We start from the raw sequence: 54921 nt of genomic DNA, 5'->3' as shown, positions 1-54921 counted from the left end.
AGTGGCGTTTGTCGGCTGCGGGCCGATGAGGGTCCCCCCTGCGCATGGGGGTCCCCCCTGTTCGAGCGAAGCCGAGAACTTGGGAGAGGAGTTGAGAGCTTGGGGGAGGCTGGTCGTGCCCACGCGGCGGAGCCGCACGATGTCACAGCCCCGCGCCCCTGGGGGGTAGCCCTTGCCTAGCCCAGGGCGCGGAGTCCCGGTACGAGGGCCACGAGGAGCGGTACGGCCGGAACGAGCGCGGCGTATGCGGTGAGCCGCAGCCGGCGGCCCGCCGTCAGTCTCGGCGCCGCCGCGAGGAGCCGGTGCACACGCTGCGGAAGCTGGCCGTCCGGGGCGGGGCAGGGCCCGAACACCCCGCGGTCCTCGTTGAGTTCGACCAGGGCCAGCGCGATCGTGAGGCGGCCGAAGCGGCGGGAGGCCACGTCGTCGGCGGCCAGTTCCACCAGGCGGTGCATCTCGTCGCGGAACCCCGCGAACACCGGCACCTGCGGGAACCCCCGGGCGAGCGCGCCCGAACAGTGCAGCAGCCAGTCGTGCCGGGCCCGCGCGTGCCCGACCTCATGGGCGAGCACCGCATCGAGCTGACGGCCCTTCAGGCGCTGAAGTGCCGCTGTGGTGATGACCAGTTGGGGAGTCTGGCCCGGCAGCCACCAGGCGTCCGGCCGCTGCGCCTCCAGCACCACCAGGCGTTCGCCGGACGGCTCCTCGCCGGGCAGCAGGGGCGAGCGCAACCGCAGCTCCGCCCGCCGCCGGCGCCGCCGCGCCCAGCTGTCCCTGACCTCCCGCGTGAGCATCGCCCCGGTCCATGCGCCACCGAGGAAGAGCACCACCGCCAGCGCCGCCGACCAGGGGCCGTACGGTCCCAGCGCGTACGCCTCGACGACGGCCCGGGGCGCGGACGCGAACACCTGCCCGCGCACGGTCTGCCAGGCGGAGGCGGCACTGAACACCATCGCGAGGCCGAAGCAGAGCAGTACCCCCGCCACCACGCACTGCCAGACCCACAGCGCCACCACCGGCTCGCGCTCGGCCCAGTCGGCGCGGGCGAGGAGTCGCGGGGCGGCGACGGCGGACACCAGGCCGAGCACCAGCAACGCGAGGGAGACCGTCATGGGCTCAGCCTATGAGCGAGCCCGCCGCCATAGGTATGGCCAGGGGCGGCAAGTGACGTACGCCACGGCCCCGCTCATCCGGGGGTCAGCGGGGCGGTCCTGCTCGGCCGCTCAGACCGTCACCAGCATCGCCAGCATGGCGATGCCCATCGACAGGCGGCAGGCCATCGCCAGTTCAGGCCGGGCCCCCCAGGCCACGGCCCCGCCCTGAGCGCCTGCGGCCGCCACCGGCAGCAGCCGCACCCCCGCCGACAGCACATAGCCCGCGTTGTACAGCAGCAGCACTCCGGTCAGCAGCGGCACCCCGCCCGCCGTGTGCCCGGCGTGCCCGGCGCCCCCGGCGCCCGGCTCCATCGCGAGTGCCATGTACACCATCGCCAGCGAGCCCACCGCATGGTGCAGATGGTGCGCCCCGCCCCGCGCCAGCCACAGCGCCCGCAGCGCGGCGCCGCCGAACACCACCGCGTACGCCGTCAGGATCCAGGGCGGCGGCGAGACGAACGCGGCCGGAACGGCCATCGCGGCCATCCCGAACCCCATCACCGCCTCACCGCCCGCCGCGCTGCGCGCCGAGGGGGAGCCGCTGCGCATCCGCAGCAGACAGTACGAGCCCGTCGCCGCGCACAGCGCGACGAGCAGCCAGCCGGGCACCACCGGACCGTGCACGGAGTACCTCCCCGCTCGACGTCTCGCCCTGCCGACAAGTCGATGCCCGCGCGCGGCGCGGCATACGCGGGCGCAGGGACACATAAGGGGAGCGCGTGGGAGATCTTCGCCGGTCAGAACCTGTCAGAACCGGTCGCGAGCATGGCTTGGGGTGCCAGGAGTGCCAGGAGTGTCAGGGGCGGAAGCGCAGCGGGTGGTCGGCCGGGACCTCCACGAGCGCGATGCGGACCCCGTCCGGGTCCGCGATCCACATCTCGATGAGCCCCCACGGCTCGCGCACCGGCGGCCGCACGATCGGCACCCCCCGCCCCACGAGCTCCTCGTGCGCCCGGTCCGCGTCGGCGACCTGGAGCCACAGTTCGAGACCCGGCGCCGGCGGCTGCTCGGAGCGCCCCGACACCTCAAGGAAGCCGCCGCCCAGGAAGTACACCGTGCCGCGCTCGGGCCCCGTACCGAACTCCCGGTAGACGGGAAGAGCGAGCTGCCCGCCGTAGAAGGCGCGCGAACGCTCGGGGTCGGTGGGACGCAGCAGGGTCCGGCTGCTCAGTACGTGCACCATGGCAAGGCACCCTAACGGCCGGGTTAGGCTCGCAATGCCGCCGACGCAACCGATCCGTGAGGAGACCGCACACGATGGACACCACCAGCCGGGCCACCGGAGAGCTGAGCTACCGGGACGCCACCGAAGCAGACGTCGAGGCGCTGGTGCCGCTCATCGAGTCGGCCTACCGCGGGGACTCCAGCCGCACCGGCTGGACCACCGAGGCCGACATCCTCCAGGGGCAGCGCACCGACCCCGAAGGCGTCCGCGCCGTCATCGCGACGCCCGGCAGCCGGCTGCTCACCGTGGCGCGCGACGGCGTGCTCGTGGCCTGCTGCCAGCTGGAACACCGGGGCGACGCGGCCTACTTCGGGATGTTCGCGGTCTCTCCCGAACTGCAGGGCGCGGGACTCGGCAAGCAGATCATCGCCGAGGCCGAGCGCACCGTCCGGGCCGAGTGGGGCGTCACCGAGATGCACATGACCGTGATCTCGGTACGCGAGGAGCTCATCGCCTTCTACGAGCGGCGCGGCTACCGCCGTACGGGAAAGATGACGCCCTTCCCGTACGGCGACGAGCGCTTCGGTCTGCCGCAGCGCGCCGACCTCGAATTCGAGCTGCTGGTCAAGCAGTTGGGCTGAGAGCCTGTGTCTAAACGACGCCGCGGACCCGGGCGGGGTTTAGACACAGGCTCTGAACGCCCGCTACGCGGTGAAGCGGCCGGTGCGGCGGATCTCCGGGTAGTCGGTCGTCGCGCCGTCCAGCTCAAGGGCGCGGACGAGCCGCAGCTGCTCCTGGGTGTTCACCGTCCAGCCGATCACCTTGAGACCCGCGGCGCGGGCCTGCTCGACGGTCTCCAGGGTGAGCCGGTGGATGCTCAGCACCAGGCTCCTGGCTCCGACGGCCCTGGCCCGGTCGACGAGATCGGGGCCCCAGTCGTCGTCCACGAGACCCGTGCGCACTCCGGGTACCAGCGAGGCGATCTCGGCGAGCGCGGCGTCATGGAACGACAGGACCTCGACCCGGCTCACCAGATCGCGCCGCAGGATCACCTCGGCGAGTGCGCGGGCCGCGGCGACGTCCTTGATCTCTGCCTGGATCGGGGTCCGTACCGCGTCGAGCACTTCCTCGAACACGGGGACGCGCTCGCCCTGGCCCGCGTCCAGCTCGCGCAGCTCGGCCAGGGTCAGCTCGCCGATCGGGCCGTTCCCGTCCGTGGTGCGGTCGACCTCGGCGTCGTGCATGACGACGAGGGCGCCGTCCTTGCTGAGGTGCAGATCCAGTTCGATGACGTCCATGCCCGCGCGTTCTGCGCGGACGAAGGAACGCAGGGTGTTCTCCGGCTCGACACCCATGACCCCGCGATGACCGATGGTGAGGAACGTCAAGACAGGCCTCGCTTCCGTCGACGGCGGTAATTGCGCGCTGTGCAGTCCCGTGCGCACGCGGCAGTCCCGCAGCCTAACGGCCCGCCACCGCAACGGACCCCGGCTCGCGCGGCGCATCGGAGTCATCCGCCCCGGGTTGACGCGATCCCGAGGATGAAGCCGGTGATCAAGGCTGCGACGAGGACTGCGCGGGTGCTCACGGGCGCGGCTCCGGGGGTGCGGGTAAGGGGCGGAGGCCTCCGTCCTACCTGTGGGCACCCGTCGCGGGCCAACCCGTGTCACCCGCCCGTGGGCGAGTCCTTCCGCCCTTGACGATCCCGCCGTCCGGGCGTCATCCGGGGCCGGGCCAGCCGTCGTCATTGTCCGGTTCCGCACCCCGCGGGGGCGCGAGGCGGTCCAGGTCGGCGAGCATCGCCCGCGCGAGCTCCAGCTCGGCCAGTTCCCGCAGCTCGCTCCAGCGCAGCGCGATCCGCGGATGCGCCCACTCCGCACTGCTTTCGGCGTGCGCCAGTGCGGCCCGGACGTTCCTCAACTCGGCCTCGGTGCGGGCGACATGCCCCTCGACCAGCTCGCGCAGCCGTTCCGGCGCGGCCAGGTGCCCGAGCCAGACCCGCAGTACCAGCGGATGCTTCAGCACGGGCGGGCCGGCGGCGGTGGGGGAGTCCGCCCACTCGGCGAGCGCGCGCCGCCCCGCCTCGCTGATCGCGTAACGCCGTTTGGTGCGCGGCTCCTCGGGCCCCGAGCGACGGGACGTGACGTAGCCGAGCGCCTCCAGGCGGCGCAGCTCGGCGTAGATCTGGCTGATCGCCGGGGACCAGTAGAAGAACCGCAGCGAGGTGTCGGCCCACTTCTTGAGCTCGTAGCCGGTGCGCTCGCCGGGGAACGAGAGCAGCCCGAGCACCGCCCACGCCGTGGGCGGCAACTGCCGTGCCGCGTCATGGCCGTTGGAGATCTGACGACTAGTCATATGGCGAATTGAAGTAAGCGCGGCGCCCGCGCACAACCCCCACAGGGGACGTGGGAATCTCCGTGATCCTTCAGGCGCGGTTGGCGGATCCCACCGCCGCCGGACGCCGGGCGGCGGCAGGGATCAGTCGGAGACGAGCGACGTGAGGTCGGTGAGGGTGTCGATCCGCCAGTCCGCCGCCGCGACGACTTCGGGGTCGTCCGCCCACCAATGGCCCCACGGGCCTCGCCGCAGGTGGGCCACGCGCAACCCGGCCTGCTTGGCGGGGAAGATGTCGTGGTGCGGATGGTCGCCGACGTACACCGTGTGGTGCGGCTCGGCCTGGGCGGCGTCGAGGACGCGGGCGAAGAACTCCGGCGACGGCTTGGTGACACCCCACTCGGCGGACGTGGCCACCACGTCGGCCGGGAGGTCCAGGCCGCGCAGGAGTTCGCCGCCGCGGGCGGTCTGGTTCCCCGCGATGACGACCCGGACGCCGAGATCGCGCAGTCCGCCGAGCGCGGGCCGCACGTCGTCGTACAGGTCCCGCTCGTCGAGGTGCTCCCCGCGGCCCGCCGCCTCCCGGGCGTCCTGGGCCGCGCGCACGTCCATGCCGGGCTTGAGCATGCGCAGCGCGTCGGCGTTGTCACGGCCTTGGACGGCGACAGCACCGACGAGCGCGGAGACCGTGTGCCGGGGGAACCCGAGCCAGTCGGCCCACGATGCCCAGTAGCGGTCGTCGCGTACGAGTGTTTCGCCTACGTCGAGAACGATGGTCTCAATCATCGGTGCTCACCCTACGGGCGACGACTCCGAACGCCCGGCCGAGCCGCGCCCTGAATCCGCGCAGGATTCACGGAGAGCGGGGCCGCCCGCTCCTCGATCGAACCGAAGTCATCGCCGCGGTAGCGCGTCAGCACAGGAAGAAGAGCGGTGTTACGCGGGACTGGCAGGATAATTTATCGAGATTCCTCTTGAGCGGAAGAACCGAACGTGGATACGGTGTCTTAACGCGAGGTTCTCCTGTGGAGGAAGTGACATGACGGAAATTCTTGTGCAGGACCCGGCCGTGGGGGGCGCGGCAGCCGACCGGCGAGTGGTCGAGCAGCCTGCCTGGCCCGCGCTCAAGAATGCCGTCGAGGAGATCCGGCCCTGGCAGTCCAAGGACGGCTCGATCGACTTCGACGCCGAGGGCGCCCCGTCCCGCGCCGTGGTCGAAGCCACCCTCGACCAGGTGCTCGCCGCCGTCGAGGAGCTCTCGCCGCTGCTGCCGCACGACGACGCGTACCACCGCGCACTCGTCGGCGACCTGCGCAAATGGGCCGACAGCGGCTTCGACGTGCCGGACTTCCTGGACTCGCTGCTCGCCTTCCACCCGGCCGCCGACCGCGCCGACGGGCTCCAGCGCCTGGTCGTCTTCCCCATGTACACGCAGAACGGCAACCCCGACCGCAACCTCGAAGCGGTCGTCCTGCGCATGGTCTGGCCCGACTGGCTCGCCGAGCTGGAGGCCACCCGCTACGACAACCCGCTGTTCTGCGGCATCACCTTCGAGGACTTCACCGCCGGGTACGACACCAACTCGGCGGTGCTCTTCCCGGAGACCATCGCCGTGCGCGAGGCCCCCGAGCGCTTCACCTGGGGCGGCATCTTCTGCGACCGCGAGGCGGCCCGTTTTCGCGCCGTGACCGAGGAGTCGGTGCGCATCCTCGGGCTCGAACTCCCCGAGGACATCCGGGAGATGGTGGCCGACCAGGAGCGCTGCGAGCAGGCCTTCGTGCTCTGGGACATGGTCCACGACCGCACCCACAGCCACGGCGACCTGCCGTTCGACCCCTTCATGATCAAGCAGCGCCAGCCGTTCTGGATGTACGGCCTCGAAGAGCTGCGCTGCGACCTCACTGCCTTCAAGGAGGCCGTGCGGCTGGAGGCGGACGGCTTCCCGCAGGGCCGGGACGTCCAGTACGCCGTGCTCTTCGACCGGATGTTCCGCTTCCCCGTCACCGGCGAGCGCGTCCGCAACTACGACGGGCTCGGCGGCCAGCTCCTGTTCGCCTACCTGCACCAGCACGACGTGGTGCGCTGGACCGACAACAAGCTGCACATCGACTGGGACCGCGCCCCGCAGGTCACCAACCAGCTGTGCGCCGAGATCGAGAAGCTCTACCGCGACGGCATCGACCGTCCGAAGCTGGTGCACTGGTTCGCGGCGTACGACCTGGTCTCCGGCTACCTCGCCCCGCACCCCGGATCGCGCTGGGCCAAGGGCCCCGACGCCCTGGACCTGACGCTGCCGCCCCGCAAGCTCGTGGACGACGTGCTTCCGGACGAGTTTCCGCTCAGCATGTTCTATGAGGCGCTCTCCAAGAAGCTGAAGGACGTGATCGCCTCCACCAAGGGGATCACCGCCGCTTCCGCCTCGGCAGGGGCTGCCGCGTGAGCTCTCGGACGAAAGGGGCGAGGAAAATGAACAACGGACCTCTCAACGGCGCTGTCGTCGCCGTGGCAGGCGCGGCGGGACCCGCAGGCCGGGCCGCGCTGCTGCGGCTCGCCGAGGCGGGCGCGGTCGTCGTCGGCGCCGACGCGGACGCCGCGCGCCTCGCCGAGGCGGTGGACGCCGCGCGGTACGCCCACGGCGGGGCCACCGTGACCGGCGACACCGTCGACCTCCTCGACCTCCAGGCCACCCGCGACTGGGCCGACCGCATCCAGAAGGACTTCGGGCGCATCGACGGCATGGTCCACCTCGTCGGCGGCTGGCGCGGCTCCGCGTCCTTCGCCGAGACCGACCTCGCCGACTGGGAACTTCTGGAGAAGCTCCTGATCCGCACCGTCCAGCACACCTCGCTCGCCTTCCACGAGCCGCTGCTGCGCTCCGACCGGGGCCGCTACCTGCTGGTCAGCGCCGCCGGCGCCAGCAAGCCGACGGCCGGGAACGCCGCGTACGCCGCGTCGAAGGCGGCCGCCGAGGCGTGGACGCTCGCGCTGGGCGACGCGTTCCGCAAGGCGGGGGGTGAGGAGGGGCCGAAGGCCGCTGCTGCGATCCTGGTGATCAAGGCACTGGTGCACGACGCGATGCGCGCCGAGCGACCCAATGCGAAGTTCGCGGGCTTCACCGATGTCACGGAGCTGGCCGACGCCATCGCCGGAGTGTGGGACCGGCCCGCCCAGGAAGTGAACGGACAACGCCTGTGGCTGACCCCCAAGCCGTGAGGACGGACGCGCGACAGCACCACGACCCGACGGTGCGCGGCTTCGCCAGCGACAACTACGCGGGCGCGCACCCCGAGGTCCTCGCCGCGCTCGCGCTCGCCAACGGCGGTCACCAGATCGCCTATGGCGAGGACGACTACACCGACCACCTCCAGCGCGTCATGCACAGCCACTTCGGTGCGGGCGCCGAGGCCTTCCCGGTCTTCAACGGGACCGGCGCGAACGTCACCGCGCTCCAGGCGCTGACCGACCGCTGGGGCGCGGTGGTCTGCGCCGAGACCGCCCACATCAACGTGGACGAGGGCGGTGCGCCCGAGCGCATGGCCGGGCTCAAGCTGCTCACGGTGGCGACGCCGGACGGCAAGCTGACGCCCGAGCTCATCGACCGGCAGGCCTGGGGCTGGGACGACGAGCACCGGGCGATGCCGCAGGTCGTCTCGATCACTCAGAACACCGAGCTCGGCACGGTCTACACACCCGACGAGATCAGGGCGATCTGCGACCACGCCCACGAGCGCGGCATGAAGGTCCACCTCGACGGGGCGCGGATATCCAACGCGGCCGCCTCCCTGAACGTGCCGATGCGGACCTTCACCAACGCGGTCGGCGTGGACGTCCTGTCGTTCGGCGGCACCAAGAACGGCATGCTGTTCGGCGAGGCGATCGTCGTCCTCAACCCGGACGCCGTCCGCCAGATGAAGCACATCCGCAAGATGTCCATGCAGCTCGCCTCCAAGATGCGCTTCGTCTCCGTGCAGTTGGAGGCGCTGCTCGCCAAGGACCTGTGGCTGCGCAACGCCCGCCACGCCAACGCGATGGCCCAGCGCCTCGCGGAAGGCGTGCGCCAGGTCGACGGAGTGGAGATCCTCCACGCGGTGCAGGCCAACGCCGTCTTCGCGCGACTGCCGCACGACGTCAGCGAGCGGCTCCAGAAGCGCTACCGCTTCTACTTCTGGGACGAGGCGGCCGGTGACGTCCGCTGGATGTGCTCCTTCGACACCACCGAGGACGACGTGGACGGCTTCCTGGCGGCGCTGAAGGAAGAGCTGGCCCGCTAGCCCCGAACCGTAAAATGGAATAGCTATGCGACCGGCCGTAAAGTCATTGACGCGCGGCCGGTCGCATTTGTAGGCTCGCCCGCCATGGAGCTGATACAGCGGAACCCTCAACTCGCCGCCTACCTCGCAGCGGACGAGGTCATCGACCACGAGCACCCGATCGTGCGCGAGACGGCCGCCCGGCTCAAGTCCGACAGCGTCAACGCATACTCATACGCCAAGGCCGCCTTCGAGTTCGTACGGGACGAGATCGCGCACTCCAGCGACTCGGGCGACCTCCGCGTGACCTGGCGCGCCTCCGACGTCATCGCGCAGCGCACCGGGATCTGCTGCGCCAAGGCGCACGCCCTGGCCGCACTGCTGCGGGCCGAGGGCATTCCCGCCGCGTTCTGCTACCAGCGGCTCACCGAGGACGGCGCCGACCCTGTCGTGCACGGTCTCATCGCCCTCAAGCTGCCCGGTTCCGAGGCCTGGGCGCGGCAGGACCCGCGCGGCAACGTGCCGCCCGGTGTGGACGCCCAGTTCTCCCTGGCGGAGGAGCGGCTGGCCTGGCCCGTCCGTCCAGAGTTCAAGGAACTGGACTATCCGGTACTCTTTGATGCACCGCATCCTGGGGTGGTCGCCGCGCTCAGGGCCGCGCCCGACCGGCCGTCGCTGTGGCCGATCTATCCGACCGAACTGTGAGGCACCACCGATCATGACGCTCACCCTCACCGTGTCCGACGAAGTCGGCGCCCTCGCGCCCGGCTTCACCCACGTCGCCGTCGAGGCGGCCGGACTCGTCAACGCGCCCAGCGACACGGCGAGTTCGGCACTTCTCGACGACGCGGCGAGCCGGCTCGCCGAGCGGCTCGGCGGCCGCGCCCCGCACGAGGACCCGCACATCATCGCCTGGCGCGAGGCCTACACCGCCTTCGGCTCCAAGCCGAACCGCACCCGCAACTCGGCGGAGGCGCTCGCCAAGCGGGCGCTGGCCGACGGCGGGCTGCCGCGCATCAACCGCCTGGTCGACGTGTACAACGCGATCAGCGTCGCCCACCTCGTCCCGGTGGGCGGCGAGGACACGGACCACATCAAGGGCGCGATGCGGCTGGTGCGGGCCACCGGGCAGGAGCCGTTCCACACGGTCGCGGGCGGCGATCCGGCCGTCGAGCACCCGGACGCGGGCGAAGTGGTGTGGTGCGACGACGAGGGTGTCACGTGCCGCCGCTGGAACTGGCGCCAGGGAGTGCGGACCCGGCTCACCGAGGAGTCGGTCAACGCGCTCTTCCTGCTCGAAGGCATGGCCCCGCACTGCGATCTGGTGACGGCCGGTGCCGAACTGGCCGAGCTCCTGGAGAAGTTCAGCCCGGGGGCGCGGATCACCGTCCACGCCCCGGTCGGCGGCCTCGCACAGGAGTGACGATTCAGCCCGCTGCTTCCGTGGCCTTCACCGCTTCCGCGGCCTTCACCTGGGCGGGCGTGGGCGCCGTACCTCCGAGGTGGGCCGGCACCCACCAGGTGTCGCTCGCGTCCTTCGGGCGGACCGGATAGGCGCGCTGGGCGGCCTCGAGCAGTTCCTGGCAGCGCTCGCGCAGCCGCCGGGTGATGGCACCGGCGAACTGGTCGGCGGGGGCCTCCACCGGCTCGCCGACGCGGATGGTGACAGGGATGTGGCTGCGCTTGAAGTTGCGCGGCCGGCCCTTCGTCCAGACCCGCTGGGTGCCCCACAGCGCCATCGGGATCAGCGGCACCCCCGCCTCCTGCGCGAGCCTGGCGGCACCCGACTTGAAGCTCTTCAGCGTGAACGACTGCGAGATCGTCGCTTCCGGGAACACACCGATCACCTCACCGGAGCGCAGCGAGGCCAGCGCGTGCTGGTAGGCGTCCTCGCCCTGCTTGCGGTCCACCGGGATGTGCTTCATGCCACGCATCAGCGGGCCGGAGATCCTGTGCCGGAACACCGACTCCTTGGCCATGAACCGCACGAGCCGCTTCTGCGGCAGGGCCGCGAGCCCGGTGAAGATGAAGTCCAGATAGCTGATGTGGTTGCTGACGAGCACCGCCCCGCCCGTGCGCGGGATGTTCTCCGAACCCTGGGTGTCGATCTTCAGGTCGAGCGCCTTGAACATCGTGACAGCGGCGCCGATGACCGGCCGATAGACGAGTTCTGCCATCTGAGGGGGGACCCTTCGTGTGCCCGGGGAGGGTGCTCCCGGAGATAAGTTACGCAGCCGTAGGTTTTAGGCTTTCGGCAGATGGTGCCCGATACGCGCCGAGCTGGCCAGTCCTGGCGCCGTGCGCAGGGGAGATCCTCGTCACGTCTTCGCAGGTCGCAGCCCGGGGAATCAATCCTCGCCAATCCGCGCTGCAACGGTACGGCAGAGCAGGTAGCGGCCGCGTGAGGGTGCGGGGCGGCGGCAGCGGTGACGGGAGCGGGCGTGGTGAGCGAGGACGGGCGCAGGCTCGACGAGGCCGAGTTGGGGAGCGGGCTCGGGGTACGGGCCACGCTGGTGCAGTTCTCCAGCGCCTTCTGCCAGCCCTGCCGGGCGACCCGGCGCACCCTGGCCGAGGTGGCCGCCATGGTGGACGGCGTCGCGCATGTGGAGATCGACGCCGAGGAGCGGCTCGCCCTCGTGCGCGAACTGGGCATCGTGAAGACGCCGACGGTGCTCGTGCTCGACGCGACGGGCCGCATCGTGCGCCGGGCGTCCGGACAGCCCCGGCGTGCGGACGTCATCGCCGCGCTCGGGCGAGCGGTGTGAGGGCACGTAGTGAGGGGGCGCAGTGAGGGATCTCCCAGATTCCGGCGGGCACTTGACTGCGTGCGCCCCCGATTGTCAGTCTGACGATGTGCCGACCGACCTCCTTCTCCATGGACGCGCCCATGTGGACCTCGCCCGCAACGCGAGCGCGCGCTGTCCGGGCTGCTGACCGTCCGCAGCCCCTGTCGCACCCACCGCAGAAGGACAATTCGATGACGGCCTCGCCCGAGCTCGGTACCGACAGGACGGCCTCTCCCGACCTGCTCAAGTCGGTCTTCCGCCAGCACGCCGCGGGTGTCGCGGTGATCACCGCCCAGCGTGGCGGCCGGCCCGTCGGCTTCACCGCCACCTCCCTCAACTCCGTGGCCGCCGAGCCTCCGTTGATCTCCTTCGGAATCGGCACCGGCTCATCGAGCTGGCCCGTGATCGCCGAGGCCGGCCACATCGGCGTGCACATCCTCGGCGAGCACCAGCAGGACCTGGCCGCCACGTTCGCCCGCAGCGGCGCCGACCGGTTCGGCGCCCCCACCCGCTGGCGCGCCGGCCCCGAGGGGGTGCCCGTGCTCGACGGCGTACTGGCCTGGCTGGTCTGCAAGGTGGTAGCTCGCGTCCCGGCCGGCGACCACCGCATCGTGCTCGCCCAGGCGGTCGTCGGCGACCCGGCGGGCGGCGGCCGTCCGCTCCTCTACCACCAGGGCCGCTTCAACGCGCTGCGCGACTGAGAGTTCCCCCGCAGGACCGATTACTCAGCGTTGGCAAGGTCACAGTTCAAAGCGCTTGCTTACTGGGAACAAGCTGGGTGTACTGGCGAGTAATATTTCGTTCGGAGCGCCGGTCGCCCCGACCGGAAACCGCCCCATCAGGCGCCTATGCTGCGTGCAACAAGGCAGCCCAGAAATGACGATGCAGTAGGAGAGCCGGCGTGAGCTTGAGGATCGTTGTCTGTGTGAAGTACGTGCCCGACGCCACCGGCGACCGGCACTTCGCCGATGACCTGACCGTCGACCGCGACGACGTCGACGGCCTCCTTTCGGAGCTCGACGAGTACGCGGTCGAGCAGGCACTGCAGATCGCCGACGAGGCGGACGACGCGGAGATCACCGTCCTGACCGTCGGTCCCGAGGACGCCAAGGACGCGCTGCGCAAGGCGCTGTCGATGGGTGCCGACAAGGCCGTCCACGTCGAGGACGACGACCTGCACGGCACCGACGTGATCGGCACCTCGCTGGTCCTTGCCAAGGCCATTGAGAAGACCGGCTACGACCTGGTCATCTGCGGTATGGCGTCCACCGACGGCACCATGGGCGTGCTGCCCGCCCTGCTCGCGGAGCGTCTGAACGTCCCGCAGGTCACGCTGCTTTCCGAGGTCTCGGTCGAGGACGGCACCGTCAAGGGCCGCCGCGACGGCGACACCGCCTCCGAGCAGCTTGAGGCCTCTCTGCCGGCCGTCGTGTCGGTGACGGACCAGTCGGGCGAGGCCCGCTACCCGTCCTTCAAGGGCATCATGGCCGCCAAGAAGAAGCCGGTCGAGGCGCTGGACCTGGGTGACCTGGACCTCGACGCCGACGAGGTCGGCCTCGCTGGCGCCTGGACCGCGGTCGACTCCGCGGCCGAGCGTCCGGCCCGCACCGCGGGCACGATCGTCAAGGACGAGGGCGAGGGCGGCAAGCAGCTGGCTGAGTTCCTCGCGAGCCAGAAGTTCATCTAAGTGCCCGGCCGGTCCGGGAACCTTCCGGGCCGACTCCGCATTTAGGGCTCGCCGAGCCCCTCAACTGCCCGCCGTTTCTTCGCACTTGCAGGAGATTGAAGTCCCATGGCTGAAGTTCTGGTCTACGTCGACCACGTGGACGGTGCCGTCCGCAAGCCCACCCTTGAACTGCTGACCCTAGCCCGCCGCATCGGCGAGCCGGTCGCCGTCGCGCTCGGTTCCGGTGCCGAGAACACCGCGGCCGCGCTCGCCGAGCACGGCGCGGTCAAGGTCCTCACCGCCGACGCCCCCGAGTTCACCGACTACCTCGTCGTACCGAAGGTGGACGCGCTCCAGGCCGCGTACGAGGCCGTGTCCCCGGCCGCCGTGCTGGTGCCGTCCTCCGCCGAGGGCAAGGAGATCGCGGCCCGCCTCGCGGTCCGCATCGGCTCGGGCATCATCACCGACGCCATCGACCTGGAGGCCGGCGAGGAGGGCCCGGTGGCCACGCAGTCCGCGTTCGCCGCCTCCTTCACCACCAAGTCCCGCGTCTCCAAGGGCACCCCGGTCATCACGGTCAAGCCGAACTCGGCCGCCGTGGAGGCCGCCCCGGCCGCGGGCGCCGTCGAGGCCCTGTCGGTCACCTTCTCCGCGCTGGCCACCGGCACCAAGGTCACCTCGCGCACCCCGCGCGAGTCGACCGGCCGCCCCGAGCTGACCGAGGCCGCGATCGTGGTCTCCGGCGGCCGCGGCGTCAACGGCGCCGAGAACTTCGCGATCATCGAGGCCCTCGCCGACTCCCTCGGCGCGGCCGTCGGTGCCTCGCGTGCCGCGGTGGATGCGGGCTGGTACCCGCACTCCAACCAGGTCGGCCAGACCGGCAAGTCGGTCTCGCCGCAGCTGTACATCGCCAACGGCATCTCCGGCGCCATCCAGCACCGGGCCGGCATGCAGACCTCGAAGACCATCGTGGCCGTCAACAAGGACGCCGAGGCCCCGATCTTCGACCTGGTCGATTACGGCGTCGTCGGCGACCTGTTCCAGGTCGTTCCGCAGCTGACCGAAGAGGTCAACTCCCGCAAGGGCTGACCTGCGTCTTTCGTTCGGTCCCGGGGCCGCGTGGTGATCTTCACCGCGCGGCCTCCGGTCGTTTCGGCGGCCCGCTGATAAGCATTGACGCGAACGCGGTGGCCTTATAACTTCACTATGCGGATTAACGATTCCGTGAAGCGGAAAAGTTCGAGTGTGCGGAGGGTGCAGGATGGGTCAGCAGGAGCAGGTGGCAACGAGCCTCGCCGGCGTCGTCAGCGAGGAGATCAGTGCCTCCCTCGTCGCGGTGGACCAGGAGCTCGCCCGCCGTTACCCGGGCGACCCCGGCACCCGCCAGCCCGTGCACACCGTCTACGTACCCGGCGACGCCTTCGACGCGGGCACCATCCGCTCCTGGGGCGACCAGGCACTGGCCGCCCTCGACGAGCACGCCCCGGACGCCGCCGCCTTCGCCAAGGTCCTCGGCATCGCCGACGAACTCGCGCGGCCCGTGTACGACCGGGTCCGCGCCAAGCTGCGGCGCGAGCCCGTCGAAGACCTCCGCGTCGACTTCGAGGACGGCTACGGCCCGCGCCCCGACGCCGAGGAGGACGCCGACGCCGCCCGCGCGGCCCGCCTCATCGCCGAAGCCTTCCAGAACGGCACGGCCGCCCCGTACATGGGCATCCGGATGAAGTGCATGGAAGCCGCCGTCCGCGACCGCGGCATCCGCACCACGGACGTCTTCCTCACCACCCTGATGCGGCACGGCGGCCTCCCCGAGGGCCTCGTGCTCACCCTGCCGAAGGTCACCTACCCCGAGCAGGTCACCGCCTTCGTACGGCTGCTCAGCGCCTTCGAGAAGGTCCACGGCCTGCCCGAGGGGCGGCTCGGCTTCGAGATCCAGATCGAGACCAGCCAGTCCATCCTGGCCGCCGACGGCACCGCCGCCGTGGCCAGGATGATCGACGCCGCCCAGGGCCGCGCCACCGGACTGCACTACGGCACCTTCGACTACAGCGCCTGCGTCGGCGTCTCCGCCGCCTACCAGGCCAGCGACCACCCCGCCGCCGACCACGCCAAGGCCGTCATGCAGGTCGCCGCCGCCGGCACCGGCGTACGCGTCTCGGACGGTTCCACCAACGTGCTCCCCATCGGCTCCACCGAGCACGTCCACGAGGCCTGGCGCCTGCACTACGGGCTCACCCGCCGCGCCCTGGCCCGCGCCTACTACCAGGGCTGGGACATGCACCCCGGCCACCTGCTGACCCGATACGCCGCCGTGTACGCCTTCTACCGCGAGGGCCTGGAGCAGGCCGCCGGACGCCTCGCCGCGTACGTCGCCAAGACCGAGGGCGACGTCATGGACGAGCCCGCCACCGCCAAGGCGCTCAGCGGCTACCTGCTGCGCGGCCTGGACTGCGGCGCCCTCGACACCGCCGAAGTGGCCCGCCTGACCGGCCTGACCCGCGCCGACCTCGACGCCTTCGCCTCGCCCCGCCGCGGCACCCTGACCGTCACCGCCCCGTAGCGGACCCGGGACGCCACGGCCCGAAGCGCCGTCACGGCCGCCCCGTACTCGGCACGCCCAGGGCCAGGAACCGGGCCCCCGCCTGGTGCTCATCGGCGCCGGGGTCGCCCACGAGGCCTGGAGGTCTGCTGATCGGCGCGCTACGCACCGGCCGGCGGCGGGATCTCGCCGGAGCCGCGCTCGATCAGCACGGTGGGCAGTTCGACGCGCGCGGGCGCCTCGTCCGCGCCGTCGAGACGGTGGAAGAGACGCTCGGCCGCCGTGCGGCCCAGCGTGGCGGCGTCCTGCGAGATGACCGTGATGCCGAGCAGGTCAGCGAGTTCGATGTCGTCGAAGCCGACCAGCGCGACCGGGCGTTCGCGGCCCGCGAGAACACGCACGGCCGTGACCGTCACCCGGTTGTTCCCCGCGAACAGCGCGGTGACCGGCTCGGGGCCCGCCAGCATCGACTCGGCGGCCTCGCGCACGCGCTCCGGGTCGGTGGAGCCCAGCGACACCCAGGAGTCGTCGACCGGCAGACCGGCCTCCTCCATCGCCGCGCGGTAGCCCCGCAGCCGCTCGACGGCCGTGTGGATGCGCGGCTGGTCGCCGATGAAGCCGATCCTGCGGTGGCCGTGCGCGATCAGATGCGCCACTCCCGCGCGGGCGCCGCCGAAGCTGTCCGAGAGGACCACGTCCGCGTCGATCTGCCCGGCCGGACGGTCCACGAACACCGTCGCCACACCCGCCTTTATCTCCGGTTCGAGATAGCGGTGGTCGGATCCGGCGGGGATCACGATCAGCCCGTCCACCCGGCGGGCGCAGAACGCGAGCACCAACTCCTGCTCGCGATCGGGGTCTTCGGCACTGGACCCGTTGATGAGCAGCGCCCCGTGCTCCCGCGCCACCTCCTCCACGGCCCGGCTGAGCGGCCCGTAGAACGGGTCGGCGAGGTCTTCGAGTACCAGGCCGATCGACGCGGTACGCCCCTTGCGCAGCACCCGCGCACTGTCATTGCGGCGGAAGCCGAGCGCCTCGATGGCCTCCTGCACCCGCCGCTCGGTGTCCGGGGTCACCCCGGGCTCGCCGTTGACCACCCGGGACACCGTTTTGAGGCCGACACCGGCCCGCGTGGCGACATCCTTCATCGTCGGACGGTTGCCGTAGCGGGGCTCGTGGTGGCGGGCATTCTCGGCCACAGTGCGCTGTCCTGTCGTCGTCGGGAGCCGTCCGGCGCGGTCGGGTGCCATAACGGTCTGTGTGGCGTCGAGCATAGGCCCTGGACAACGTTGTCACATGCATGGAGACTCTCATCTTGACCTGCCGTTACCCGTCCTCACCAGGAGATCCGACCTCGATGCACACCGACCTCGTCGCCGCGCTCGACATCGGCGGCACCAAGATCGCCGGAGCCCTGGTGGACGCCGAAGGCCGGCTTCTCGTCCGGGCGCAGCGGCCGACTCCCGCCCATGAGGACGGCGACACGGTGATGCGCACGGCCGAGGCGGTCATCGCCGAGCTGACCGCTTCCCCGCTGTGGGAGCGGACGAGCGCGGTCGGCATCGGCAGCGCCGGACCCGTGGACGCCTCGACGGGCACGGTCAGCCCCGTCAACATCCCCGGCTGGCGCGGCTTTCCGCTGGTCGAGCGGGTACGCGCGGCCACCGGCGGACTCGACGTCGAACTCGTCGGCGACGGCGTCGCGATGACCGCCGCCGAACACTGGCTCGGCGCGGCCCGCGGCTACGACAACGCCCTGTGCATGGTCGTCTCGACCGGCGTCGGGGGCGGTCTCGTTCTCGGCGGCACACTGCACCCCGGCCCCACCGGCAACGCGGGCCACATCGGCCACATCAGCGTCGACCTCGACGGCGACCCCTGCCCGTGCGGTGCGCGCGGCTGTGTGGAACGGATCGCCAGCGGCCCGAACATCGCCCGCCGCGCCCTGGACAACGGCTGGCGGCCGGGCGGCGACGGCGACACCTCGGCCGCCGCCGTCGCCGCGGCCGCCCGGGCCGGCGACCCGGTCGCCGTCGCGTCCTACGAGCGCGCGGCCCAGGCGCTGGCCGCCGCCATCGCCGCGACCGCGACGCTCGTCGAGATCGAGATCGCGGTCATCGGCGGGGGAGTGGCAGGAGCGGGCGACGTACTGTTCGCCCCCCTGCGCCGCGCCCTGCGCGAGTACGCCACGCTCTCCTTCGTCCAGCGGCTCACCGTCGCGCCCGCCCTGACGGGGACGGACGCGGGACTGGTGGGCGCGGCGGCGGCCGCTTCGGTACGGCTGGTGGGGGAAGCCGCGTTGATCAAGTGACGGTCAGCGTCTGATAGCCGTCAGCCGTCAGCAAACCACCCGCGCATTCCCCCAGTCCGCGTGGTCCGAGTCCACCCCGTCCCCGCCGTCCGTGACGACGAGGTGCACGGTCTTCGCGCCGGTGATGTTCGCGGACAGCGGCTGCGGCGGCATCGGATTGGTCAGGACGCCGGTGGACGCGAGCCGGTGGCCGTCGGCCCAGATCTCGAACGTCACCGTTCCTTTGCCCCCCGTCTCGTCGTCCACGCCGACCATCGCGGAGACCGTGGAGCAGCCGCCTCCCGTGTAGTAGGCGATGTCGCTCGCCGCGTGGGCGCCGAGCCCCTTGGCGTACACCGTGCCGCCGACGGTGATCGGACGGCCGTCACCGGCCGCGCTCTCGCCGTTGCTGGTGTCCCGCTCCACCGGGCCCCAGCCGTTGGCCGCCGAGATCCAGGGCAGATCGCTCAGGTAGGAGGTCCCGGCGGGCGGTGGCGTCACGACATGGGCCTGGACGGGCAGGGACTGCGTGACGCGGCCGCCGGCGGGTGCGCGGTAGGAGGAGGTCAGCGTCAGGTCGTACGCGCCGTTCGGCGTGCCCGCCGGGGCCGTCAGCTCCCAGGTCGTCGTGAGGGACCTGCCCGTCGGGAGGGCGGGTGACGACGTGGGCGACAGCGCCCTGATGCCCCAGCCCGCAGGACCGGTGAGCGCGGTGTCGGTGGACAGGGCCGGAGTGCGGCCGAGGTCGGTGACCGTGGCCGTCACGCGGGCCGGCTTGGCCGACTCCACCAACGGCCCGCCGTCCAGGCCGGTTTCGACGGCCGGCGGATACTGCGCCCACGCGTGGCCGGGCGCGATCCGCAGCAGTACCGTGCCGTGCGCCGGGACGGTCGCGGCGACCGTGCCCGCCGTGTTGTACGTCCGGTGCTGCCACAGATCGCGCTGGGTGTACGCGGCGGCGCGCGGCAGTCCGAGGGACTTGGCCGTCGTCGCGATCCGCTGCGGGCTGTCCGTCTCGTTGAACAGGGCGACGGTCCGGCTGCCGTCCTTCATCTCCTTGGCGACCACCCACCGCCCGCCGGCGGAGGTCAGTACCGTGCCCTGCTTGCCGAGCGGGTCCTGGTCGACGGCGGTGACCTCCTTGTTGGCGAGGATCTCGTACGTCGCCGGGGTCGCCTTGCGCAGATCGGAGCCGATCAGCAGCGGCGCCGCCATGATCGACCACATCGAGAAGTGGCTGCGGTACTCGGTGTCCGTCATTCCGCCGTTGCCCACTTCGAGCATGTCGGGGTCGTTCCAGTGGCCGGGCCCGGCGGCCGGCGCCAGCGGCAGGTTCTCCTTCAGGATCGACAGCATGCTGCCCCAGCTGTCGCTGATGTCGCCCGTGGTGCGCCACAGGTTGCCGACGCCGGAGGCCCACTCCCAGGGCTTGTTCTCGCCCCATTCGCAGAGGCTGTAGACGATGGGGCGGCCGGTCGCCTTCAGCGCGTCGCGCATCGTGGTGTAGCGGAGCTTGGCGTCGACACCCAGGTTGTTGCAGTTGTCGTACTTGAGGTAGTCGACTCCCCAGTCCGCGAACTGCCGGGCGTCGCTGTACTCATGGCCGAGCCCACCGGGGAACCCGGCGCTGTTGCACGTCTTGATACCCGCACTCGTGTAGACGCCGAACTTCAGCCCCTTGGAGTGGACGTAATCGGCAACCGCCTTGATTCCGTGGGGGAACCGGACCGGATCGGGGACGAGCTTGCCCTGCGCGTCGCGCTGCGGAAGCGCCCAGCAGTCGTCGAGGTTGACGTACTGGTAGCCCGCGTCCTTGAGCCCCTTGGCGATGAACAGGTCGGCGATGCCCTCGACCATCTTCTCGTTGAACTCGGCCCGGCAATGGGTGGAGTTCCAGTTGTTGAAACCCATCGGAGGGGTGAGCGCGAGCCCGTTGCCGAGCCGCGGGGCGGCCGGCGCGGCCGGGGCGGGATCCGCCGCAGCGGCCGGAGCGGCGAGCCCTGCCGTACAGAGCAGGCCGGCAGCCAGCGCTCCGACGACTCTGCCGCGTCTTTGATGGGTGGTACGGGTGGGAAGGTGACGCATCGTTACGTTCCTCCGTGCTCGTACGAGATAGGACGACTTCATGTCCCTGTCAGTCGCCTGTGGGCGACGAGCGTTTACGGTAGGGCTTGTTGAACTATGTTGGAAGAGATGCGGTAACGGTTGCTCGCTTTTACGTCAAACCCCTTGACGGCGCCCTGGCTTGGGGGTGTGATCCAAGTCTCGCGTTTGGTTGTGTTGGGTTGCACCCTGGAGGAGGGGGACATGGCGCAGTCATCGTTCAACGGTTCGGTCACGCCCGGTGGCGTGTCAGGACATCGGATGTCCCGGCGGAATCTTCTGCGTGGTGCGGCGATCGGCGCCGGGGCGGTGACCCTGCCCTCGCTGCTCGCCGCGTGCAGCAGCGGTCCCGGCGGGGACACCAAGACGATCCGGCTGGGTTCGAACTCGTCGGACGCCGTCCCCGAGAAGGCGTTCGCCGACGCGTTCGCGGCGTACCAGAAGCAGTCCAAGGAAGGCCGCAAGATCAAGGTCAACACCGTTGACCACAACACCTTCCAGGAGAACATCAACCGCTATCTGCAGGGCAAGCCGGACGACGTCTTCATGTGGTTCGCGGGCTACCGCATGCAGTTCTTCGCCCAGAAGGGCCTGCTGTACGACATCAGCGACCTCTGGCAGGGCTTCCAGGGCTTCTCCGACGCGCTGAAGGCGCAGTCGACCGGCGCGGACGGCAAGCAGTACTTCGTGCCGTACTACTACTACCCCTGGGCGGTCTTCCACCGCGCGAGCCTCTTCACGGAGCGCGGGTACCAGGCACCCAAGACGCTCGACCAGTACATCGAGCTCGCGAAGCAGATGCAGAAGGACAAGCTCGACCCCATCGCGTTCTGCGACAAGGACGGCTGGCCCGCCATGGGCACCTTCGACTACCTCAACATGCGCACCAACGGCTACGACTTCCACAAGAGCCTGATGGCAGGCAAGGAGGCGTGGACCGACAAGCGGGTCAAGGACGTCTTCGACTCCTGGCGCAGAATCCTTCCGTACTGCCAGAAGGGCGCCAACGGACGCACCTGGCAGGAGTCCGCGCAGAGCCTCCAGAAGAAGCAGTCGGGCATGGCGGTCTTCGGAATGCCGCACGTGGGACAGCAGTTCCCCGAGGCCGAGCGGGACGACATCGCGTTCTTCCCGTTCCCGGAGATCAACCCGCAGTACGGACAGGACGCGGTCGAGGCCCCCATCGACGGCTTCCTCCTCGCCAAGAACTCGAAGACGCTGAAGAACAAGCAGGCCATGGCGAGCGCCAAGGACCTCCTCAGCTGGCTGGCCACGCCCAAGGCCGAGGACACCTACCTCGCGGGCGACCCGAACAACATCGCGGTCAACAGCGGGGCGGACACCTCGAAGTACAGCTCGCTGCAGAAGAAGGCGGTCGAGCTGGTCTCCGGCGCCAAGCAGATCTCGCAGTTCCTGGACCGCGACACCCGCCCCGACTTCGCCTCCACGGTGATGATCCCGGCCATCCAGAAGTTCATCGGCAACCCGAACGACGTCGACGGCCTCGTCAACGACATCGAGCGGCAGAAGAAGACCATCTTCGCCTCCGAAGGCTGACGGTCGCCCGCTCCCAACCGACCGACGCCCGTTTCGACTTGGAGTACTCAGCCGTGGCGCTCACCACCGCGCGGCGCGGAGGACGACGGGGTCCCAGGCGGTTCACCGCCCGCGACCTCGTCGTCCTCGGCGTGCTGCTTGGCATACCCGTCCTGCTCGACATCGCCATCGTGTGGGGGCCGACCCTCGCCTCCGTCGTCCTGTCCTTCACCAGCTGGGACGGCATCGGCGACATCAAATGGGTCGGCACGCAGAACTACACCAACCTCTTCACCAACTACCCGCCGTTCTGGCCGGCGGTCCGGCACAACCTGATGTGGCTGGCCGTACTGGGCTTCGTGGCCACGCCGTTCGGGCTGCTGCTCGCCGTCCTCATCGACAAGGGCGTACGGTTCAGCCGCTTCTACCAGTCGACGCTGTACATGCCGGTCGTCCTGTCGCTCGCCGTCGTCGGCTTCATCGCCCAGCTCGTCTTCTCCCGCGACCAGGGAGCGCTCAACGCCCTTCTCGGCAACAGGGACAACCCGACCGACTGGCTCGGCGACCCGAACCTCAACATCTGGATGATCCTGCTGGCCGCGGCCTGGCGGCACACGGGCTACGTGATGATCCTCTACCTCGCCGGGCTCAAAGCCGTCGACCCCTCCCTCAAGGAAGCCGCCGCCATCGACGGCGCGAGCGAGCGCCAGACCTTCTTCCGGGTCGTCTTCCCGACCCTGCGCCCCGTCAACGTCATCGTCGGCGTCATCACGGTCATCGAATCGTTGCGCGCCTTCGACATCGTGTACGCCGTCAACCACGGCCGCAACGGCCTCGAAGTGCTCTCGGTGCTCGTCACCGACAACATCATCGGCGAGGCCAGCCGCATCGGCTTCGGCTCGGCGATCGCCGTGGTGCTGCTGACCGTCTCCCTCGGGTTCGTCATCACGTACCTGGTGCAGGAGATCCGAGGAGAGAAGAACCGATGACCACCAGCACCGCGCCCGCCCCCACGGCCACCGCCCCGGCGACGGCACCGGCCGCCCGGCGGCGCCGGGCGCGCCCGGGACGCATCGGCGTGCACGCGTTCCTCCTGACGGTCTCGCTCGCCTTCCTCGCACCGCTGCTGCTCGCGGTGTACGCGTCGCTGCGCCCCTACGACGAGACGTCGAAGTACGGCTACTTCTCGCTGCCCAGACACCTCTCCTTCGCCTACTACCAACAGGCCTTCAGCGACTCGGGCATGACGAAGTACTTCGTCAACACCCTGATCATCGCGGTGCCCGGCGTGATCCTCGTCCTCTTCTTCGCCTCGTTCGTGGCCTTCGCCGTCTCGCGGCTCAAACTCCGCGGCGGAATCGTCCTGTTGATGCTGTTCACGGCAGGCAACCTGCTGCCCCAGCAGGTGATCGTGACTCCGCTGTACGTCGTGTTCAACCGCATCCCGCTGCCGTACTGGATGTCCGACTCGATGACGATGTTCGACTCGTACTGGGCGGTCATCGCCGTCCAGGTCGGCTTCCAGATCGGCTTCTGCGTCTTCGTCCTCGCCAACTTCATGCGCACCCTGCCGCAGGAGATCCTGGAGGCGGCGATCGTGGACGGCGCCGGAGTGTGGACCCAGTACTGGCGCATCACCCTGCCGCTGTGTCGCCCGGCCCTCGCGGCGCTCGCGACCCTCCAGTTCACCTGGATGTACAACGACTTCCTGTGGGCCCTTGTCTTCATGTCCGACGGCGACAAACTGCCGATCACCTCGGCGCTGAACAACCTGCGCGGCGAGTTCTTCACGGACTACAACCTGCTGGCAGCGGGCTCGGTGATCGTGGCCCTGCCCACGCTGATCGTCTTCCTGCTGCTGCAACGGCACTTCATCGCGGGGCTCACGCTGGGATCCAGCAAGGGGTGAAGCGGGCGGCCGGGGTTCGGGACCGCCGGGCCCCCGGTCCGCCGCCCGGATCAAAAATGCCTCGCTCCCGCCGTCAACACAGGTCAAGCTGCTTGCGACAGCACACTTCCCTGGAGCAGCAGTGATCGACCTCGACCGTCTCATCCCGCCCGCCGGCCTCGCCGCGGCCCTCGACGCCGGGCACGTCGTCCGCAAGGCGCACCCCGAACTGCCCTTGTCGATCTACTCGTACAGCAGGTTGTGTCAGTACGAACAGGCGTGGAACGAGGTCACCACGCGCTGCCGAGGTCTGGTGGTCGACGACACGAGCGGCACGGTCGTCGCGCACTGCCTGCCCAAGTTCTTCAACGTAGGCGAGCACACCCTCGGCCGCTCCTACGCGCGCCCGCTGCCCGACGAGCCGTTCGAGGTGTACGACAAGGTCGACGGATCGCTCGGCATCGCCTTCCACTACGAGGGCCGCTGGCGGGTCGCATCGCGTGGCTCGTTCACCTCCGAACAGGCCGTCTGGGCAAGCGCATGGCTCGACGGACGGGACACGGCGACGCTGCGCCCCGGCGTCACCTACCTCGCGGAGATCCTCTACCCGGAGAACCGGATCGTCGTCGACTACGGCGGCCGGCGCGACCTGGTGCTGCTCGCCGCGTACGACTGCGCGGGCCGCGAGATCGAGCTGTCCCGGGCCGCCGAAGACTGGGCGCCGGTCGGCTCCGTGGCCCGTACGTGGCCCGCGATGCCGCTCGCCGAACTCCTCGAACGCGCCGGGGCCAACGTCCACGCCGACGGCCGGGCGGCCACCGGCACCGACGCCGAGGGCTATGTCATCCGGTACGCCTCCGGGCTGCGGGTCAAGGCGAAGATCAGCGAGTACGTGCGGCTGCACAAGGTGCTGACCGGCATCACCGAACGCGACATCTGGCGGTTCCTCGGCATCCGCCGGTTCGCCGGAGCGGACCCCAAACGCCTCGCCCAGGCGCTCGGCTGCGGCCCCGGCGAGATCGCCGAACTCACCGCGGACGGCGCCGATCCGCTGGAGGCGATGCTGGCGCAGGTTCCCGACGAGTTCGACCTGTGGGTACAGTCCGTGGCGGCGCGCCTCGAAGGGCGGGCCGCCGAACTGGCCGCGCTCGCCGAGGAAAGCTTCCGCCGGGTCGCCCATCTCGCCGCGGACCGCGGCGCGTTCGCCCGCGCCGCCCAGCAGATCCGGGAGCGCACCGTGCGCGCGGCCGTCTTCCAGCTGCTCGACGGCCGCGACCTCGGCCTGATGATCTGGCGGACCGTCAAACCAACGGCCGCCGACCCGTTCAAGAACGACGAAGAGAGCTGAACCCCGCCATGCCCACCGTCCACGTCATGACCGGACTGCCCGCCTCCGGAAAGACCACCGCCGCCCGCGAGATCGTCGCGGACTCCGGCGGCCAGTGCCGCCGCGTCAACCTCGACGATCTGCGCGGCATGCTCGACAACGCCGGCGCCGAGGGCGTCCGATCGCACACCGCCGAGCAGGCCGTGCTCGCCATCCAGGACGCGGTGGTGCGGGAGACACTCGCCGCGGGCTTCGACGTGGTGGTCGACAACACGCACCTGACCCCGCGCATCCCCAAGCGGCTCAAGGCCGCCGTCGCCGGGCAGGCGCGGTTCGTCGTGCACGACTTCACCGGGGTGTCGCTCGAAGAGTGCCTGCGCCGGGACGCGGCTCGCGACAAACCCGTGGGCGAGGACGTCATCCGCCTGCTGGCCGACAAGCACGCCAAGGCCGTACGCAACGGATGGCGCCTCACCGACGCCTGGATGAACGACGCCGTCAGCCTGTCGGCGGTGGAGCCCTACACCGCCGACGAGACCCTGCCCACCGCGGTGATGTGCGACATCGACGGCACCCTCGCCATCAACCTGAACCGCAACCCGTACGACTTCTCACGCTGCGAGCAGGACGGGCTGAACGCCCCGGTGCGCGACGCGCTGCTCGCCTTCCGGCGGACGCACGGCGACCGGATCGTGCTGCTGTCGGGCCGGGGCGAGGAGTTCCGGACGCAGACCGAGGCGTGGCTCGCCGCGCATGAGGTGCCGTACGACGAACTGTGGATGCGGGCGGCCGGCGACGGGCGGCGGGACGACCTCGTGAAGGCCGAGCTGTTCGACGCGCATGTCCGCCACCGGTTCCACGTGCGCGTCAGCCTGGACGACCGCGACCGGGTGGTCGCCGTGTGGCGCCGCATCGGCCTGCCCACCTGGCAGGTCAACTACGGGGACTTCTGAGCGCCCCGCGGCTCCGCCCGGGTGGTTCCGCACATCGGGAGTGATCCGTCACGGCCCCGCCGAGCGGCGGAAATCGGACATCGCGTCGAGCGTCCGGCGGGGCCGCGCGGGCCGGGCGTCAGCCGGCCGGCTCCTGGCGCGGGCGGGTGACGACGACCAGGAACGCGTCGGACTCCAGATCCATCACGACCTCCGCCGCCACGCCCTCGTCCCTGCGGTCCCGCGCGAACTCCTCGGCAGGCCAGTGGCCACGCGGGCCACCCGCGGGAAAACGTTCCAATACCGTACGACCCATGGTGGTCGCACCCCCTTGTGTCTCTTCAGGCACTCGCACAACGACGCCTTGGCCGCCCGCGTTACGGGCCCCCGTGCCCGGTGCTCGTACAGCAGGACGCGGTACGGGGCCCAGCGGTGGCGTTCGACAAGCAACAGCCCGGCCACAGTTGAGCGCGTGATCAGAAGGGGCGGGGCCGGGCACGGGTTTCCGTGGCAGGGTGTTGCGGGCAGTCCACTGGGGGCTACCGAAGAGGGGGAACCGTGATCGTCTGGGTCAACGGTGCGTTCGGCGCGGGCAAGACCAGCACCGCGCGCGAGCTGATCGACCTGATCCCGAACAGCACGTTCTACGACCCCGAGGTGATCGGCGGGGCGCTGCGGCAGCTGCTGCCGCAGAAACTCCTCGCGCAGGTGACCGACTACCAGGACCTGCCGATCTGGCGGCGTCTGGTGGTGGACGGCGCCGCCGCGCTGCTCGCCGAGGTCGGCGGCGTCCTCGTGGTGCCGATGACACTGCTGCGGCAGGAGTACCGGGACGAGATCTTCGGCGGCCTCGCGGCCCGCCGCACACCGGTACGCCATGTGCTCCTGACCCAGGAGGAAACGATCCTGCGGGCGCGGATAGCGGCCCGGGTGGAGTTCCCCGACGACCCCGAGGCCGACGACCAGCGGGTCCGCAAGTGGGCGTACGAGCACATCGAGCCGTTCCGGCGGGCGCTGGGCTGGCTCGCCGACGACGCGTACGCCGTCGACAACGGCGGGCTCACCCCGCGCGAGACCGCCGAGCGAATAGCCGACGCGGTCCGCTCCGGAGCGGCCCGCGCCTGCCAGATCGTGCAGACCCCGGAGCCCACCGCCGAGACGCTCGCCGCCGGGGTGCTGCTCTTCGACGACCAGGACCGGGTGCTCCTGGTCGACCCCACCTACAAACCGGGCTGGGAGTTCCCCGGCGGCATCGTCGAGCGCGGCGAGGCCCCGGCCAGGGCCGGGATCCGCGAGGTCGAGGAGGAGCTGGGGGTCCGACTCGGCCGCGTACCAAGGCTGTTGGTGGTCGACTGGGAACCGCCGCGGCCACCCGGATTCGGCGGCCTGCGGCTGCTCTTCGACGGCGGCCGGCTCGACAGCGCGAGCGCCGGGCAGGTGCTGCTGCCCGGCTCCGAGCTGCGCGGCTGGCGCTTCGTCAGCGAGCAGGAGGCGGCCGGACTGCTGCCGCCCGCCCGCTTCGAGCGGCTGCGCTGGGCGCTGCGGGCCCGGGAGCGGTCAACCGTGCTCAACCTGGAGGCCGGAGTCCCGGTCGGCTGAGGCCTTCATGACGGCCGCCGCGTCCTCGGTCAGCGGGTCGCCGTGCCCGAAACACACGGTGTCCGCGCCGAGATCGGCGAGGCGGCGGAACGAGGCGAGCGCCCGCTCCCGGTCGGTGTTGAACACGCCGACCATCACCTGGCCGACCCCGGCCACGCTGTCGCCGGTGAACAGCACGCCGTGGCGCGGCAGATGGACCGCCATCGAGCCGTCGGTGTGGCCGGGACAGTGGACGGCGACCGCGCCGTCACCGAAGCCCAGCGCGTCGCCGTCGCCGACCTCGCGGTCCACCCGGGTCGGCGGTGCCTCCGGAAGCGTCAACCCGTGCTCGTACAGCGGGACTTCCCAGTCCAGGAGCACCGGCTCGGACATCGCCACCTCGCCCCTGATCACCGGGGCGTCGAGGCGGTGCGCGATCACCTCGGCGCCGTAGCGCTCGGCGAGCTCGCCGGCCGCGCCGAAGTGGTCGCGGTGGCAGTGTGTGATCACGATGCGGCGGATGGCGGCCGGGTCGAGCCCGAGTCCGCGGATCGCCTCCTCGATGGGCGCCGCGGCGTTCGCGTCGCCCGCGTCGATGAGCGTCAGCCCGTCGTCGTCGCGCCACAGATACGCCTGGCCGATGGGGAAGCGGAACATGTGCAGCCGGGGGAGGACTTCTACGAGATCCATGCGGCGAACGTACGTCGGCGACGTAGTCCGCCGCATGGATCTACGCTCTGGGCGATGTCCGCCGAGCGCTTAACCCATCGGCCCGTACTGGCTCAACTCCGCTTGGAATCCGCGTAGTTGACCAGGAAGTGCGCCTCGGCGACCGAGAGGCGCTCCAGCTCCTCGGGCGACACGCTCTCGTTCACGGCGTGGATCTGCGCCTCCGGCTCGCTCAGCCCGATCAGCAGGATCTCCGCCTGTGGGTACAGCGCCGCCAGGGTGTTGCACAGCGGGATCGAGCCGCCCATGCCGGAGGACTGCATCTCCTCGCCCGGGTAGGCCACGGCCATCGCCTCGGCCATCGAGGTGTACGCCGGGCTGTTGATGTCCGCGCGGAACGGCTGGCCCTGGCCGACCTGCTCGAAGGAGACCCGGGCGTTCCACGGGACGTGCTTCTCGATGTGCGCGTACAGCAGCTTGGTCGCCTCGGCGGCGTCCTGGCCGGGCGGCACCCGCAGGCTGATCTGGGCGCGGGCGCTCGCCGGGATGGACGGCGTCGCACCGGCCACCGGGTGGCAGTCGATGCCGATGACGGTGACGGCCGGACGGGCCCAGATGCGGTCGGCCACGGTTCCGGTGCCCGGCAGCGACACACCGTCGATGACCTTGGCGTCCTGGCGGAACTCGGCCTCCGGGTACTGCAGACCGTCCCACTCGGAGTCCGCGGCGAGACCCTCGATGACCGTCTGGCCGTGCTCGTCGCGCAGCGAGTCGAGCACGCGGATGAGCGCGGCCAGCGCGTCCGGCGCGGCACCGCCGAACTGGCCCGAGTGCAGATTGCCCGCAAGGGTGTCGATCCGGACCCGGATCATGGTCATGCCGCGCAGCGTCGCCGTCACCGTGGGCAGGCCGACCCGGAAGTTGCCGGTGTCGCCGATGACGATGGCGTCGGCCGTCAGCAGTTCGGGGTGCGCCTCGGCGTACTGCTCCAGGCCGCCGGTGCCCTGCTCCTCCGAGCCTTCCACGATCACCTTCACGGAGACCGGGACGCCGCCGTTCGCCTTGAGGGCGCGCAGCGCGAGCAGATGCATGATGAACCCGCCCTTGCAGTCCGCCGCGCCCCGGCCGTACCAGCGGCCGCCGCGCTCGGTCAACTCGAACGGCGGGGTCACCCACGCGGACTCGTCAAGTTTCGGCTGCACGTCGTAGTGCGCGTAGAGCAGCACCGTCGGCGCCCCCACCGGGCCGGGCAGCAGTCCGTACACCGACTGCGAACCGTCGGGGGTGTCGAGCAGCGCGACGTCCTGGAAGCCCTCGGCCCGCAGGGCGTCGGCCACCCAGTTCGCGGCGGCCTCGCACTCGCTCCGCGGTGCCACCGCCTCGTCCGCAATCGACTGGAACGCGACCAGCTCCGTCAGCTCCGCCTTGGCCCGGGGCATCAGGGCGGCGATGGTCTCGGCAATCGGATGTGCGGTCATGGGCACGCTCCTCGTGGGTGCGACGTTGTATGTACACATACGAAGGTGCACGTGTGTGTACGACGAAGATATGGCCGATCCTCCCACAACGGGCCACAACAGGGGGGCGGGGCTACTGCCCCGTAGGATGCGGTCGTCAACACGGGCCACTGGTCGGAGTGGGGAGCAGAAGCACATCGTGAGCAGCGAGAACGCAGAGGCCGGGGCGGACGGCCCGCTGGAAGCGCACCAGGACGAGCCCGCCGCCGAGTCGGGCACGGAATCGGCCACCGGGCCGGTCTGGGACGTCGTCGTGGTCGGCGCGGGTCCCGCGGGAGCCTCGGCGGCTTACGCGGCGGCGACCGCGGGGCGCAAGGTGCTGCTCCTGGAGAAGGCCGAACTGCCGCGCTACAAGACCTGCGGCGGCGGCATCATCGGCCCCTCGCGCGACGCCCTGCCGCCGGGTTTCCAACTGCCGCTCCAGGACCGGGTGCACGCGGTCACCTTCTCCCTGAACGGCAAGCTGACCCGGACCCGCCGGTCCAAGACGATGCTGTTCGGGCTGATCAACCGGCCCGAGTTCGACGCGGGCCTGGTCGCCGTCGCCGAGAAGGCGGGCGCCGTGATCCGTACCGGCGCCACCGTCTCCAAGGTCGAGCAGCACGGCTCGGCCGTGCCCGACCGGCGCACCGTCGCCGTCGTCCTGGCCGACGGGGAGACCGTCCTCGCGCGGGCCGTGGTCGGCGCGGACGGCAGCGCGAGCCGGATAGGGGCGCACGTCGGGGTGAAGACCGAGCAGGTCGACCTCGGGCTCGAAGCCGAGATCCCGGTGCCGCCGAGCGTGGCCGAGGACTGGGCGGGCCGGGTGCTCATCGACTGGGGCCCGCTGCCCGGCAGTTACGGATGGGTCTTCCCCAAGGGCGACACCCTGACCGTCGGGGTGATCTCGACGCGCGGCGAAGGCGCGGCCACCAAGCGCTATCTGGAGGACTTCATCGCCCGGCTCGGCCTCGCGGGTTTCGAACCGGCCGTCTCCTCGGGGCACTTGACACGCTGCCGCAGCGACGACTCGCCGCTGTCCCGCGGCCGGGTCCTGGTCTGCGGCGACGCGGCGGGCCTGCTGGAGCCGTGGACGCGGGAGGGCATCTCCTTCGCCCTGCGCTCCGGGCGCCTCGCGGGGGAGTGGGCGGTCCGCATCGCCGAGTCGCAGGACGCCGTCGACGCCCGCCGCCAGGCCCTGAACTACGCGTTCGCCATCAAGGCGGGCCTCGGGGTCGAGATGGGGGTGGGCCGCCGGATGCTGTCCCTCTTCGAGAAGCGGCCCCTGCTGCTGCACGCCGCGATCACCGGATTCCGGCCCGCGTGGAAGTCCTTCGCGGACATCACCCGCGGCGCGACGACACTGGCCGGTCTGGTCCGCAGTCACCCGATGGCCCGGCGCGCCCTGGACGCGGTCGACCGCTGACCCGCACGGGCGGGGCCGGACCGCTCCGGCCCCGCCCGCCAGGGCTCGGCCGCAGCCCGTGGTCGGCGCAGGGGAGGGCCACCGGGATCCTCCTCGGATGTGATGGGTCATCACATCTACTGGGAAGCAAGCGACTTGTGTGCCCGCCATCGCAAGTTCGGCCGAATGGACCCAGGTTCCCGTGCTGAACCGGACCCCGCGCCGGGCAGCGGGCACCCCATCGCGTGAAGCGCCCGGACGACACGGTTGCGGGCTCTTGACGCCCGGCGGCGGAAGGCGCTTTCATCCAGCCAGTGGCCCGGACCGCGGCGCGGTCCGGCCCGCGAGAGGTGCGCCCAGCCGGCCGGGACCCCTGACCGAGGTCCCGGTCCGGCCCGAGTCGCCAGGCCCCCTCCCCGGGGCCGAGGCGGGGACGTATCCGCGAGGGATGGAACGGATCATGCCGGCCGGCCCAGATCACTCCAGCGCCCCTTCACTCCCCAGCGTGCCGGGCCGCCGTGCGCTGCTCCGGGCCGGTGCCGGCTGCGCCCTGGGCGCGGTCGCCGCACCGGCACTTGCGGCCTGCGGCTCCTCCGCCGCCGACGGTGTCGGCCCCGACGGCACGGTGAGCGTCGAGCTGTGGCACGGCGCGACCGCCAGCGCCAAGCAGGCCATCGAAGACCTGGTCGCCCAGTTCAACCGCACCCACCCCAAGATCCATGTCGACACAGGTGGCGGGACGACCGCCGACGCCATGCTCCAGAAGGTCACCGCCGCGCTGGCCTCCGGGTCCTACCCGGACATCGCCTACATCTTCGGCTCGGACATCGCGAGCGTCGCCCGCAGCCCCCGCGTCGTCGACCTCACCTCGGCCCTGCGCGACGGGCCCGTGCCGTGGAACGACTACTGGGGTTCGCTGCGGGACGCGGTGACCATCAACGGGAAGGTGCGCGCCGCGCCCGCCCTCGTGGACTCCCTGGCGGTCATCTGCAACAAGACCCTGTTCGCGCGCGCCGGGCTGCCACTGCCCCAACCCGGCTGGAAATGGGCCGAGTTCATCGACACGGCCCACCGCCTCACCGACTCCGGCAAGGGCGTCTTCGGCACCGGCTGGCCCGGTGTCGGCGACGAGGACACCACCTGGCGGATGTGGCCGCTGGTGTGGGACCTCGGCGGGGAGGTCATCGCGCCCGGCGGCAAACGCATCGGCTTCGCCGACGAAGGCCGCAGAGCGCTGGAAACCGTCGCCCGTCTCGTCGCCGGCAACAGTGTCTACATCGACCCGAAGCCGGGCAGCCAGCAGCTGTACCAGGTCTTCCAGTCGGGACGCATGGGCATGGTGATGGCCGGGCCCTGGGCGCTGCCCGACATCATCGACGCCAAGGTGGACTACGCCGTGGTGCCGCTGCCCACCTACAGCGGCCGCCAGGTCACCATCGCGGGCCCCGACACCTGGACCGTCTTCGACAACGGCTCGGCCCGCTCGCAGGCGGCGATCCTGTTCGTCCGCTGGCTCATCGCGCCCGACCAGGACGTCACCTGGGCCGTCCGCGGCGCGAGCCTGCCACTCAGCACGGCCAGCGCGCGCCGCCCCGAATGGCTCCAGCACTCCGCGCGGACCGAAGGCCTGCCGGTGTTCACCAAGGCGCTGGAGTCGGCCCGGGTGCGGCCCGTGCACCCGGCGTATCCGCAGATCTCGCAGGCGCTCGGCGAGGCCGTCGTCGCGGTGCTGCTCGGCCGCTCGGCACCGGACGACGCGATGCGCCGGTGCGCCGAGAAGGCCGACGCCGCCCTGCTGATCCCGCGCTGAAGCCGACCCCGTGACTAAGCGCTCCGCGGGAAGTGACCCCCATCGCGGCGGAGTCGCTTGGTGTCACAGCCCCGCGCCCCTACAGGGCGCGGTACCGCACCGGACTTCCACAAGACCGCCTAGAAGGGTCTGAGAGATGAGACGTACCGGGCAGCGGACCCCCCGCCCCCTCACGCTCGACCCGACCCCGGCCGCCCGTGCCGCCAGACGCCGCCGGGCGCGCGGCGAGACCGCCACCGCCTGGGCCTTCATCAGCCCGGCCGTCCTGGTGATCCTCGGACTCGGCGTCGTACCGCTGCTGTGGTCGCTGCTGCTCTCGTTCCGAGCGGACGACCTGGTCACACCGGGCCGCTGGGTCGGGCTCGACAACTACCGCGCCCTCACCAAGGACCCGGCGTTCCGCACCGCCGTGGAGAACACCCTGATCTACGCGGGCGGCTACGTTCCCCTGAGCCTGGCCGGCGGGCTCGCCCTCGCGCTCGCCCTGAACCGGCGGATCCGCCTCGTCGGGCTCTACCGCACGCTGGTCTTCGTCCCGTTCGTGGTGTCGGCGACTGCCCAGGGCGTGCTGTTCTCCTTCATCTTCGACCCCGAGTTCGGCGCGGCGAACTCGTTCCTGCACCGGATCGGGGTGTCCCCGCAGGGCTTCCTCACCGACCCCGGCCAAGCGCTCTACGTCCTGTTGCTCATCTCGCTGTGGAGCGGCACCGGCTTCTGCGTCGTCGTGTACCTCGCCGCGCTCCAGGACGTCCCGGCCGAACTCCTCGAATCCGCCCGCCTCGACGGGGCGAACCCGGCCCAGGTGCTGCGCCACGTCACCCTGCCCTCGCTCACCCCGGTGACGGTGTTCCTGGTGCTGTGGCAGTTCATCACCGCCCTCCAGGTCTTCGACCTCGTGTACGTGACCACCAAGGGCGGCCCCCTCGGCGCCACCACCGTCATCGTCTACTTCGTGTGGGAGCAGGCCTTCCAGAACTTCACCGCCGGGTACGGCGCCGCCTCGGCCTATGTGCTCGCGATAGGCCTGGTGACCGCGGCCGTCGTGCTGCGGCTCTACCGGCGCCACCGGGAGCGTACGGGCCCAACAGGCGTACCTGGCAGGGGAGTTGTGCGAGCGGGAGGAGCAGGCCGATGACCGCGCCCACGATGGCCCAGGGGGCGGCCGCCTCTGTCGGCGCCCCGGCCCGCCGCACCGCACGGCGCCGCCGGCTGCCGTTCAGCCCCTGGCACCTGCTCCTCGTGCCGCTGTCGATCGGCTTCGCGCTGCCGCTCGTATGGCTGGTCGTCAGCTCCGTGATGACCGACGCGGAGGTCAACCGCTTCCCGCCCGCGCTGTGGCCGCACGGCATCGACCTCGGCGGCTACCGCTATGTGCTCGGCAACGCGATGTTCCCCCGCTGGTTCCTGAACTCGTGCATCGTCGCGTTCGTGGCCGTGACCTCGAACCTCCTGCTGGGCGCACTCGGCGGCTACGCCTTCGCGCGGATGCGGTTCGCCGGGTCGCGGCTGCTGCTCGGGCTGATGCTCGCGACCATGGCGGTCCCGTTCCAGCTCACCATGATCCCCACCTTCCTGGTGATGAAGTGGCTCGGACTCATCGACACTCTCGGTGCGCTGATCGTGCCGTCCCTGGTCACCCCGTTCGCCGTGTTTCTCTTCCGGCAGTTCTTCCTCTCCCTGCCCAGGGAGCTGGAGGAGGCCGCGTGGATCGACGGCTGCTCACGGCTGCGGGTGCTCGTCTCGATCGTGGCGCCGCTGGCCCGCCCAGCCCTCGCCACGGTCGCGGTCCTCACCTTCCTCGCCACCTGGAACGACCTCTCCTGGCCGCTCATCGCCATCAACCACGACACGCGGTACACCCTGCAACTGGGCCTGACCACCTTCCAGGGCCAGCACCACACCAAGTGGTCGGCGGTGATGGCCGGCAACGTCATCACCGTGCTGCCGGTCCTCGTCGCGTTCCTCTTCGCCCAGAAGACCTTCATCCAGTCGCTCACATCGAGCGGCCTGAAGGGCTGACCCGCGGTGTCACCGTCCGTCCGGGGCCGCGGCGGCACCGCCAACCGGCCCACCCGGTACGGGGCCCCCGCCCGCGCCCGGACTCAAGGGAGCACGGCATGACCGAAACCAGGATCGCCTTCATCGGGGCCGGCAGCGTGGAGTTCACCCAGGGGCTGCTCGCCGACCTGTTCGCCTTCCCCGAGTTCGCCCGCGCCCGCATCGCGCTGCACGACATCGACCCCGAGCGGCTCGCCACCAGCGAGGCCGCGGCCCACCACATCGCGGCCGAACTGGACGCGGCGCCGGTCGTCAGCGCCCACCTGGAGCGCCGCGCGGCGCTCGACGGCGCCGACTTCGTGATCAACACCGTCCAGGTCGGCATGACCGAGGCCACCCGCACCGACTTCGCGATCCCCGCCCGCTACGGGCTGCGCCAGACCATCGGCGACACCCTCGGCATCGGCGGCATCTTCCGCGCCCTGCGCACCTTCCCCCTGCTGCGCTCGCTCGCCGCCGACATCGCCGAACTCTGCCCGGACGCCTGGCTGTTGAACTACACCAACCCGATGGCGATGAACCTGCTCTACCTGCACCGGGTGGCCCCCGCGCTGCGGGCCGTGGGCCTGTGCCACTCCGTGTACTGGACGATGCGCGACCTGTCCGAACTGATCGGCGTGCCCTTCGCCGAGGTCTCCTACCTCGCGGCCGGGGTCAACCACCAGTCCTGGGTGCTGCGTTTCGAACGCGCGGGCCAGGACCTGCACCCGCTCCTGGACGAGACCATCGCCAAGGACCCCGGACTGCTGCGCCGGGTCCGCGTCGACATGTACCGCAGACTCGGCCACTACCCGACGGAGACCAGCGAGCACTCATCCGAGTACGTGCCCTGGTATCTGCACCACGACGAGGAGATCGACCGGCTGCGCCTGCCGGTCGGCGCCTACCTCGGCATCAGCGAGGACAACCTGGCCACCTACGCGCGTACCCGCGACGCCCTCGCCTCGGGCCGGCCGCTGCCCGTGGCGGGGACCATGGAGTACGCCCCGCAGATCATCCACAGCATCGTCACGGGCACCCCGCGCACGGTCTACGGCAACGTCCCCAACCACGGCCTGATCGACAACCTGCCCGCCGACTCGGTGGTCGAAGTCCCTTGCCTGGTCGATGCGTTGGGGGTGCAGCCCACCAGGACCGGCGCCCTGCCGCCGCAGTGCGCGGCGCTCAACCGCAGCTATGTCTCGGTCACCGATCTCGTGGTGCGGGCCGCCGTGCTCGGCGAGCCGCGCCACATCCGGCACGCCGCCATGACCGACCCGGCGACCGCGGCGGCGCTGCCCGTCGAGCGGATCTGGGACCTGTGCGACGACCTCGTACGGGCTCACGCGCCCCTGCTCCAGCCGGAGTTGCGCGCCGTGCTCGGGCACTGAGCCCGGGTGGGGTCACTGGGCGGGCGTGATGCGGAAGACGGGGTGGTCGGGGGCTATCCGGCGCAGCTCCTCGTCGCTGGAGTCGGGGCCGACGCCGTTGAAGAAGACGCCGACCTCGGCCTTCCAGCGCTTGAGGTAGGCGCGCAGCAGGGCGGGCTTGTCGTCGTCGGCGACCTCGACCGCGGTGAACGCCTCGGCCTTCTTGCCGAGGTGCAGTTCGCCGCCGCCCGCCGCCCGCATGTTGTGCGTCCACTGGACGTGTCCGCGCGGCGCGACCAGGTACTGCTCGCCGTCGACGGTCAGCAGGTTGACCGGCGTGCGGCGCCACTCGCCGCTCTTGCGGCCGCGGACCGCGAGGATGCGGGAACCCCAGACGCTCAGTCCGCGGCGGGTCATCCAGGCGACGGCCCGGTTGAAGACGTTGACCGTGAACCAGCCGGGCTTCTGGACGTGTGCGGATGCGGACATGGTGTGTCTCCCCTGAAGGTGAGAGAGAGCGGTGCTCTCGTTCGTGAGCAGTGTGCACCGAAGGGGTGCCGCAAAGCAAGAGCAGCGCTCTCGAAGGTGCCCACTGCTCCGATTTGTGTGCGCCAGTCGCGTTCTTGGCCACTGCTCTCCAGGCTGGCAGACTGGAGCCATGAGCACCGTCCAGGGAGCCCGCGCACGGGCACGTATCGAAGTCACCGCAGCCATCAAGGACGAGGCCAGGAGACAGCTGGCGGCGGACGGCGCGACGAAGCTCTCGCTCCGTGCCGTCGCCCGCGAGCTGGGCATGGTGTCCTCCGCGCTCTACCGGTACTTCCCGAGCCGGGACGAGCTGCTGACCGCCCTCATCGTGGACGCCTACGACGCGGCGGGGGAGGCCGCCGAGCACGCTCTCGCCCAGCAGAAGGCAGCCGCCTCACCCGCCGCCCGGTGGACCGCCGTCTGCCGTGCCGTACGTGCCTGGGCGCTCGCCCACCCCCATGAGTACGCCCTCATCTACGGTTCGCCCGTGCCCGGCTACACCGCACCCCAGGCGACCGTCGGCCCCGCGGCGCGGGTGGGGCTCGTCCTCATCTCGATCGCCCGGGACGCGCACCGGGGCAAGGGCATCGCGCCGCCGAAGCTCGCCGCGCCCCTGCGCGCCGAGGCCGAGCGGATGGCCGCCGACTTCGCCCCCGACCTGCCGCCGCCGGTGGCCGTCGCGCTCGTCGCCGCCTGGGCGCAGCTGTTCGGGCTGATCTCCTTCGAGGTGTTCGGCCAGTTCCACCGGGTCGTGGAGGACCGCGAGCCGTTCTTCGCGCACGCCGCCGGGCAGCTGGCCCGTTCGGTGGGCCTGGTACTCCCCGCGTAGTACGCGTGAGCACCTCGCCCGGCTGACGCCGCGGGCGCCGGCCCCGGTCTAGCGTGGCCGGTATGGAAGAGCAGCAGCCACCGCCCGCCGCCCGGCACGGCGGTCCACCCCGGGGGCGGGGCGGGCCGCCGCCCCTGCTGCGGCGCTGGGTGCGGGGGCACGACGGCGAGGAGGGCCGGGCCGGGCTGCCGTGGCTGTCGACGATCGCCCTCACCGCGTTCGTCCTGGTCGGTTCCACCTTCGCGGCACACTCCCAGACCGGCCGGGCCCCGCTCGACGTCTTCGCCCGGGTGCTCCTCCTCGCGAGCTGCGCGGTGCTGCTGGTCCGCCACCGCCACCCCCTCGTCGCGGTCTTCGCCAGCGCGGCGGCCGCCATGGTCTACCTCGGCGCCGGATATCCCTACGGCCCGGTCTTCCTCTCCGTCGCGGTCGGCTGCTTCGCCGCGGTCCTCGCCGGATACCGCCGGCAGGCCTGGGGCGCGCTCGGCATGCTCTGGCTGGGGCATCTGCTCGTCTCGCACTGGCTCTACCGCTGGCTGCCGCCGGAGGGCGGCTCCGCCGCGCCCTGGAGTCAGGAACTGGGGGTCGCCGCCTGGGCGGTGGCCATCATCGCGGTCGCCGAGCTGGTGCGCGTACGCAGGGAGCAGTGGGCCAGGGAACGGGCCGGGCGGGCCGCCGCCCAGAAGCGGCGGGCGGACGAGGAGCGGCTGCGGATCGCCCGCGAACTGCACGACGTGCTCGCCCACAGCATCTCGGTCATCAACGTCCAGGCGGGCGTCGGCCTCGCCCTCCTCGACTCCGACCCCGAACAGGCCCGCACCGCGCTGACCACCATCAAGTCCGCGAGCAAGGAGGCGCTCGGCGAGGTGCGCCAGGTCCTGGAGACCCTGCGCACGCCGGGCGACGCCCCGCGCTCACCGGCACCCGGCCTCGACCGGCTCCCCGAACTGGTCGAGCAGGCCGCGACCACCGGGCTCACCGTCGAGACCACCACGACCGGCGAGCGGACGGCCCTGCCGCCCGGCCTGGACCTGGCCGCCTTCCGGATCGTGCAGGAGGCCCTCACCAACGTCGTACGCCACTCCGCGGCGCGCACCGCGCGGGTCGCGGTCGGCTACCGGCCGGGCGCGCTCGTGCTGCGGATCGAGGACGAGGGGCCGGCGGCCGGCGGCGACGCGGGCGGCAGCGGCAACGGACTGATCGGCATGCGGGAGCGGGTCGCGGCGCTCGGTGGCACCATCGAGGCCGGGCCGCTCCCGGCCGGCGGCTTCCGCGTGACCGCCCGGCTTCCGCTGGCCGCCGACTCGAAGGAGACGTCTTGATCCGCGTACTGCTTGCCGACGACCAGCTCCTGGTACGGGCCGGGTTCGGGGCGCTGCTCGGCGCCCAGGGCGACATCGAGGTGGCGGGGGAGGCCGCCGACGGTGAGGAGGCGGTGCGCCTGGTGCGCGAACTGCGGCCGGACATCGTCCTGATGGACATCCGGATGCCCCGGCTCGACGGTCTCGCCGCCACCCGCAAGATCACCTCGGACCCGGACCTGGCCGCGGTGAAGGTGGTCATGCTCACCACCTTCGAACTCGACGAGTACGTCTTCGAGGCGATCCGAGCCGGAGCCTCCGGCTTCCTCGTCAAGGACACCGAACCGGACGAACTGCTGCGCGCGGTCCGCGCGGTGGTCGACGGTGACGCCCTGCTGTCACCGGGCGTCACCCGGCGGCTGATCGCCGAGTTCGCCGCCCGCTCGAAGGAGCCGGCCGCCGCCGGCAGTCTGGCCGAACTCACCGAGCGGGAACGGGAGGTGATGGCCCTGGTCGGCATCGGGCTCTCCAACGAGGAGATCGCCCGCCGGCTCGTCGTCAGCCCGTTGACCGCGAAGACCCACGTCAGCCGCACGATGGTGAAGCTCGGCGCCCGGGACCGGGCCCAACTGGTGGTCCTGGCCTACGAGTCGGGCCTGGTGCGCCCCGGCTGGCTGGGCTGACGCGGGCCCCGCTCCGCCCCGTACGGGAAGCGCCACAGCACGTGCACGGTCCGCCAGACGAACACGATGAGCGAGCAGCCGCCGCCGATGAGCAGCAGCACCCGCCGCAGGGGATGGGGGAGTTCGAGGGCGTAGCCGGAGCCGCCGATCGCGCCGAACACCACACCGGCCGCGAACAGGGCGCTGGCCAGCGCGTATCCGATCTCGATAGCGATGGCGCCCCGCTCGGCCCGGCTCCGTGTCCCCATGCGCGAAGTCTCACAGCAGGGGCGGCCGACGAGCAACAGGCGCCCGTCGGCCGCCCCTCCCCCGCTGCTCGCACCCGCAGACTACATGCGCTTGCATTGGATGCAGGGGCATTTAATTCCTATGCAACAAAATCGGTCATTTCTGCTACCGTGCGGACATGGCAGCTGAGAAGACCGAGCGCCTGCTCGTGGCGGAGTGGCGGGAGCTCCTCGCCGTTCACGCGCGTACGACCTGTGAGCTCGACCGCGAGCTCCATGCGTACGGCCTGGGCGCGAGCGACTTCGAGGTCCTCGACGTACTGGCCGAGGGGCGCGCGGACGACCGCGGCGGTGCCTTTCGGGTGCAGGAGCTGGCCGCGCGGATCCATCTCAGCCAGAGCGCGCTGTCCCGCCTCATCGGGCGCCTGGAGAAGGACGGCCTGGTGACGCGCGGGATGTGCAGCGAGGACCGCCGCGGTGTGAGCGTGTCGATCACGGAGTCCGGCCGGTCCCGGCATGCCGAGGTGCTGCCGCTCCAGCGGGCGGTGCTGGCCCGCACCCTCGCGGAACGCCCCGCGCGCTAGCACGACCCGCTCAGCCGCGCGTCACCGTCGCGTTCCGGGCGGCGTACCCGATCAGCGCGGCGCACGCGGCCAGCACGGCGACCGTCGTCAGGGCGACCGGCAGTGACGACCATTCGGCGAGGAAGCCGATCGCGGGCGGACCGAGCAGCATGCCGCCGTATCCCAGTGTGGACGCGGTGGCCACTCCGCCGGGCCCGGCCAGCGCGCCCGCCCGCGCGACGGCGACCGGGAAGATGTTGGCGAGGCCGAGACCCATCACCGCGAAGCCGGCCAGGGCGAGCCAGACCGTCGGTGCCAGCGCGCCGAGCAGCATCCCGGCACAAGCCGTGGTGCCGCCCGCCACCAACGTCCGGGTCTGGCCCAGGCGTTCGAGCAGCGCGGTGCCCGAGAGCCGCCCGGCCGTCATGGCCAGCGCGAACAGCGAGTAGCCCACGGCCGCGACGCCCGGCGCCGCTGCGAGGTCCTGCTCCAGGTGCAGCGCGCCCCAGTCCGCCATCGCGCCTTCGCCGTACGCCGTGCAGAGCGCGATCACGCCGAAGAGCAGCACAAGGCGGCGGGCCCGCCCGTCGATCCGCTGCCCTCCGGCGCGGGGCAGCTCCGCGTGCACCGGCGCCGGATGCCGCAGCAGTACCGGCCCGGCCAGCGCGGTCACCACGAGCCCGACCCCGGTCAGGGACAAGAGATGCGCGGCGGGGGAGAGGCTCCCGGCGATCAGCGCGCCGCCGCCCGCGCCGACCATCCCGCCGAGGCTGAACGCCGCGTGGAAGCTCGGCATCACCGGACGGCGCAGCGCCGCCACCAGGTCGACGGCCGCGCTGTTCATCGCCACGTTGATGCCGCCGTACGCGGCGCCGAACACCAGCAGCACCAGACCGAGCGCGAGTGCCGAGTGGGTCTGCGGCGGCAGCGCGATGGCCAGCGCCATCAGGGCGCCGCAGGCCACGGTCACCGGATGGCTCCCGAAGCGGCGGCAGAGCCGCCCGGTGAGCACCATCGTGGCCACCGCCCCGGCCGAGACGCCGAGCAGGGCCAGACCCAGGTCGCCCGCGGAGGCCCCGGTCTGCTGCTTGATCGCCGGGATGCGGACCACCCAGCCGGCGAAGAGGAAGCCGTCGAGTGCGAAGAACACGGTCAGGGCGGAGCGGAGGCGGAGCAGGGAGGGTGCGGCGGTGTCTTTGCCAGGGCCCCCCGGAACGGCCGTCCGTACTTTGTTTAGTAGCGGCACAAACTCAGGATAGGGGCAGCGCGGGCGCTCATCAACCGGTCGGGGCGGGCGTTCGGGCCGCTGAGGCGGGGCGATCTTGTGCGGGCGGCCGGGCGCCGCACGCATACCGCGAGCGGGCGATCTTGTGTGTGGGCGGGACACACAACGCAATGGCGGGGGAGCGATCGTGTGTGTGGGGGGCGGGTCACGCACGTATCGCGAGCGGTGATCGTGCGGGCGTGGCCGGGGCGTCGCCCCCTGCCGGGAGCACCGCCGGAAAGTCGGCCCGGTGCCGGCGTGTGGTGCGGGCAACTGCCGCGAGGGCGGCTTCCGTCCGGGATCATGGGAGACTCGCCCCCATGAACGGCAAGGCGACGACCACCCGGACCAGGCTGGAGAGGGGCCGCAGCGCGCTCGGACCCGCGCTCGAACTGGTACACACCGGTCGCGCGCCGACCCGTGCCGTGCTCACCGCCGAACTGGGCGTCACCCGCGCCACCGCCGGTGCGGTCGCCGCCGAACTCGAAGCGCTCGGCCTGATCCAGGTCGACTCCCGGCCCGCCGCGGCCGGATCCCAGGGCCGCCCCTCGCACCGGCTCGCCGTCAACGACGCCGGGCCCGTGGCGCTCGCCGCGCAGGTGCACGCCGACGGCTTCCGGGCCGCGCTCGTCGGCCTCGGTGGCGAGATCGTCGCCACCGCCCCCGGCTGTGTGACCGTCTCGGCCGACCCGGCCCAGGTCCTCGGCGAGGTCGTCGAAGCGGGCGCCGCGCTCCTCAAGGGCAGCGGCCGCCGCTGTGTGGGCGCGGGGCTCGCCGTGCCCTCCGCCGTCGCGGAACCCGAGGGGACCGCGCTCAACCCGCTGCACCTGGCCTGGCCCGCCGGGTCCCCGGTGCGCGAGATCTTCGCCGAACGGGTACGCGCCGCCGGCATCACAGGACCCGCCCTCACCGGCAACGACGTCAACCTCGCGGCGCTCGCCGAGCACCGGCACGGCGCGGGCCGCGGCGCCGAGCACCTGCTCTGCGTCGCCACCGGCCACCGCGGCGTCGGCGGCGCGCTCGTCCTCGACGGCCGCCTGCACACGGGGAGTTCGGGCCTGGCCCTGGAGGTCGGCCACCTCACGGTGAACCCCGAGGGCCGCCCCTGCTACTGCGGAAGCCGCGGCTGCCTCGACGTCGAGGCCGACCCGCTGGCCTTCCTCACGGCGGCCGGGCGCGACCCCGGCCCCGAGGTGTCGCTCCTCGAACAGTCACGGGCCCTGCTGCACCACGAGTACGCGGACCTCTCGGTGCGGCGCGCCGCCGAGGAACTCATCGACCGGCTCGGCCTGGGACTTGCCGGACTCGTCAACATCCTCAACCCCGACCGGATCATCCTCGGCGGTCTGCACAAGGCCCTCCTGGAGGCGGACCCCGACCGGCTGCGGGCCGTCGTCGCGGACCGCAGCCTGTGGGGCCGCAGCGGGGGCGTCCCGATCCTGTCGTGCTCCCTCGACCACAACAGCCTGGTCGGCGCCGCCGAGTTGGCGTGGCAGCCGGTGCTCGACGACCCGCTGGGCGCACTGGCTCACCAGGCGTAGACCCGCGCCGGGTTGGCGACGAGCAGCTGGTCCACCAGCTCCTTGCCCAGGGTGAGTTCGAGCCTCGGCCGCACCCGGCGCAGCAGGTACGGCATGCCCGGGGTGTCCGGGGTCACGGTGTCCCCGCCGAGCAGCAGCCGGTCCCCGAACCCCGCGTCGGCCAGTGCCCGCAGCGCGTCCGGCATCCGCCAGTCCGTGCCGTGGTTGGTGCGGGACGGGCCGTCGAACGCGAGGAACGCGCCCGCCTCCGCCGCGAGCCGGTGCACGGTGAAGTCGGGGGAGCGGTTGAGGTGGCCCAGGATCACGCTCTCGGGCCGCACCCCCAACTCCCCGCAGAGCAGGTCGAGTACATCGAGCGCCCCGGTGCCCAGCTCCAGATGGACGGCGATCGGCGCGAGCGTGCGGTGGTGGGCCTCGGCGGCGGCCCGCATCGTGAGCGTGGCGTGCTCATCGAGCCCGTGGAAGCCGCCCGCGACCTTGATCAGGCCCGCGCGGACCCCCGTAGCGCCGATGCCCTCGGTCAGCTCGCCGACGAAGAGCTCGGCGAGCCGATCGCGTACCGCATCGAGCAACTCGCCCGCATAATGGGCGGCTTGGTGCAGTCCGGTGGCGGCGATGATGTGCACCCCGCTGGTGCGCGACAGTGCGGGCAGCTCGGCGGTCCGCCGCCCCATGCCGTACGGGGTCCACTGGACCACCGTGCCGCCGCCCAGCGCGCCGAACCCGGCCAGCCGGGCCGCCGCGTCCGCGACGTCGTCCAGCTCCTTGCCCGGCAACTGCGGGCTGCGGATGAAGAGATGGTCGTGCGCATCGACGACGCCGAGCCGGTCGGCCGGCACCTCGCCGAGCACCGTGCGCACCGTGCTCACCAGTGCCTCCCCGAGCGGAGCCCGGCGCGCCCGGGCTGCGACAGGTGCAGCACCTGGTACCGGTCGCCGGACGCCTGCGGGTCCGCCTGCTCCCAGAGTGTGAACCGCACCAGTTCCCAGCGGCTGGGGTCGATGGCCACGGCGCTCGCCACCATCCCGGGCTCCACCGGCCTCGCCACCTCGGCCGCCACGAACCGGGCCGGTTCGACGTCCTCGGGGACGGGCACGCGCAGGACGGTCGCGGCGGCCGGAGCGGCCCCGGACGCGGGGCCCTCGGCGTACGACAGACCCATCCAGTGCCGCACCCGGGGACGCCCGAAGTCGTTGACGACCCCCTGGAACCCGGGGCCCCAGAGGAAGGAGTTCATGCCTTCGGGCGTGGCCCACAAATAGAACGAGGCATAGGAGTTGACCGGGCTGCCGGCGTCCCGCTCCCGCATCAGATAGGCCTTCAGCCCGAGCCCCGGAAAGTCGTCAAGCAGCGGCCCCTTGGTCGCCACCCGCTTGCGGATGATCTCCATGTCGTAGTCGGCGGGGAGGATTGTCTCGTACTGCATCGCGTGCATGGCGTACTCCTCAGGCGGCAGGACCGGTCGTGGTCGGGTGGGCGGGTGATGTGCGTAGAGTCCGTTGCCTCACCGGGAGCCGGCGGGCGGGGCGAGCAGCGAGAGCAGTCCCCGTGCGCCCGCGTCGAAAGCGGCGGGTGAACCGGAGGCGCGGGCCAGCACATAGCCGCCCTGCACGGTCGCCACCACGGCGGCGGCGATCTCCTCGGGCACCACGGAAGCGGGGAACTCGCCCTGGTCCAGGCCCTCTTGGACGATGGTGGCGAGCCTGGCCCGCAGCCAGTCGATGGTCTCGTCCACCGGCGCGCGCAACTCGGCGCTGGCGATGACCTCGGGATCCATCGTCAGCCGGCCGACCGGGCAGCCGCGCAGCACATCGCGCTCGCGCAGCAGATACGCCGCAATGCGTTCGTACGCCGTGCCGCCGCCCCCGAACGAGGCCTCGGCCGCCGCCCGCAGCTCCTCGGCGGTGCGCCGGATCGCGGCAAGCGCCAGATCGGGCTTGCCCGTGAAGTGGTGGTACATGCTGCCCTGGCCGGCGCCCGCCTGCTGCTGGATCGCCTTGGGGCTGGTCCCTCCATAGCCCCGCTCCCACAAAAGGTCGCGGGTGGCTTCGATCAGACGCTCCGGGGTACTCATGCCCTCACTGTACATACCAGTAGGTACAGAGACCAGAGCAGTCGCCGAAGTCCGGTCTACTCCCCGCGTGGTACGCGGACTGCCGCTGGCCGTACGACGACCCGGGCCCCCTCCCGGCGGGAGGCTCGAAGCATCGAACAACCACCCCTGCCGAGGGAGCTGACCGAGATGAACACCCTGGCCTACGCCGGACCCGGACCCTGGATCCTCTTCGTTCCACTGATCTGGGCCGCCGTCATCCTCACCGTCGTCACCGTGCTGCGCCGCGCCGGATGGCGGGGCCGCCGGGGCCCCTGGCGACCGCCCATGGACGACAGGTCACCCATCGCCGTGCTCGGCCGCAGGTTCGCCTCCGGCGAGATCGACGAGGAGGAGTACTGGCGCCGGATCTCCGTCCTGGAGGAGCACTTCGGGCGTACGGACATCACCGGCACCCGCAAGGGCGGTGCGGCATGACCACCGCAGTCCGCACCGCCTGCGCCGCCCGGGTCGTCGGCGCCGTGAAGGTCTACGGCGCCGGTGACACCGAAGTGAGGGCCCTGGACGGGGTGAGCGTCGGCTTCCACGCCGGACGCTTCACCGCGATCATGGGGCCCTCGGGCTCCGGCAAGTCCACTCTGATGCACTGCGCCGCCGGGCTCGACGCCCTCAGCTCCGGCTCCGCCTACATCGGCGACACCGACCTGAGCGCCCTGGACGACCGCAGGCTCACCCTTCTGCGGCGCGAACGCGTCGGCTTCGTCTTCCAGGCCTTCAACCTCGTCCCCACGCTCACCGTCGCCGAGAACATCACGCTGCCCCTCGACCTCGCGGGGCAGCGCGGCGACCGCGAGTGGATCGACGCGCTCATCGACACCGTGGGCCTGCGCGACCGGCTGCACCACCGCCCCGCCGAACTCTCCGGTGGCCAGCAGCAGCGGGTCGCCGTCGCCCGCGCCTTCGCGGGTCGCCCCGACGTCGTCTTCGCGGACGAGCCGACCGGAAACCTCGACTCGCGGGCCGGTGAAGAAGTACTGGGGCTGCTCGGCCGGACCGTCCGCCGGACCGCCCGCACCGTCGTCATGGTCACCCACGACCCGGTCGCCGCCGCCCACGCCGACGAGGTGCTCTTCCTCGCCGACGGCCGCCTCGTCGACCGGATGCCCGACCCCACCGCCGAACGCGTCCTCGACCGCATGCGCCTCCTGTCGCAGGGCGACGACAGCGCCAACTCCCAAGGGAGGCAGGGGGCATGAACGCCGCGCTGCGCCTCAGTCTCACCTCACTGCGCTCCCACCGGCGCCGCTTCGCGGGCACCTTCATCGCCGTCCTGCTCGGCGTCGCCTTCCTCACCGGAACGCTCGTCATGGGCGACACACTCCGCGCCAGCTTCGACACCCTCTTCACGAACGCCGACGCCGGTACCGACGCCGTCGTCCGCAGCGCGAACGTGGTCACCGTCTCCGGCGCGGGCCAGGGCACCCGCCGCCCCGTCGACACCTCCCTGGCCACGGCGATCCGGAACACCCCCGGCGTGGCGGCCGCGGCCCCCGTCGTGGAGGGCGCCGGCCAGCTCGTCGGCGCCGACGGCAAGCCGGTCGGCGGCCAGGGCCCGCCCACCCGCGCCGGGAACTGGATCACCGACCCGAAGCTCAACCCGTACCAACTGGCCCGGGGCCGCGCCCCGCAGGCGCCCGGCGAGGTCGTCGTCAACCGGGGCGCCGCCGACAAGGGCGGCCTCAAACTCGGCGACACGACCGTGCTGCGCGCCCCGGACCCGGTCACCGTGCACATCGTCGGCATCGCCACCTTCGGCGGCGAGGACGGCATGGGGCAGGTCACCTACGCCGGAATGACCCTCGCCGACGCACAGAAGTACCTCGCACCCAAGCCCGGCGAGGCCTCCTCCATCGCGGTGCGCGCGGGCCCCGGCGTCAGCCAGCGGCAGCTCGTCGACCGGCTGACTCCCGTACTGCCCAAGGGAGTTGAAGCCATCACCGGCCAGGCCGCGTCCGCCGAGACGCTCGACACCGTCGCCGGAACGTTCCTGAACCTCTTCACCACCCTCCTGCTGGTGTTCTCCGGCATCGCGCTGCTCGTGGCGACGTTCTCCATCAACAACACCTTCGCGATCGTCGTCGCCCAGCGCACCCGCGAGAACGCCCTGCTGCGCGCCCTGGGCGCCTCCCGCAGGCAGGTCGCCACATCAACGCTCGCCGAGGCCACGGTCGTCGCGGCCGCCGCCTCCGCCGTCGGAGTGCTCGCCGGGATCGGCATCGCGGCCGGACTCCAGGCACTCTTCCCGGCCATCGGATTCCCGTTCCCGAACGGGGACTTGGTGATCAGCGGGCTCTCCGTCGCCCTGCCGATCGCCGTCGGCGTCGCGGTCTGCCTCGGCTCGGCGTTGCTGCCCGCGCTACGGGCCGGCCGCACCGCACCGCTGGCCGCCCTGCGCGAGACGGCCGTCGACCAGTCGGGCACCTCCCGGGCGCGCACGCTCACCGGCGGCATCCTGCTGCCCGTCGGCGTGGGCACCACCCTCGCCGGAGTGCTCGCGGGACCGAACGTCCTGCTCGCCGGGGTGGGCGCGGTGCTGACCCTGGCCGCCTTCGTGGTGCTCGGACCCGTCGCGTCCTCGCGCGCCGTACGCGTCCTCGGCCGCCCGCTCGACACGGCGCGCGGCATCACCGGCGCGCTCGCCCGTCGCAATGCTCTGCGCAACCCCAAGCGCACCGCCGCCACCGCGACGGCGCTGATGATCGGCGTCGCGGTCGTCTCCCTCTTCACCGTGTTCGGCGCCTCGCTGAAGACGACCATGGACCGGACGGTCTCGCGGTCCTTCGCGGGCGATGTCGCCGTCAGCGCGCGGGCGTTCGGCGCGGGAGGGGCGGGCATCAGCCCCCGACTGGCGCCCGCAGTAGCCAAGTTGCCCGAGGTGAAGACCGCGGTCGGCCTCGGCAAGGGCGTCGCGGACGTCGACGGCGGCGGGCGCGCCCTGACCGTCGCCGACCCGGCGAAGCTCCCGGGCGTACTCGACCTCGGCGCGGTCCGGGGATCGCTCGGCGGCCTCGGCACCAGCGGTCTCGCGGTCTCCGCCGACGAGGCGGCCAAGAAGGGCTGGCACCCCGGCTCCACGGCCCAACTCGCCTTCCCCGACGGGCAGAAGCAGACCTTCACGGTCCGTGCGGTGTACGCGCGGAAGGAGCTGGCGGGCGACTACATGCTCACCCGCGAGGCCTGGGCGCCGCACCGGGGCCAGGAGTCCGACAGCCTGGTCGCCGTCTCCTTCAAGCCCGGTGTCCCGGCCGCCGACGGCAGGAAGGCGGTCCAGCGGACCGCGGCCGCCTACGGCAACCCGCAGGTGCAGACCCGCGACGAGTACGCCGCGTCCTCGGCGAGCGGCATCGACATGATGCTCACCCTGGTCTACGCGCTGCTCGCGCTGGCCGTCGTCATCGCCCTGCTCGGCATCGCCAACACCCTCACCCTCGCCGTCCACGAACGCACCCGCGAACTGGGTCTGCTGCGCGCGGTCGGCCAGACCAGGGCCCAACTGCGGTCCATGGTCCGCTGGGAGTCGGTGCTCGTCGCCGCGTTCGGCACGGTGGGCGGCCTCGTCCTGGGCGGCTTCCTCGGCTGGGTGCTCGTCAAGGCGTCCGACTCGGCCGGTACCGGCGCGTTCGCGCTGCCGCCGGTCCAGCTGACGGTGGTCGCCCTGGTCGGCCTGCTGGCCGGTGCGGTGGCGGGCTGGCGGCCCGCGCGCCGGGCTGCGCGACTCGACGTACTGCGCGCGGTCGCCACCGAATAGCACCGGGTGCGTCGCCCGGTCAGCCCGCGACGGCCGACCGGGCGACCGCGGTGGTCCGGCCACGCACCGCACGCTTGGCCCGGGTGCCGGCGAGGGCGGTGTCCGCCGCCGTGTACAGCGGATAGGCGGGCAGGGCCACGGCGGGCGGGGGCGCGGCCAGCGTGAACCACACCGTCTTGCCCGAGTCGCCGAGCGGGCGCGCCCCCCAGCTCTCGCTGACGGCGGCTATCAGGGCGAGACCCCGGCCGTTGGTGGCCAGGGCGTCGGCGTCCCGCACGGCGGGCAGCCGCGGATCGTGGTCGTGCACGGAGATGGTGAGCCGCTCTAGCAGCAGCTCGATCTCCACGATGCACATCTTGTCCGGCTTGGCATGCCGGTGGACATTGGTGAGCAACTCGGTGACGCCGAGCGCCGCCTCGTCGATCAGAGGATCGAGATGCCAGTAGCGCAATTGCGCCGAGACGATTCTGCGGACCTGTCCGATCCGCGACGGCAGGGCTTGGAGCTCCACCGTGCACTGCTGCCTGCTTGGCTGGCTGATCACGGTTGCGACTCCCCGATTAGGTCCGGAAGTTGCTGTCTGGTCCGGCGGCCATGCCCAGAGCGTCACCGCCGGTAAACCCTCAGTGATGTGACACCAGCGTGACCCAGGGATTGACACTCCGCAACTCAAACCCCCAGGGCCGCACGCGTTTCAGCCGTGCGCGCCATGCGTCTGCCGGATGGCCTGCAGGAAACGCTGGGCCAGTTCGGGACCGCGCGGGCGGCCCGGCTCCTCGCCCATCGTCAGCCGGTAGCGGGTGCCGTTGAGCTTGGCGACCGTCCGGTCCTCCTTGGCCTGCCACGGCAGCCAGGGGCGCGTCGCGCTGACCGCGTCGACGGGCGCACTGTCGATCTCCCGCCCGTTGCTGGTGAGCAGGGCGAGTCGGCCGTCCTTGATCAGCACCTGGCCGGCCCGCGTCAGCGAGCGCGTCCACCGCTCGATCCGTACGCCCCTGGCACTGAACTCGGGCTCCTCCATGACTTCCGGCCCCCTTCACATCGCTCCTGGTGGGCAGTCTGCACAACGTCGAGCCTACGCACCAGAGTGCGCGAAGGATCGGGACCCGGCCAGCTCTCTTCCGCGGCCGACCAGGCGCCCCACAAGCCACTCCTATGGCTGCCCAAAGGGAACGTTTGTGCAGGTGGGGGCGGTATTGTCAGGTGCGGGGTGGGCACACAAGAACGATCGAGGAGTGGCATGGAAACCATCGACGTGGACCGCAGCGATCCGGATTACCGCGCCTGGCTGAAGGAAGCCGTGCGCAAGGTCCAGGCCGACGCCAACCGCTCCGCCGACACCCACCTGCTGCGCTTCCCGCTGCCCGAGGAGTGGGGAATCGACCTCTACCTCAAGGACGAATCCACCCACCCCACCGGCAGCCTCAAGCACCGCCTCGCCCGCTCACTGTTCCTGTACGGCCTCTGCAATGGCTGGATCCGGCCGGGCAAGCCGGTCATCGAGGCGTCCAGCGGCTCCACCGCGGTCTCCGAGGCGTACTTCGCCAAGCTCATCGGCGTGCCGTTCATCGCGGTGATGCCGCGCACCACCAGCCCCGAGAAGTGCCGCCTGATCCAGTTCCACGGCGGCCAGTGCCACTTCGTGGACGACTCCATGAAGATGTACGAGGAGTCCGCCACGCTCGCCGCCGAGACCGGCGGCCACTACATGGACCAGTTCACCTACGCGGAGCGGGCCACCGACTGGCGCGGCAACAACAACATCGCCGAATCCATCTACCAGCAGCTGAGGTTGGAGCGCTATCCCGAGCCCGCCTGGATCGTCGCCACAGCCGGCACCGGCGGCACCTCGGCCACCATCGCGCGCTATGTGCACTACATGCAGCACGACACGATGATCTGCGTCCCCGACCCGGAGAACTCCTGCTTCTTCGACGGCTGGACGCACAACGACCCGCTCGCCGGCAGCGACTGCGGATCGCGCATCGAGGGCATCGGCCGGCCCCGCATGGAACCCAGCTTCGTGCCCGGCGCCATCGACCGGATGATGAAGGTCCCGGACGCGGCGAGCGTCGCGGCCGTGCGCGCCCTGGAACAGGCCATCGGCCGCAAGGCCGGCGGCTCCACCGGAACCGGCCTGTGGAGCGCACTCAGGATCGTCGCGGAAATGGTCGCCGAGGGCCGCACCGGCAGCATCGTCACCCTGCTCTGCGACCCGGGCGACCGCTACCTCGACAAGTACTACTCGGACGCCTGGCTCGCCGAACAGGGCCTGGACATCGCCCCGTACGCCGCTCAGCTCGACGCCTTTCTGGCCACCGGGGTGTGGCCCGCGCGCTGACCCGGCCCGCCCGGGACCTTCAGCCCGTGCGGCGCACGGCCGCGCGTGCCAGGGTGAAGTCATGGACACGCGCCCGGTAGTTGTCGCCGTAGATGGATCGGAGCACAGCCTGAGGGCCCTGGAGTGGGCTGTTCCCACCGCCCTCACCATGGCCGCCGACCTGGTGATCGCCCATGTGCTGCCGGACACCACACAGCTCTGGATGGCCCGCAGGTCCGCGCTCGGCCCCGGACCGGCACTCACGGATCCGGTGACCGACCGGATCCGTACGGCGCTTTCCGGCCGCGACGGACTGCCCTCGGTGCGGTACGACTCGCTGGAGGGCGAGGTGCCCGACGCGCTGCACGCGCTGGGCGCCGAGGCCCGGATGCTGGTGATGGGCTCGCGCGGCCGCGGCGGCTTCGCCAGCCTGCTGCTGGGCTCCAACAGCCTGGCCGTGGCCACCCGGGCGCTGTGTCCCGTGGTGGTCGTGCCGCCGCTGGCACGCACCGGCGAGGACGAGCGGATCACCGGCCGGGTGGTGCTCGGGCTCAACCTGGACGACACCGTGGACGACGTGATCGGGTTCGCCTTCGACCAGGCCGCGGCCCGGAGGGTGCCGCTCCAGGTGATCTCGGCCTACCCGGCGCCCGCCCCGGCCGCCCTGCTGGTCGCGGGCGAGTTCCCGCCGACGGCCATGGACCCCGACGAGTACGGCCACGTCGAGCGGGACGCGCGGCGGGAGCAGGCCGAGCGGCTGCGCCCCTTCGAGGAACGCTTCCCTCAGGTCGAGGTGGACTCCGTGGTCGCGCCCGCCGATGCCGCCGGGCATCTCGTGGACGCCTCGGCCTCGGCCGCGCTGATCGTCGTCGGCCGGCACCGGCGGCGGCTGAAGCCCGGCTCGCTGCTGATGGGCTCGGTGGCCCACGCGGTGCTGCACCACGCCGAGTGCCCGGTGGCCGTGGTGCCGGTCCGCCCGGCCGGCTGACCCCGTCGGCTCGTCTGCCCGGCAACTGCCGCTGCGCGAAACGGAGTTGGCGAGAGCCCGCCGTTGGTCGGGAGCGTGCCGTCGACTGTACCGTCGTACGGTACCGAAGATCCGCGGAGTGCCACGGGGGAGTTGCGATGCCGTCCGTACTGATCGTCGGCGGGGGACCGGTCGGTCTGACCGCCGCGCTGTGCCTGGAGTACCACGGGGTCGACTACGTCCTCGTGGAACGCAACGCCGAGCCGGCGGTGCTGCCCCGGTCGCGCGGCATGCACACCCGCTCCGTGGAGATCTTCCGGCAGATCGGCGTCGAGGGCGCCGTGCAGGCCGCGAGCGCGACCGCCCTGAAGGCGGGGCGGTTCGGCGGCGCGCGCACCGGCCGGAGCATCGCGGACTCCGACGCGCTCGACCTCGCCCACGTCCTCGCGACGGGCGCCATGGTCGGCTCGGACGAAAGCCCCTCCAGCTTCTGCTTCTGCCCCCAGGTGCTCCTCGAACCGGTCCTGCGCGAACTGGCCGAACAGCGCGGCGGCGACCTCCGCTTCGGCACCGAACTGACGGGCTTCACCCAGGACGACGGCCGGGTCACGGCCACCCTGACGGACCGCACATCGGGCCGCACGCGCACCCTGGGTGCCGATTACCTCATCGCGGCCGACGGCGGCGGCAGCCCCCTGCGCACCGCGCTGGGCATCACCAGCACCACCCGCCCCGCCACCCACCACTACCTCAACCTCTACTTCCGCGCCGACCTCACCGACCTGGTGGGCGACGGCACGTTCAGCCAGTGCGAGATCGACGGCCCCGAGGTGTCCGGCCTCTTCCTGGCCAAGAACAACACCGACGAGTGGTCCTTCCACCTCGCCTACGACCCGGCGCGCGAGAGCCCCCGCGACTACCCCGACGGGCGATGCCTGGCCCTGCTCCGCACCGCCATCGGCGCGAGCGACCCCGGGCTCCGCATCGAACTGCTCGCCCGCGGCGCCTGGGACACCGCCGCCGCGGTCGCCGACACCTACCGCAGCGGCCGGATCTTCCTCGCCGGAGACGCCGCCCACCGGCACGCCCCCTGGGGCGGCTTCGGCGCCAACACGGGCATCGCCGATGCGCACAACCTGGCGTGGAAGCTCGCCGCCGTGCTGCGCGGAGAAGCACCGCAGGCGCTCCTGGACAGCTACCAGCCCGAGCGCCGCCCGCGCGGCCTGCTCGTCGCCGAACAGGCCTGGCTGCGCACCGACTTCCGCGCCAGGTACGCCATCCGCACGCCGCGGAACGCCGAGGCACTGGACCGCCAGCGGAGCACCGGCGAGATCATGACCCGCTACCGGTACGAGTCCGCGGGCATCCACGGCGCCCCGGCGGGGGACGCGGTCGACCTGCTCGCGGGCCAGACCGGCACCCGCGCCCCGCACCTCTGGCTCGAACGCGGCGGCCGGCGTCTGTCCACCCTCGACCTGTTCGGGCCCGGGTTCACCCTGCTCACGGGCGGGGACGCGGTGGCGGACGCGGCCTGGGCCGACGCGGCCAAGGCGCTGCCGGTGACGGTGCATCACATTCTCGGCGGGCCGGCCGATTCGGCCGCCGACGACGGGGCCCTGCGGGACCCGGCGGGCACCTGGCCCGCCCGGGCCGGACTGCAGCCGCGGGGGGCGCTGCTGGTCCGCCCGGACGGATTCGTCGCTGCCCGGTCCGATGCGGGGCTCACACCGGACACGCTCCACGACATCTGGCGGTCCGTCACCGGGCATTGATTCAGGCTCAGTTGAGACTGGTGCTGTTGCGGTATCCGCCTGATGCGGCGTCAGGCGGCCGCCGGGCCCGACAGTCGCCGGTCCAGCTTGCGCATCGCCCCCTTGAAGGACTGCCCGACCCCGGGCCGCGCCAGCCGCATGGCCAGACGGAACAGCGTCGGCCCCTCGCTCGCCATCGTCCAGCGCACCAGCGTCCCGGAGCCGGACGGAGCGAGCCGCCACTCCTCCAACAGGGCAGCCACACCTGGGGTGTTGGTATCATCCACCCGGTAGGCGTAGCGCTCGCCCGGGTCGGTCGCCATGATCGTCTCGCGGAAGAACACCCCGCCCCGCAGCCTGATCTCCCGCCCGGCCCCGCCGTCCAGCGGCCGGGCCCCGGTCACGGCGGAGAACCAGGAGGGCATGTCGGACACCTCCTCGGCGAGCGCGCGGTAGACGGCGCCGGGCCCGGCGGACAACCGGGCGGTGAACACCAGGCGCACCGGCGCCGACTCGGCGAAGTCGAGTTCCACGGACCTGAGTCGGCGAGCCATGGCGCGTACCTCCTGGCGGTCGGGTGCGAGAGCCCGCACACCATAACTGGCGGACCGTCAGATGTCTGCGGCCTCCCCGTTGTCGGGGACCTCGCCCGCCACCACGAGGTCCTGGAGGTGCTCGGTCATCTCCGCGCGGGCCCGGTCCGAAAGGCCCGCGTCGGTCACCAGTGAGTCGACCTGGTCCAGCGAGGCGA

The 54921-nt window shown here is 71.7% G+C and carries 56 protein-coding genes (1 of these 56 cut by a window edge); 34 read left to right on the top strand and 22 right to left on the bottom strand.

Annotation, left to right across the window (positions count from 1 at the left end; translation table 11 throughout):
- Positions 1–176: 176 nt before the first annotated feature.
- The 3 genes from ACIBK6_RS14780 to ACIBK6_RS14770 form a co-directional block, all read right to left on the bottom strand.
- Positions 177–1112 (bottom strand): M56 family metallopeptidase, encoded by a 936-nt coding sequence (locus ACIBK6_RS14780; protein ID WP_399051601.1) that lies wholly within the window; start codon positions 1110–1112, stop codon positions 177–179.
- A 111-nt stretch (positions 1113–1223) separates the two neighbouring features.
- Positions 1224–1778, bottom strand: coding sequence for a DUF5134 domain-containing protein (locus ACIBK6_RS14775; protein ID WP_399051600.1), 555 nt, complete (start codon positions 1776–1778; stop codon positions 1224–1226).
- Between the two features lie 172 nt (positions 1779–1950).
- On the bottom strand, positions 1951–2337 hold the full coding sequence (locus ACIBK6_RS14770) for a VOC family protein (protein WP_399051599.1): 387 nt from the start codon (positions 2335–2337) through the stop codon (positions 1951–1953).
- 74 nt (positions 2338–2411) lie between these two features.
- Here ACIBK6_RS14770 and ACIBK6_RS14765 point away from each other — a divergent pair, with 74 nt between their 5' ends.
- Entirely contained in the window at positions 2412–2960 is a 549-nt protein-coding gene (locus ACIBK6_RS14765; RefSeq protein ID WP_399051598.1) for a GNAT family N-acetyltransferase, read from the top strand.
- A 63-nt stretch (positions 2961–3023) separates the two neighbouring features.
- On the opposite strand, the gene ACIBK6_RS14760 is transcribed toward ACIBK6_RS14765, so the two are convergent.
- The 3 genes from ACIBK6_RS14760 to ACIBK6_RS14750 form a co-directional block, all read right to left on the bottom strand.
- Positions 3024–3707, bottom strand: coding sequence for a glycerophosphodiester phosphodiesterase (locus ACIBK6_RS14760; protein ID WP_399051597.1), 684 nt, complete (start codon positions 3705–3707; stop codon positions 3024–3026).
- A 331-nt stretch (positions 3708–4038) separates the two neighbouring features.
- Entirely contained in the window at positions 4039–4674 is a 636-nt protein-coding gene (locus tag ACIBK6_RS14755) for a PadR family transcriptional regulator (protein ID WP_399051596.1), read from the bottom strand.
- Positions 4675–4797: 123 nt separating this feature from the next.
- A complete protein-coding gene (locus tag ACIBK6_RS14750; RefSeq protein WP_399051595.1) occupies positions 4798–5439 on the bottom strand; it encodes an HAD family hydrolase in 642 nt (213 codons plus the stop codon).
- Between the two features lie 253 nt (positions 5440–5692).
- Between ACIBK6_RS14750 and ACIBK6_RS14745 the strand changes: the two genes are divergently transcribed.
- The 5 genes from ACIBK6_RS14745 to ACIBK6_RS14725 all read left to right on the top strand — a co-directional run bounded on the left by ACIBK6_RS14745 (position 5693) and on the right by ACIBK6_RS14725 (position 10326).
- Complete coding sequence (locus ACIBK6_RS14745; RefSeq protein ID WP_399051594.1) at positions 5693–7093, top strand: DUF6421 family protein; 1401 nt, start codon at positions 5693–5695, stop codon at positions 7091–7093.
- A gap of 26 nt (positions 7094–7119) precedes the next feature.
- On the top strand, positions 7120–7866 hold the full coding sequence (locus ACIBK6_RS14740; protein WP_399051593.1) for an SDR family NAD(P)-dependent oxidoreductase: 747 nt from the start codon (positions 7120–7122) through the stop codon (positions 7864–7866).
- On the top strand, positions 7863–8924 hold the full coding sequence (locus tag ACIBK6_RS14735) for a threonine aldolase family protein (protein ID WP_399051592.1): 1062 nt from the start codon (positions 7863–7865) through the stop codon (positions 8922–8924). Before ACIBK6_RS14740 ends, ACIBK6_RS14735 begins: the two co-directional genes overlap by 4 nt.
- A gap of 84 nt (positions 8925–9008) precedes the next feature.
- Positions 9009–9608: a transglutaminase domain-containing protein gene (locus tag ACIBK6_RS14730; protein ID WP_399051591.1), complete on the top strand. Its 600-nt coding sequence runs from the start codon at positions 9009–9011 to the stop codon at positions 9606–9608.
- 13 nt (positions 9609–9621) lie between these two features.
- The gene (locus tag ACIBK6_RS14725; RefSeq protein ID WP_399051590.1) at positions 9622–10326 is read left to right on the top strand and encodes a B3/4 domain-containing protein; all 705 of its coding nucleotides are present in this window, start codon (positions 9622–9624) and stop codon (positions 10324–10326) included.
- A 4-nt stretch (positions 10327–10330) separates the two neighbouring features.
- Here ACIBK6_RS14725 and ACIBK6_RS14720 read toward each other — a convergent pair whose 3' ends face one another.
- Positions 10331–11080: a lysophospholipid acyltransferase family protein gene (locus ACIBK6_RS14720; RefSeq protein ID WP_399051589.1), complete on the bottom strand. Its 750-nt coding sequence runs from the start codon at positions 11078–11080 to the stop codon at positions 10331–10333.
- 267 nt (positions 11081–11347) lie between these two features.
- Here ACIBK6_RS14720 and ACIBK6_RS14715 point away from each other — a divergent pair, with 267 nt between their 5' ends.
- The 5 genes from ACIBK6_RS14715 to ACIBK6_RS14695 all read left to right on the top strand — a co-directional run bounded on the left by ACIBK6_RS14715 (position 11348) and on the right by ACIBK6_RS14695 (position 15915).
- Positions 11348–11668: a TlpA family protein disulfide reductase gene (locus ACIBK6_RS14715; protein WP_399051588.1), complete on the top strand. Its 321-nt coding sequence runs from the start codon at positions 11348–11350 to the stop codon at positions 11666–11668.
- A 212-nt stretch (positions 11669–11880) separates the two neighbouring features.
- Positions 11881–12390, top strand: coding sequence for a flavin reductase family protein (locus ACIBK6_RS14710; RefSeq protein ID WP_399051587.1), 510 nt, complete (start codon positions 11881–11883; stop codon positions 12388–12390).
- Between the two features lie 200 nt (positions 12391–12590).
- Complete coding sequence (locus ACIBK6_RS14705; RefSeq protein ID WP_399051586.1) at positions 12591–13376, top strand: electron transfer flavoprotein subunit beta/FixA family protein; 786 nt, start codon at positions 12591–12593, stop codon at positions 13374–13376.
- Positions 13377–13481: 105 nt separating this feature from the next.
- A complete protein-coding gene (locus ACIBK6_RS14700; protein ID WP_399051585.1) occupies positions 13482–14444 on the top strand; it encodes an electron transfer flavoprotein subunit alpha/FixB family protein in 963 nt (320 codons plus the stop codon).
- Positions 14445–14616: 172 nt separating this feature from the next.
- Positions 14617–15915 carry a DUF6986 family protein gene (locus tag ACIBK6_RS14695; protein ID WP_399051584.1) on the top strand — a complete coding sequence of 433 codons (1299 nt, stop codon included), beginning with the start codon at positions 14617–14619 and terminating at the stop codon, positions 15913–15915.
- A gap of 140 nt (positions 15916–16055) precedes the next feature.
- Here the strand turns inward: ACIBK6_RS14695 and ACIBK6_RS14690 are convergent, their stop codons facing one another.
- Positions 16056–17093, bottom strand: coding sequence for a LacI family DNA-binding transcriptional regulator (locus tag ACIBK6_RS14690; RefSeq protein ID WP_399051583.1), 1038 nt, complete (start codon positions 17091–17093; stop codon positions 16056–16058).
- Between the two features lie 158 nt (positions 17094–17251).
- Here ACIBK6_RS14690 and ACIBK6_RS14685 point away from each other — a divergent pair, with 158 nt between their 5' ends.
- A complete protein-coding gene (locus ACIBK6_RS14685; RefSeq protein WP_399051582.1) occupies positions 17252–18205 on the top strand; it encodes an ROK family protein in 954 nt (317 codons plus the stop codon).
- A 27-nt stretch (positions 18206–18232) separates the two neighbouring features.
- On the opposite strand, the gene ACIBK6_RS14680 is transcribed toward ACIBK6_RS14685, so the two are convergent.
- Positions 18233–20269, bottom strand: a complete 2037-nt coding sequence (locus ACIBK6_RS14680) for an NPCBM/NEW2 domain-containing protein (RefSeq protein WP_399051581.1) — start codon at positions 20267–20269, stop codon at positions 18233–18235.
- Between the two features lie 279 nt (positions 20270–20548).
- Between ACIBK6_RS14680 and ACIBK6_RS14675 the strand changes: the two genes are divergently transcribed.
- The 5 genes from ACIBK6_RS14675 to ACIBK6_RS14655 all read left to right on the top strand — a co-directional run bounded on the left by ACIBK6_RS14675 (position 20549) and on the right by ACIBK6_RS14655 (position 25991).
- Complete coding sequence (locus ACIBK6_RS14675; RefSeq protein ID WP_399051857.1) at positions 20549–21844, top strand: ABC transporter substrate-binding protein; 1296 nt, start codon at positions 20549–20551, stop codon at positions 21842–21844.
- A gap of 53 nt (positions 21845–21897) precedes the next feature.
- On the top strand, positions 21898–22812 hold the full coding sequence (locus ACIBK6_RS14670) for a carbohydrate ABC transporter permease (protein WP_399051580.1): 915 nt from the start codon (positions 21898–21900) through the stop codon (positions 22810–22812).
- Complete coding sequence (locus tag ACIBK6_RS14665; RefSeq protein ID WP_399051579.1) at positions 22809–23732, top strand: carbohydrate ABC transporter permease; 924 nt, start codon at positions 22809–22811, stop codon at positions 23730–23732. The genes ACIBK6_RS14670 and ACIBK6_RS14665 overlap by 4 nt, the downstream gene beginning before the upstream one ends.
- A gap of 121 nt (positions 23733–23853) precedes the next feature.
- A complete protein-coding gene (locus ACIBK6_RS14660) occupies positions 23854–25059 on the top strand; it encodes a T4 RnlA family RNA ligase (RefSeq protein WP_399051578.1) in 1206 nt (401 codons plus the stop codon).
- 8 nt (positions 25060–25067) lie between these two features.
- Positions 25068–25991 (top strand): AAA family ATPase, encoded by a 924-nt coding sequence (locus ACIBK6_RS14655; RefSeq protein WP_399051577.1) that lies wholly within the window; start codon positions 25068–25070, stop codon positions 25989–25991.
- A 118-nt stretch (positions 25992–26109) separates the two neighbouring features.
- Here the strand turns inward: ACIBK6_RS14655 and ACIBK6_RS14650 are convergent, their stop codons facing one another.
- Positions 26110–26286 (bottom strand): hypothetical protein, encoded by a 177-nt coding sequence (locus ACIBK6_RS14650; RefSeq protein ID WP_399051576.1) that lies wholly within the window; start codon positions 26284–26286, stop codon positions 26110–26112.
- Positions 26287–26528: 242 nt separating this feature from the next.
- Between ACIBK6_RS14650 and ACIBK6_RS14645 the strand changes: the two genes are divergently transcribed.
- A complete protein-coding gene (locus ACIBK6_RS14645) occupies positions 26529–27569 on the top strand; it encodes an NUDIX domain-containing protein (protein ID WP_399051575.1) in 1041 nt (346 codons plus the stop codon).
- Here ACIBK6_RS14645 and ACIBK6_RS14640 read toward each other — a convergent pair.
- Positions 27528–28238: an MBL fold metallo-hydrolase gene (locus ACIBK6_RS14640; RefSeq protein ID WP_399051574.1), complete on the bottom strand. Its 711-nt coding sequence runs from the start codon at positions 28236–28238 to the stop codon at positions 27528–27530. The genes ACIBK6_RS14645 and ACIBK6_RS14640 overlap by 42 nt on opposite strands.
- 92 nt (positions 28239–28330) lie before the next feature.
- A complete protein-coding gene (locus ACIBK6_RS14635) occupies positions 28331–29695 on the bottom strand; it encodes a dipeptidase (RefSeq protein ID WP_399051573.1) in 1365 nt (454 codons plus the stop codon).
- A 178-nt stretch (positions 29696–29873) separates the two neighbouring features.
- Here ACIBK6_RS14635 and ACIBK6_RS14630 point away from each other — a divergent pair, with 178 nt between their 5' ends.
- The 5 genes from ACIBK6_RS14630 (at position 29874) to ACIBK6_RS14610 (ending at position 36356) form a co-directional block, all read left to right on the top strand.
- A complete protein-coding gene (locus ACIBK6_RS14630; RefSeq protein WP_399051572.1) occupies positions 29874–31139 on the top strand; it encodes a geranylgeranyl reductase family protein in 1266 nt (421 codons plus the stop codon).
- Between the two features lie 439 nt (positions 31140–31578).
- Complete coding sequence (locus ACIBK6_RS14625) at positions 31579–32928, top strand: ABC transporter substrate-binding protein (RefSeq protein ID WP_399051571.1); 1350 nt, start codon at positions 31579–31581, stop codon at positions 32926–32928.
- A 136-nt stretch (positions 32929–33064) separates the two neighbouring features.
- Complete coding sequence (locus ACIBK6_RS14620) at positions 33065–34063, top strand: carbohydrate ABC transporter permease (protein WP_399051570.1); 999 nt, start codon at positions 33065–33067, stop codon at positions 34061–34063.
- A complete protein-coding gene (locus tag ACIBK6_RS14615) occupies positions 34060–34947 on the top strand; it encodes a carbohydrate ABC transporter permease (protein WP_399051569.1) in 888 nt (295 codons plus the stop codon). The genes ACIBK6_RS14620 and ACIBK6_RS14615 overlap by 4 nt, the downstream gene beginning before the upstream one ends.
- 98 nt (positions 34948–35045) lie before the next feature.
- A complete protein-coding gene (locus ACIBK6_RS14610; RefSeq protein ID WP_399051568.1) occupies positions 35046–36356 on the top strand; it encodes an alpha-glucosidase/alpha-galactosidase in 1311 nt (436 codons plus the stop codon).
- A 12-nt stretch (positions 36357–36368) separates the two neighbouring features.
- Here the strand turns inward: ACIBK6_RS14610 and ACIBK6_RS14605 are convergent, their stop codons facing one another.
- Entirely contained in the window at positions 36369–36824 is a 456-nt protein-coding gene (locus tag ACIBK6_RS14605; RefSeq protein ID WP_399051567.1) for a nitroreductase family deazaflavin-dependent oxidoreductase, read from the bottom strand.
- Between the two features lie 169 nt (positions 36825–36993).
- Here ACIBK6_RS14605 and ACIBK6_RS14600 point away from each other — a divergent pair, with 169 nt between their 5' ends.
- From ACIBK6_RS14600 to ACIBK6_RS14590, 3 genes are all read left to right on the top strand, one after another.
- Entirely contained in the window at positions 36994–37692 is a 699-nt protein-coding gene (locus ACIBK6_RS14600) for a TetR/AcrR family transcriptional regulator (protein WP_399051566.1), read from the top strand.
- A 62-nt stretch (positions 37693–37754) separates the two neighbouring features.
- Entirely contained in the window at positions 37755–39014 is a 1260-nt protein-coding gene (locus tag ACIBK6_RS14595) for a sensor histidine kinase (protein ID WP_399051565.1), read from the top strand.
- On the top strand, positions 39011–39676 hold the full coding sequence (locus ACIBK6_RS14590; protein WP_399051564.1) for a response regulator: 666 nt from the start codon (positions 39011–39013) through the stop codon (positions 39674–39676). The genes ACIBK6_RS14595 and ACIBK6_RS14590 overlap by 4 nt, the downstream gene beginning before the upstream one ends.
- Here the strand turns inward: ACIBK6_RS14590 and ACIBK6_RS14585 are convergent.
- Positions 39637–39924 (bottom strand): DUF6332 family protein, encoded by a 288-nt coding sequence (locus tag ACIBK6_RS14585; protein WP_399051563.1) that lies wholly within the window; start codon positions 39922–39924, stop codon positions 39637–39639. The genes ACIBK6_RS14590 and ACIBK6_RS14585 overlap by 40 nt on opposite strands.
- Positions 39925–40082: 158 nt before the next feature.
- Between ACIBK6_RS14585 and ACIBK6_RS14580 the strand changes: the two genes are divergently transcribed.
- On the top strand, positions 40083–40487 hold the full coding sequence (locus tag ACIBK6_RS14580) for a MarR family winged helix-turn-helix transcriptional regulator (RefSeq protein ID WP_399051562.1): 405 nt from the start codon (positions 40083–40085) through the stop codon (positions 40485–40487).
- Positions 40488–40497: 10 nt separating this feature from the next.
- Here ACIBK6_RS14580 and ACIBK6_RS14575 read toward each other — a convergent pair whose 3' ends face one another.
- A complete protein-coding gene (locus ACIBK6_RS14575) occupies positions 40498–41712 on the bottom strand; it encodes an MFS transporter (RefSeq protein ID WP_399051561.1) in 1215 nt (404 codons plus the stop codon).
- 338 nt (positions 41713–42050) lie between these two features.
- On the opposite strand from ACIBK6_RS14575, the gene ACIBK6_RS14570 reads away from it, so the two are divergent.
- On the top strand, positions 42051–43271 hold the full coding sequence (locus tag ACIBK6_RS14570; RefSeq protein ID WP_399051560.1) for an ROK family protein: 1221 nt from the start codon (positions 42051–42053) through the stop codon (positions 43269–43271).
- On the opposite strand, the gene ACIBK6_RS14565 is transcribed toward ACIBK6_RS14570, so the two are convergent.
- The 3 genes from ACIBK6_RS14565 to ACIBK6_RS14555 all read right to left on the bottom strand — a co-directional run bounded on the left by ACIBK6_RS14565 (position 43259) and on the right by ACIBK6_RS14555 (position 45360).
- A complete protein-coding gene (locus tag ACIBK6_RS14565; RefSeq protein ID WP_399051856.1) occupies positions 43259–44143 on the bottom strand; it encodes a phosphotriesterase in 885 nt (294 codons plus the stop codon). The genes ACIBK6_RS14570 and ACIBK6_RS14565 overlap by 13 nt on opposite strands.
- On the bottom strand, positions 44137–44706 hold the full coding sequence (locus ACIBK6_RS14560) for a DUF4865 family protein (RefSeq protein WP_399051559.1): 570 nt from the start codon (positions 44704–44706) through the stop codon (positions 44137–44139). The genes ACIBK6_RS14565 and ACIBK6_RS14560 overlap by 7 nt, the downstream gene beginning before the upstream one ends.
- Positions 44707–44775: 69 nt before the next feature.
- Complete coding sequence (locus ACIBK6_RS14555) at positions 44776–45360, bottom strand: TetR/AcrR family transcriptional regulator (protein WP_399051558.1); 585 nt, start codon at positions 45358–45360, stop codon at positions 44776–44778.
- Between the two features lie 153 nt (positions 45361–45513).
- Between ACIBK6_RS14555 and ACIBK6_RS14550 the strand changes: the two genes are divergently transcribed.
- From ACIBK6_RS14550 to ACIBK6_RS14540, 3 genes are read left to right on the top strand one after another with little or no spacing between them, the layout of a single operon-like run.
- Positions 45514–45801, top strand: coding sequence for an SHOCT domain-containing protein (locus ACIBK6_RS14550; protein WP_399051557.1), 288 nt, complete (start codon positions 45514–45516; stop codon positions 45799–45801).
- The gene (locus tag ACIBK6_RS14545; protein ID WP_399051556.1) at positions 45798–46580 is read left to right on the top strand and encodes an ABC transporter ATP-binding protein; all 783 of its coding nucleotides are present in this window, start codon (positions 45798–45800) and stop codon (positions 46578–46580) included. The genes ACIBK6_RS14550 and ACIBK6_RS14545 overlap by 4 nt, the downstream gene beginning before the upstream one ends.
- Positions 46577–49132 carry an ABC transporter permease gene (locus tag ACIBK6_RS14540; RefSeq protein ID WP_399051555.1) on the top strand — a complete coding sequence of 852 codons (2556 nt, stop codon included), beginning with the start codon at positions 46577–46579 and terminating at the stop codon, positions 49130–49132. Before ACIBK6_RS14545 ends, ACIBK6_RS14540 begins: the two co-directional genes overlap by 4 nt.
- Before the next feature lie 19 nt (positions 49133–49151).
- On the opposite strand, the gene ACIBK6_RS14535 is transcribed toward ACIBK6_RS14540, so the two are convergent.
- Positions 49152–49676 (bottom strand): ATP-binding protein, encoded by a 525-nt coding sequence (locus ACIBK6_RS14535; RefSeq protein WP_399051554.1) that lies wholly within the window; start codon positions 49674–49676, stop codon positions 49152–49154.
- Between the two features lie 150 nt (positions 49677–49826).
- Entirely contained in the window at positions 49827–50153 is a 327-nt protein-coding gene (locus ACIBK6_RS14530) for a hypothetical protein (protein WP_399051553.1), read from the bottom strand.
- Between the two features lie 219 nt (positions 50154–50372).
- On the opposite strand from ACIBK6_RS14530, the gene ACIBK6_RS14525 reads away from it, so the two are divergent.
- The 3 genes from ACIBK6_RS14525 to ACIBK6_RS14515 all read left to right on the top strand — a co-directional run bounded on the left by ACIBK6_RS14525 (position 50373) and on the right by ACIBK6_RS14515 (position 54191).
- Entirely contained in the window at positions 50373–51473 is a 1101-nt protein-coding gene (locus tag ACIBK6_RS14525) for a PLP-dependent cysteine synthase family protein (protein ID WP_399051552.1), read from the top strand.
- Positions 51474–51534: 61 nt separating this feature from the next.
- The gene (locus ACIBK6_RS14520) at positions 51535–52440 is read left to right on the top strand and encodes a universal stress protein (RefSeq protein WP_399051551.1); all 906 of its coding nucleotides are present in this window, start codon (positions 51535–51537) and stop codon (positions 52438–52440) included.
- A gap of 137 nt (positions 52441–52577) precedes the next feature.
- Positions 52578–54191: an FAD-dependent monooxygenase gene (locus ACIBK6_RS14515; RefSeq protein WP_399051550.1), complete on the top strand. Its 1614-nt coding sequence runs from the start codon at positions 52578–52580 to the stop codon at positions 54189–54191.
- Positions 54192–54241: 50 nt separating this feature from the next.
- Here ACIBK6_RS14515 and ACIBK6_RS14510 read toward each other — a convergent pair whose 3' ends face one another.
- Entirely contained in the window at positions 54242–54724 is a 483-nt protein-coding gene (locus ACIBK6_RS14510; protein WP_399051549.1) for an SRPBCC family protein, read from the bottom strand.
- A 57-nt stretch (positions 54725–54781) separates the two neighbouring features.
- A protein-coding gene (locus ACIBK6_RS14505; protein WP_399051548.1) for a DeoR/GlpR family DNA-binding transcription regulator crosses the window boundary here: on the bottom strand, positions 54782–54921 show its final stretch. Its footprint extends 709 nt past the window's final position; the window shows 140 of its 849 coding nt (coding positions 710–849); the start codon falls outside the window, past its right edge — the gene reads right to left on this strand; it ends in the stop codon at positions 54782–54784.

The sequence above is a fragment of the Streptomyces sp. NPDC050485 genome, assembly GCF_044458185.1.
Classification (GTDB): Bacteria; Actinomycetota; Actinomycetes; order Streptomycetales; family Streptomycetaceae; genus Streptomyces.
Note: the sequence above shows the minus strand (reverse complement) of the source record. Positions and strands in the feature narration are given on the sequence as shown.

Excerpts from the sequence above, each read along its gene's own strand:
- ACIBK6_RS14770 (WP_399051599.1), bottom strand. The coding sequence starts at position 2,337 with ATGGTGCACGTACTGAGCAGCCGGACCCTGCTGCGTCCCACCGACCCC.
- ACIBK6_RS14615 (WP_399051569.1), top strand. The coding sequence starts at position 34,060 with ATGACCGCGCCCACGATGGCCCAGGGGGCGGCCGCCTCTGTCGGCGCC.
- ACIBK6_RS14740 (WP_399051593.1), top strand. The coding sequence starts at position 7,120 with ATGAACAACGGACCTCTCAACGGCGCTGTCGTCGCCGTGGCAGGCGCG.
- ACIBK6_RS14570 (WP_399051560.1), top strand. The coding sequence starts at position 42,051 with ATGAACGGCAAGGCGACGACCACCCGGACCAGGCTGGAGAGGGGCCGC.
- ACIBK6_RS14665 (WP_399051579.1), top strand. The coding sequence starts at position 22,809 with ATGACCACCAGCACCGCGCCCGCCCCCACGGCCACCGCCCCGGCGACG.
- ACIBK6_RS14640 (WP_399051574.1), bottom strand. The coding sequence starts at position 28,238 with ATGGATCTCGTAGAAGTCCTCCCCCGGCTGCACATGTTCCGCTTCCCC.
- ACIBK6_RS14695 (WP_399051584.1), top strand. The coding sequence starts at position 14,617 with ATGGGTCAGCAGGAGCAGGTGGCAACGAGCCTCGCCGGCGTCGTCAGC.
- ACIBK6_RS14555 (WP_399051558.1), bottom strand. The coding sequence starts at position 45,360 with ATGTACAGTGAGGGCATGAGTACCCCGGAGCGTCTGATCGAAGCCACC.
- ACIBK6_RS14765 (WP_399051598.1), top strand. The coding sequence starts at position 2,412 with ATGGACACCACCAGCCGGGCCACCGGAGAGCTGAGCTACCGGGACGCC.
- ACIBK6_RS14635 (WP_399051573.1), bottom strand. The coding sequence starts at position 29,695 with ATGACCGCACATCCGATTGCCGAGACCATCGCCGCCCTGATGCCCCGG.
- ACIBK6_RS14780 (WP_399051601.1), bottom strand. The coding sequence starts at position 1,112 with ATGACGGTCTCCCTCGCGTTGCTGGTGCTCGGCCTGGTGTCCGCCGTC.
- ACIBK6_RS14610 (WP_399051568.1), top strand. The coding sequence starts at position 35,046 with ATGACCGAAACCAGGATCGCCTTCATCGGGGCCGGCAGCGTGGAGTTC.
- ACIBK6_RS14680 (WP_399051581.1), bottom strand. The coding sequence starts at position 20,269 with ATGCGTCACCTTCCCACCCGTACCACCCATCAAAGACGCGGCAGAGTC.
- ACIBK6_RS14655 (WP_399051577.1), top strand. The coding sequence starts at position 25,068 with ATGCCCACCGTCCACGTCATGACCGGACTGCCCGCCTCCGGAAAGACC.
- ACIBK6_RS14550 (WP_399051557.1), top strand. The coding sequence starts at position 45,514 with ATGAACACCCTGGCCTACGCCGGACCCGGACCCTGGATCCTCTTCGTT.
- ACIBK6_RS14685 (WP_399051582.1), top strand. The coding sequence starts at position 17,252 with ATGCACACCGACCTCGTCGCCGCGCTCGACATCGGCGGCACCAAGATC.
- ACIBK6_RS14725 (WP_399051590.1), top strand. The coding sequence starts at position 9,622 with ATGACGCTCACCCTCACCGTGTCCGACGAAGTCGGCGCCCTCGCGCCC.
- ACIBK6_RS14710 (WP_399051587.1), top strand. The coding sequence starts at position 11,881 with ATGACGGCCTCGCCCGAGCTCGGTACCGACAGGACGGCCTCTCCCGAC.
- ACIBK6_RS14750 (WP_399051595.1), bottom strand. The coding sequence starts at position 5,439 with ATGATTGAGACCATCGTTCTCGACGTAGGCGAAACACTCGTACGCGAC.
- ACIBK6_RS14700 (WP_399051585.1), top strand. The coding sequence starts at position 13,482 with ATGGCTGAAGTTCTGGTCTACGTCGACCACGTGGACGGTGCCGTCCGC.
- ACIBK6_RS14520 (WP_399051551.1), top strand. The coding sequence starts at position 51,535 with ATGGACACGCGCCCGGTAGTTGTCGCCGTAGATGGATCGGAGCACAGC.
- ACIBK6_RS14730 (WP_399051591.1), top strand. The coding sequence starts at position 9,009 with ATGGAGCTGATACAGCGGAACCCTCAACTCGCCGCCTACCTCGCAGCG.
- ACIBK6_RS14625 (WP_399051571.1), top strand. The coding sequence starts at position 31,579 with ATGCCGGCCGGCCCAGATCACTCCAGCGCCCCTTCACTCCCCAGCGTG.
- ACIBK6_RS14515 (WP_399051550.1), top strand. The coding sequence starts at position 52,578 with ATGCCGTCCGTACTGATCGTCGGCGGGGGACCGGTCGGTCTGACCGCC.
- ACIBK6_RS14755 (WP_399051596.1), bottom strand. The coding sequence starts at position 4,674 with ATGACTAGTCGTCAGATCTCCAACGGCCATGACGCGGCACGGCAGTTG.
- ACIBK6_RS14600 (WP_399051566.1), top strand. The coding sequence starts at position 36,994 with ATGAGCACCGTCCAGGGAGCCCGCGCACGGGCACGTATCGAAGTCACC.
- ACIBK6_RS14720 (WP_399051589.1), bottom strand. The coding sequence starts at position 11,080 with ATGGCAGAACTCGTCTATCGGCCGGTCATCGGCGCCGCTGTCACGATG.
- ACIBK6_RS14595 (WP_399051565.1), top strand. The coding sequence starts at position 37,755 with ATGGAAGAGCAGCAGCCACCGCCCGCCGCCCGGCACGGCGGTCCACCC.
- ACIBK6_RS14545 (WP_399051556.1), top strand. The coding sequence starts at position 45,798 with ATGACCACCGCAGTCCGCACCGCCTGCGCCGCCCGGGTCGTCGGCGCC.
- ACIBK6_RS14560 (WP_399051559.1), bottom strand. The coding sequence starts at position 44,706 with ATGCACGCGATGCAGTACGAGACAATCCTCCCCGCCGACTACGACATG.
- ACIBK6_RS14585 (WP_399051563.1), bottom strand. The coding sequence starts at position 39,924 with ATGGGGACACGGAGCCGGGCCGAGCGGGGCGCCATCGCTATCGAGATC.
- ACIBK6_RS14650 (WP_399051576.1), bottom strand. The coding sequence starts at position 26,286 with ATGGGTCGTACGGTATTGGAACGTTTTCCCGCGGGTGGCCCGCGTGGC.
- ACIBK6_RS14620 (WP_399051570.1), top strand. The coding sequence starts at position 33,065 with ATGAGACGTACCGGGCAGCGGACCCCCCGCCCCCTCACGCTCGACCCG.
- ACIBK6_RS14540 (WP_399051555.1), top strand. The coding sequence starts at position 46,577 with ATGAACGCCGCGCTGCGCCTCAGTCTCACCTCACTGCGCTCCCACCGG.
- ACIBK6_RS14675 (WP_399051857.1), top strand. The coding sequence starts at position 20,549 with ATGTCCCGGCGGAATCTTCTGCGTGGTGCGGCGATCGGCGCCGGGGCG.
- ACIBK6_RS14525 (WP_399051552.1), top strand. The coding sequence starts at position 50,373 with ATGGAAACCATCGACGTGGACCGCAGCGATCCGGATTACCGCGCCTGG.
- ACIBK6_RS14745 (WP_399051594.1), top strand. The coding sequence starts at position 5,693 with ATGACGGAAATTCTTGTGCAGGACCCGGCCGTGGGGGGCGCGGCAGCC.
- ACIBK6_RS14530 (WP_399051553.1), bottom strand. The coding sequence starts at position 50,153 with ATGGAGGAGCCCGAGTTCAGTGCCAGGGGCGTACGGATCGAGCGGTGG.
- ACIBK6_RS14510 (WP_399051549.1), bottom strand. The coding sequence starts at position 54,724 with ATGGCTCGCCGACTCAGGTCCGTGGAACTCGACTTCGCCGAGTCGGCG.
- ACIBK6_RS14580 (WP_399051562.1), top strand. The coding sequence starts at position 40,083 with ATGGCAGCTGAGAAGACCGAGCGCCTGCTCGTGGCGGAGTGGCGGGAG.
- ACIBK6_RS14605 (WP_399051567.1), bottom strand. The coding sequence starts at position 36,824 with ATGTCCGCATCCGCACACGTCCAGAAGCCCGGCTGGTTCACGGTCAAC.